Origin of the sequence: Streptomyces omiyaensis (assembly GCF_014650895.1) — a bacterium.
Taxonomy (GTDB): domain Bacteria; phylum Actinomycetota; class Actinomycetes; order Streptomycetales; family Streptomycetaceae; genus Streptomyces; species Streptomyces omiyaensis.
The window spans coordinates 57,672-113,299 of the sequence record NZ_BMVV01000025.1 but is presented as its reverse complement, the minus strand read 5'-3'; the positions used below and the strand labels follow the sequence as shown (position 1 = coordinate 113,299).

Below are 55,628 nucleotides of genomic sequence, written 5' to 3'. Positions count from 1 at the left end.
CGTCACCACTCGCAGCACTTCAGCCCGCCGCGGCACCCGCGCCGATCTGCTCCGTGCCGACGGCACCGCCGTCCGCGTCCTCGTCGTGGACGACGAGGCCTCCCTCTCCGAACTGCTCTCCATGGCCCTGCGCTACGAGGGCTGGCAGGTCCGCAGTGCCGGGGACGGAGCGGGCGCCCTGCGGGCCGTGCGCGAGTTCCGGCCCGACGTCGTCATCCTGGACATCATGCTCCCGGACGCCGACGGGCTCAGCCTGCTCGGCTCGATCCGGCGCGAGCTGCCCGAGGTGCCGGTCCTCTTCCTCACGGCGAAGGACGCCGTCGAGGACCGGATCGCGGGACTCACGGCCGGGGGCGACGACTACGTCACCAAGCCCTTCAGCCTGGAGGAGGTCGTGGCCCGGCTGCGCGGCCTGATCCGGCGTTCCGGGGCGGCGCAGGCCCGCAGCGAGTCGGTGCTCGCGGTCGGCGACCTCACCCTCGACGAGGACAGTCACGAGGTCACCCGGGGCGGCGACTCGATCCACCTGACCGCGACCGAGTTCGAGCTGCTGCGGTACCTGATGCGCAACCCGCGCCGGGTGCTCAGCAAGGCGCAGATCCTCGACCGGGTGTGGTCGTACGACTTCGGCGGCCAGGCCAACGTGGTCGAGCTCTACATCTCCTACCTGCGGCGGAAGATCGACGCCGGGCGCCCGCCGATGATCCACACCCGGCGGGGGGCCGGTTACCTCATCAAGCCGGGGGAGTAGGCCCCATGGCCCTCCGTCCCCGCCTCCGCGGCCGCGCCGGGCGGCCGTGGTCGCTGCGGACGCGGCTGGTGGTCTCCGCCGTCGCGCTGATCGCGGTCGTCGCGGCCGTCATCGGCACGGTCACCACCATCGCCTACCGCTCCTACCTCTACGACCGGGCCGACGAACAGCTGACCGGTCTCGCCCAGCGTGCCGCCGGGCCGCCGGCGGGACCGCTCGGACCCGCCCCGGGGGGCCGGGACCGCCAGCCGCTCGCCTTCCTCGGGACGCCGGGCTCCCCGATAGGGACGCTCGGCGCCGTCGTGGACGGAGGAGAGGTCACCGAGGCGGGGTACTCGACGGAGGTCCCCGGCACCGGCACGGCCGACGGCCCCCGCTTCCCGGTCGAGGCGCTGGACCCGGCGCAGAAGGCCGCGCTCGCCGCCGTGCCCCGCGACTCCCGGCCGCACACCGTCGACCTGCCCGGCGGACTCGGCTCCTACCGGGTCGTCCATACCGAGGGCGCCCACGGCACCTTCCTCACCGGCATCCCGCTCGCCGAGGTCGAGAACGCCCTCTCCACCCTCGTCCTCGTCGAACTGAGCCTCACCGGCGCCTCCCTCGCCGCCGCCTCCCTCGCCGGGACGGTCCTGGTGCGGATCGCGCTGCGTCCGCTGCGCCGGGTCGCCGCCACCGCCGCCCAGGTCGCCCGGCTGCCGCTGCACAGCGGCGAGGTGGCCCTCCACCAGCGGGTCCCGGAGGCCGAGGCCGACCCCCGGACCGAGGTCGGGCAGGTCGGTGCCGCGCTCAACCGGATGCTCGACCACGTCCACGCGGCCCTCGACGCCCGCCAGCAGAGCGAGACCCGCGTCCGGCAGTTCGTCGCCGACGCCAGTCACGAACTGCGCACCCCGCTCGCCTCCATCCGCGGCTACGCCGAACTCACCCGGCGCGGAGGGGAGGAGTGCGGGCCCGACACCCGGCACGCGCTCGGCCGGATCGAGTCCGAGGCCACCCGGATGACGGGCCTGGTGGAGGACCTGCTGCTGCTCGCCCGGCTCGACGCCGGCCGCCCCCTCTCGCACGAGACCACCGACCTCGTCCCGCTGGTCGTGGACGCCCTCGGGGACGCCCGGGCCGCAGGCCCGGACCACCACTGGCGCCTCGAACTGCCCGACGAGGCCGGGCCCGCGCCCGTCCTGGGCGACTCCGCCCGGCTCCAGCAGGTGCTGGTCAACCTGCTCGCCAACGCCCGGACCCACACCCCGCCCGGGACCACCGTCACCGCCCGCGTCCACGGCGAGGGCCCCGCCGCCCTCGTCGTCGAAGTGGAGGACGACGGCCCCGGCATCCCGCCCGGGCTGCTGCCCGCCGTCTTCGAGCGCTTCGCCCGCGGCGACGCCTCCCGCTCCCGGCAGGCCGGCTCGACCGGACTCGGCCTCGCCATCGTGCGGGCCGTCGTCACCGCCCACGGCGGCGAGGTGAGCGTCGACTCGGTGCCCGGCCGGACCGTCTTCCGGGTGTGCTTCCCGGCCGCCGCCCCGGCGCCGCCGACCGCCCCGGCGGCGGACTCACAGGATGACCACAGGCTCGTCACACAGGCATGACAGCGGGCCCGGCAAGGGTCGGGTGCATGCGAACCCACACCCTCGCGGGGCCCGCGACGCAGGCCCCCGGCACCCTCCCCGCCCGGGAGCACCTGCCGGTGAGCGAAACGGGGCGGCCCGTTCTGGACGTGGTGATCCCCGTCTACAACGAGGAGAAGGACCTGGAGCCGTGCGTCCGCCGGCTCCACGCGCACCTGAGGCGCACCTTCCCGTACGGCTTCCGCGTCACCGTCGCCGACAACGCCTCCACCGACGCCACCCCCGCCCTCGCCGCCGCCCTCGCCGCCGAACTGTCCGAGGTGCGGTCGGTGCGACTGGAGCAGAAGGGGCGCGGCCGGGCGCTGCGGACCGTGTGGTCGGCCTCCGACGCCCCCGTCCTCGCCTACATGGACGTGGACCTGTCCACCGACCTCAACGCGCTGCTCCCGCTCGTCGCGCCGCTGATCTCCGGCCACTCCGACCTGGCCATCGGCTCCCGGCTCGCCCGCTCCTCGCGGGTGGTGCGCGGGCCCAAGCGGGAGTTCATCTCCCGGGCCTACAACCTGATCCTGCGCGGTTCGCTCGCCGCCCGCTTCTCCGACGCCCAGTGCGGCTTCAAGGCGATCCGGCGCGATGTCGCCGAGCGGCTGCTGCCGATGGTCGAGGACACCGGCTGGTTCTTCGACACCGAGATGCTGGTGCTCGCCGAGCGGGCCGGGCTGCGGATCCACGAGGTGCCGGTCGACTGGGTCGACGACCCCGACTCGACCGTGCACCTCGTGCGGACCGCCACCGACGACCTGAAGGGCGTCTGGCGGGTCGGACGGGCGCTGGCGACCGGTTCGCTGCCGCTGGACCGGCTCGCCCGGCCCTTCGGCGACGACCCGCGCGACCGCGACCTGACCGGGGTGCCCGGGGGGCTCGCCCGCCAGCTCGTCGGCTTCTGCGTGGTCGGCGTGCTCTCCACCCTCTTCTACCTCGCGCTCTACTCGCTCTTCCGGCTCGGCGCCGGCGCCCAGATCGCCAACGCCGCCGCGCTCCTGGTCTCCGCCGTCGCCAACACGGCCGCCAACCGACGGCTCACCTTCGGTGTCCGGGGCCGGGACCGGGCCGTCCGCCACCAGGCCCAGGGGCTCGTGGTCTTCGCCATCGGCCTCGCCCTGACCAGCGGCTCGCTCGCCGCGCTCGGCGCCGCGACCGGCGATCCGGCGCACTCCACCGAACTCGCCGTGCTGGTCGTCGCCAACCTCGCCGCGACCGTGCTGCGCTTCCTGCTCTTCCGGCTCTGGGTCTTCCCGGAGCGCCGACACCCCACGGGGGCCGACCGATGACCGCAACGAACCCCCGCGCGACCCCGGCCGCCCCGGCCGCGGCCCCCGCCCGGCTCGCCCGGCTGTGGCGCGGCCGCCCCGAGGACGCCCCCTGGGTGCGCCCCGCCCTCCTCGGCCTCCTCGCCGTCACCACCGCGCTCTACCTGTGGAACCTGAGCGCCTCCGGCTACGCCAACTCCTTCTACTCGGCGGCCGTCCAGGCCGGCGGCGAGAGCTGGAAGGCCTTCTTCTTCGGCTCGCTCGACGCGGCCGGCGCCATCACCGTCGACAAGCCGCCGGCCGCGCTCTGGCCGATGGCGCTCTCCGTCCGCCTCTTCGGCCTCGGCTCCTGGCAGATCCTGCTGCCCGAGGTGCTGATGGGGGTGGGCACGGTCGCCGTGCTGTACGCGGCCGTCCGCCGCCGCTTCGGGGCGGGCGCCGGGCTGATCGCGGGCGTGGTGCTCGCGCTGACCCCGGTCGCCGCGCTGATGTTCCGCTTCAACAACCCGGACGCGCTGCTCGCGCTCCTCATGACCGTGGCCGTGTACGCGGTGCTGAGGGCCCTGGAGCAGGCCGACGGGGCCGCGAAGTGGCTGGTCGGTGCGGGCGTGGCCTTCGGCTTCGCGTTCCTGACCAAGACCCTCCAGGCCTTCCTGATCCTGCCGCCGCTCGCGCTCGTGTACGCGGTGTGCGCCCCGGCGCGGCCGCTGCGGCGGTTCGGGCAGCTGGGCCTCGCCGGGCTCGCGCTGCTCGTCTCCGGCGGCTGGTGGGTGGCGGTCGTCGAGCTCTGGCCGGCGGCCTCGCGCCCGTACATCGGCGGCTCGCAGAACAACAGCTTCCTGGAGCTGACCTTCGGCTACAACGGCCTCGGCCGGATCAACGGCGACGAGGTCGGCAGCGTCGGCGGCGGGGGCGGACCCGGCGGCGGGGGCGGCCGGTGGGGCGAGGCCGGGCTGCTGCGCATGTTCGGCGACTCCGTCGGCGGCCAGATCTCCTGGCTGCTGCCGGCCGCGCTGGTGCTGCTCCTCGCCGGGCTCGTCGTCACCTGGAGGGCGCCGCGCACGGACACCGCCCGGGCCGCGTTCCTGGTGTGGGGCGGGGCGCTGCTGATGACGCTGGCCGTCTTCAGCTTCATGGCCGGCATCTTCCACGAGTACTACACGGTGGCGCTGGCCCCGTACCTCGCCGCCCTGATCGGCATGGGCGCGGCGGTGCTGTGGGAGGAGCGGACCAGGCTTCCCGCCGCGGCGGCGCTCGCGGGCGCGGTGGGCGTGACGGCCTGGTGGGGCTGGGTGCTGCTCGGCCGTACGCCGGAGTACCTGCCGTGGCTGCGCTGGACCGTGCTGGTCGCGGGCGCGGCGGCGGCGCTCGGGCTGCTCGCGGCGGGCCGGGTCGACCGGCGCCTCGGCCTCGCGGCGGCGGGCCTGGGTCTGGCGGCGGGACTCGCGGGCCCGTTCGCGTACACCCTGGAGACGCTCTCCACCGGTCATCAGGGCTCGATCGTCACGGCGGGGCCGTCGGGCGCCGGCTTCGGCGGCCGGGGGCCGGGCGGCGGCTTCCCGGGCGGCGGCGAGTTCCCCGGCGGGGGCCGCGGCATGGACGGCGGTGGCGGCCGGAACGGCGGCGCGCAGCCCCCGAACGGCTTCCCGGACGGCGGTCGGAACGGGCAGGCCCCGGACGGCTTCCCGGACGGCGGCGCTCAGGGCGGCCAGCAGCCCCCCACCGGCGGGATGCCGAACGCCGGCGGGATGCCCAACGCCGCCGGGATGCCGAACGCCGCCGGGATGCCGAACGCCGCCGGGATGCCGAACGCCGCCGGGATGCCGAACGCCGGCGGGATGCCGAACGCCGGCGAGCGGGACGGCGTGGGCGGCGGCATGGGCGGTCTCCTCAACGGCGCGAGCGTCGGTGAGGAGGCGAAGGCGAAGCTGCTCCAGGACGCCGACGCGTACACCTGGGCCGCCGCGGCGATCGGCGCGCAGAACGCGGCCGGTTACCAGCTCGCCACCGAGAAGCCGGTCATGGCGATCGGCGGCTTCAACGGCAGCGACCCGTCCCCGACCCTCGCCCGGTTCCAGCGGTACGTCGCCGAGGGGAGGATCCACTACTTCATCGGCGGCGGGGGCACGGGCGGCCCCGGCGGCGGGGTCGGCGGAAGCTCGGAGATCAGCGCCTGGGTCCAGGAGAACTACACCGCCACGACCGTCGGCGGAGCCACCTTCTACGACCTGACCGCGCCGGAGCGGTAAATCGCTATACGGCGTAAGAGAGCCCTTGTACGGTGTACGGGCACCGCGCCTCGTACACCGTATAAGGAGTCTCCATGACGGCCTCGGCCACGCCAACGGCCACCGGCGGCCACCCCCAGCGCTGGCTGATCCTCGGCGTCATCTGTCTCGCCCAGCTCACCGTCCTCCTCGACAACACCGTCCTCAGCGTCGCCATCCCCTCGCTGACCACGGAGCTGCACGCCTCCACCAGCGACATCCAGTGGATGATCAACGCCTACTCGCTCGTCCAGTCCGGACTGCTCCTCACGGCCGGCAACGCGGCCGACCGCTACGGCCGCAAGAAGCTGCTCGCCGTCGGCCTCGCGCTCTTCGGCCTCGGCTCGCTCGCCGCCGGCCTGGCCGGCTCCACCGCGCAGCTGATCGCCGCCCGCGCCGGGATGGGCGTCGGCGGGGCGCTCCTGATGACCACCACGCTCGCGGTCGTCATGCAGATCTTCGACGACTCCGAGCGGGTGAAGGCGATCGCGCTCTGGGCCACCGTCAGCTCGCTCGGCTTCGCCGCCGGACCGCTGATCGGCGGCGTGATCCTCGAGCACTTCTGGTGGGGGATGATCTTCCTGATCAACATCCCGGTGGCCGTGATCGGCCTGGTCGCCGTCCTCAAGCTGGTCCCCGAGTCGAAGAACCCGCAGGGCGACCGCCCCGACCTCATGGGCGCCCTGCTCTCCACGGTCGGCATGACCGCCGCCGTGTACGCGATCATCACCGGCCCGGAGCACGGCTGGACCTCCGGCGAGGTGCTGCTCCCGGCCGCGATCGGCGTCGTGGTGCTCGCCGCGTTCGCGCTGTGGGAGCTGCGGACCCCGTACCCGATGCTCGACATGCACTTCTTCCGCAACCAGAAGTTCGTGGGCGCGGTCGCCGGAGCCATCCTGGTGATGTTCGGGATGGGCGGCTCGATGTTCCTGCTCACCCAGCACCTCCAGTTCGTGCTCGGGTACGAGCCCCTGGAGGCCGGGCTGCGGATGGCTCCGCTGGCGCTGACCGTGGTCCTGCTCAACCTGACCGGGGTGGGCCCGCGGATCGTGATGAAGCTCGGCACCCCGCTCACCGTGACGGTCGGCATGACGCTGGTCGCGGCCGGTCTCGCCTCGATCGCGCTGGTCGGCGGCGGCACGGACGGCACCTACGGGGGCATGCTGCTCGGCCTGGTCCTGATGGGCACCGGGCTCGCGGTCTCCAACCCGGCGATGGCCAACGCGATCATGAGCGCGATCCCGCCGGAGAAGGCGGGGGTGGGCGCGGGCGTCAACGGCACCCTCGCCGAGTTCGGCAACGGCCTGGGCGTCGCGGTCCTCGGCGCCGTCCTCAACGCCCGCTTCGCCGCCCTCGTCACCGTCACCGCGGCCTCGCTGCCGGCGGCCCTGGCGGCGGCCGGCGACGACGCCGAGCGGGCGCGGATCTCCGACGCCTTCGCCTCCGGGCTCCAGACCAGCCAGCTGGTCGGCGCGGTCTCCGTCCTCGCCGGCGGTCTGCTCGCCGCCCTCCTGCTGAAGCGGGCGGAGCGGGCGGAGCAGTCCGCGGCCCCCGAGGCCGTCATCGCTGCCTAGCATGGTGCCGACGCATGGTCACGACCGCTGACGCACGGAGGAACCGGATGGTCAAGGCTGCGGACCGGGCCAAGAACCCGGCGGGCTCCAGCGTCTGGCTGGAGCAGCGGGCCCCCCGCAGCGGCGGTGGCCCCGCCGGACTCGACCGGGACCGGATCGTGGCCGCCTCGGTCCGGATGCTCGACCGGGACGGGCTGGGCGGGTTCTCGATGCGCCGGCTCGCGGCCGAGCTCGGGGTCACCGCGATGTCCCTGTACTGGTACGTGGACACCAAGGACGACATCATCGAGTACGCGATCGACACCGTGTACCGGGAGATCGACCTGGACGCGGTCGACGCCGGCGCCGACTGGCGGGAGCGGATCCGGACGCTCGCCCTGGACTACCGCAGGATGCTGGTCCGCCACCCGTGGATGTCGCCGTGCGCGGGCCAGTACCTGAACATCGGGCCGTGCGCGATCGCCGTCGGCTCCCGGATCCAGGAGGCGATCCGGGGGACCGGGCTGCCGCTGTCCGGGCAGCCGGGCGCGATGTCGGCCGTCTTCCAGTTCGTGTACGGCTACGGGACGATCGAGTCGCAGTTCGAGCGGCGGGCGGCCGAGGCGGGGATGTCGCAGGACGACTTCTACACCGGCTCCGTCGCCGCCTTCCGCGACGACCCGCAGTTCCGCGAGGCGCTGGAGCCGATGACGGACATCCTCGACGAGCGGGCCTCGCACGGCAGCGTCACCGACATCTGGGAGCGGGACTTCGCCTACGCCCTGGACATCCTGGTCGCCGGCATCGAGGCGATGGTGGCCCGGGAGTCCGCCGGAACGTGACGGAGCGGCGGGCCGTCCCCTGCCCGCCGCTCCACCGTTGCCCGGCCGCGCCTCCGCTCGAAGCGCGGCCGGGAGCTTTCTCCGCGCGTCCCTACTTCTCGTCCGCCGTGGTCGTGCTGCTCTTCAGCGCGACCTCCTTGATGAAGAGCGTCACCAGGAAGGCGAGCAGGGCGAAGGGCGCCGAGTAGAGGAAGACGTCGCCGACGCCGTGCCCGTACGCGCTCTCCATGACGGTGCGGATCGGGGCGGGCAGCTTGTCCATGTCGGGGATGCCGCCGCCGGTGGCCTGGCCCATCGCCTGCGCGGCCTTCGGGCCGAGCTCGGTCATGCCCTCCTTGACGTAGTCGGTGACCCGGTGGGCCATGACCGCGCCGAGCGCCGAGACGCCGATCGCGCCGCCGAGGGAGCGGAAGAAGGTGACGACCGAGGAGGCGGCGCCGAGGTCGGCGGGGTCGACCTGGTTCTGGGTGCAGAGCACCAGGTTCTGCATCATCATGCCGAGGCCGAGGCCGAGGACCGCCATGAAGACCGCGATGTGCCAGTACGTCGTGTCGTAGCGGATCGTGCCGAGCATCCCGAGGCCGCCCGTGGCCAGGGCGCCGCCGCTGACCAGCCACGCCTTCCACCGGCCGGTCTTGGTGATGATCATGCCGGAGGCCGTCGAGGAGACGAAGAGGCCGGCGATCATCGGGATGGTGAGGACGCCGGACATCGTCGGCGACTCGTTGCGGGCCAGCTGGAAGTACTGGCTGAAGAAGACCGTGCCGGCGAACATCGCGACGCCGACGAAGAGCGAGGCGAGCGAGGCGAGGGTGATGGTCCGGTTGCGGAAGAGGCGCAGCGGGATGATCGGCTCGGAGGCGCGGGACTCGACGAGCACGAAGAGCGCGCCGAGCAGGACCGAGCCGGCCAGCATGACGCCGGTCTGCCAGGACATCCAGTCGTACTTGTCACCGGCGAAGGTGACCCAGATGAGCAGCAGGGAGACGGCGGCGCTGATGAAGAAGGCGCCGGCCCAGTCGACCTTGACCTCGCGCTTCACGACCGGGAGCTTGAGGGTCTTCTGGAGGACGACCAGGGCGATGATCGCGAACGGCACGCCGACGTAGAAGCACCAGCGCCAGCCGAGCCACTCGGTGTCGGTGATGACGCCGCCGAGCAGCGGACCGCCGACGGTGGCGACGGCGAAGACCGCGCCGAGGTAGCCGCTGTAGCGGCCGCGCTCGCGGGGGGCGATCATCGCGGCGAGGATGATCTGGGAGAGGGCGGTGAGACCGCCGACGCCGATGCCCTGGACCACGCGGCAGGCGATGAGCATGCCGGTGGACTGGGAGAGGCCGGCGACGATCGAGCCCGCGACGTAGATGGTCAGGGCTATCTGGATGAGCAGCTTCTTGGAGAAGAGGTCGGCCAGCTTGCCCCAGAGCGGGGTGGTGGCGGTCATCGCGAGCAGGGTCGCGGTGACGACCCAGGTGTAGGCGGACTGGCCGCCCTCCAGGTCGGTGATGATCTGGGGGAGGGCGTTGGAGACGATCGTCGAGGACAGGATGGCGACGAACATGCCGAGCAGCAGCCCGGAGAGCGCCTCCATGATCTGACGGTGCGTCATCGGAGCTGCGGTGTCTCCGGGTCCGGCCGGGGCGCCCCGCACACCGGTGTCGGGTGTGGTCGTAGCCATGAAGTTCCTCTGTTTTCCAGCGTGTTCAAGCGTGTGCACGCGCTGCCGGCGTGGTCAGGCGTGGGTGGCCCGGCAGTCTCCGAAGGAGTCGCGGAGGCGGGCGAGCAGGGTGGTGAGCAGTGCGACGTCGTCGTCGGACCACTCGGTCAGGTGGCGTGCGAAGGCCTCGGTCACCCGGCGGTCGAGCTCCGCGAGCATCGCGAGGCCCCCGGGGGTCAGCCGCAGGATGCGGGAGCGGCCGTCGTCGGGGTCGGGCAGTCGCTCGACCCAGCCGTGGGAGACGGTGTGCGTCACGTGGCGGCTGCACACCGACATGTCCACGGCCATGAGCTCGGCGAGCCGGCTGATCCGCATGTCGCCGTGGTGCTTCAGCAGGGCGAGCACGGCGGCGGAGCCGCCCTGGCACTCCCCGGGCAGGACGCGGGCGATGCCGCGCTTCACGGCCCCGAAGGCGCTGATGGCGCGGGCGAGGTCCTCGTAGCGGTTCCGCGTCTCCATGGCGCGCCCCCTGCCCGTGTCGATCGTGTGGGTCATCCCGGTCCAACTTGTTGCTTAGGGCAACCATAGAGATGGATGGTTGCTCCAGGCAAACTAAATCGGTCAAACGGCGCTAAAGAATCGGCAAAGCGGAGGTGCGGCGGCCCCCCGGAGGAGGCGGGGTGCCGGGGCTTGGGCCCTTCACCCCGCTTTCGCTAGGGTCCTGGCCCATGGCACACAACCCGCAAGCACCGTACGGCCAGGGCGCCCAGGGCCCCGAGGGATACGACCCCGCCGGCAGCACCCAGATGTTCCGCGCCTTCGTCGACGAGGGCACCCCCCAGCACCAGCACCAGAACCAGCCGCAGCAGGTCGCGGCCGTCCAGGGCGGCCCGCGCGTCGGCGTGATCGCCGGTGTCGTCGCCGCGATCGTCATCGTGGCGGGCGTCGTCTGGCTCGCCCTCGCCTGACCCGCTCCACCCCCGCCCCGCGCGGACCCGTGCGACCCGTTCTCCCCCGCTCGATCCCGTTCGACCCCGCTCGACCCCGTTCGACGAAGGAGGGGCCGGTTCCGTACCCGTACGGAACCGGCCCCTCCTTCGCCGTCCCCGTTCCTCCCCTACTCCTCCCCGGCGCCGTCCAGGGCCGGGGCCAGCAGCGCGAAGGCCCGCGAGACGAGCGCGAGCGGATCGGGCTCCCCGGCGCCGTCGCTCCACCGGTGCAGCACCGTGTCGAAGGCGGCCAGCGCCATGCCCGCCGCCAGCGGCGGGTAGATCCCGGCCGGGTCGCGCCCGAGCCGGGAGGCCAGCTCCCCGGCCAGCTCCTCGCGCCACCCGGCCTGGTGCTCCAGGAAGCGGGCGAGCAGCGCGGGGGACCGCAGGACCAGCCGGACCACGGGCAGGGTGCGCTCGGCGTGGTCGCCGCAGGCGGCGAGGGGGACGGAGACGGCGTGCAGCAGGGCGGCCGAGGGCGGTTCGGCGGCGGGCCGGGCGGCGAGCTCCGCCCGCGTGTCGGCGCCCATCCCGGCCAGGAACTGGACGACCACGTCCTCCTTGGAGGCGAAGTAGCGGAAGAAGGTCCGCTTGGAGACGCCGGCGGCGGTCGCGATCTCGTCGACCGTGACGGCCTCGAAGCCCTTGTGCGCGAAGAGCTGGAGCGCCGTCTCGGTCAGCTCGGTCGCGACGAGCTGCCGCTTGCGCTGGGCGAGGGTCGAGGGGCGGGGGCCGGATGCGGTGCTCACCCGTCGATGCCAGCGCGGGAACGCGACCCCCGTGCCGTGGACAGCATCATGCGTCATGCTTGGCATCGAGTGACACGAGGGGCAGCCTGTGCCGCACGAGTCGTACGCGCACCCGGCACTGGACCGCCGACGCCATCCCCGACCTCGGCGGCCGCGTCCACGTCGTCCCCGGGGCCACCGGTGGCCCCGGCCTCGCCACCACCCGCGCCCTCGCCCTGCGGGGCGGCCGGGTGGTCCTCGCCGTGCGGGACGAGGAGAGGGGCCGCCGGGCCGTCGCCGGCCTCACCGGCCCGCCGCTCGACCGGCTCCCGGACGACGGCCGGGTGGTGACGGTCAGCTCGCCGGTGCACCGGCAGGGCAGGCTCCGCCTCGGCGATCCCGCGGGCGAGCGGGGGTACGCCCCGACGGCCTTCTCCAACGGCTCGAAGCCGGCCAACGCGGTCTTCGGGCACGAACTGCACCGCCGCCTCACCGCCGCCGGCCGCCCGGTCCGCAGCGTCCTCGCCCACCCCGGCTATACACCGCGACCGCCCTGCGGACCGAGGACGTCACCGGCCTCGCCCGCTTCTTCTACGGCCGGATCGGCAATCCGCTCCTCGCCCAGCGTCCGGAGCGCGGCGCCCTGCCGCAGCTGTACGCGGCGACGGCGCCGGAGGCGGGCGGCGGCGACTTCATCGGCCCGGACGGACCCGGTGGGCTCCGGGGCTTCCCGACCCGCGTGAAGCCCTCGGCGGCGGCGGCCGACCCGGAGGCGGGCCGCCGCCTCTGGGACCTCTCCGAGGAGCTGACCGGGGTCCGGTACGGGCTCACCGCCAGCTAGCGGTCACCTCGCGGGTGTCGACGCGCATGCCGAGCGGCACCCGCCAGGAGTCGACGCAGACCGTGTACGTCCGCGTCCGGGAGGCCCCGGCGGCGATCGGGGCCGGCAGCGGCTGGGTGGTGGCGACCGTGCCCCAGTCGACGCCGAGCGCGCCGATGACGTGGGTGGCGAAGGTGGCCGTGCCGGCGGCGACGGGGGAGCCGCCGGTGTTCCGGAAGGTCACCGTGACCTGCTCGCACCAGCGCCGGTCGGCGTCGGCGGTGACCGGCGCGGAGACGGTGAGCGCGGCGGGGCGGGGCGGGGGCGCGTCGGTCGTCGGCCGGGGCGAGGGGGTGGTGGGTGCCGGAGCGGGGGCGGAGGTGCGGGGCGGGGCCGTGGTCGCGCCGGAGGGCGAGCCGCCGGGCGACGAACCGCCGGAGCCGCCGGGCGGCGCCCCCGGCCCCGTACCGCCGCCGGAACCGCCGGCCTGCCCCGTACCGCCTCCGGAACCGGAGCCGGCGGGGCCCGGGCCGGACTCCGCGCCGGTGCCCGGCTCCGTACCGGCACCCGGTGCCGAACCCGTGCCCCCGTCCGGCGACGGCGTGGGGCCGGGCGGGGACGGCGGGGAGGGCGGGGGAGGGGAGGAGGTGCTGGAGGTGGTGCCGCTCGCCGTGGGGCTGTCCAGCGGAACCAGGGTGACGGCGCCCGAGGGGCCGACCGCGCGGCCGGGCGAGGGCCCGGCGCCGACCGCCGCGAACCCCTCGCCGTCTCCTCCGCCTCCGCACGCGGTGAGCGCTCCGCCGAGGCAGAGCGCCACCGCCACGAGTACCGGCTGCTTCCTGCGCCTCATGCCCCCCAGTGTGACTGACGGATCGTCAGCAAGGGGGGGAATCGGCGAACTCAGTCCGCGATCAGGCCCTCGCGGAGCTGGGAGAGCGTGCGGGTGAGCAGGCGCGAGACGTGCATCTGGGAGATGCCGACCTCCTCGCCGATCTGCGACTGGGTCATGTTGGCGAAGAAGCGCAGCATGATGATCTGCCGCTCGCGGGGCGGGAGTTTGGCGAGCAGCGGCTTCAGCGACTCGCGGTACTCGACGCCCTCCAGGGCCGCGTCCTCGTAGCCGAGGCGGTCCGCGAGGGAGCCCTCGCCGCCGTCGTCCTCCGGGGAGGGCGAGTCGAGGGAGGAGGCCGTGTACGCGTTGCCCACCGCGAGGCCGTCGACGACGTCCTCCTCCGACACCCCGAGCACGGCGGCGAGTTCGGGGACGGTCGGCGAGCGGTCGAGCTTCTGCGCGAGCTCGTCGCTGGCCTTGGTGAGGGCGAGGCGCAGCTCCTGGAGCCGGCGCGGCACCCGCACCGACCACGAGGTGTCGCGGAAGAAGCGCTTGATCTCGCCGACGACCGTCGGCATCGCGAACGTCGGGAACTCCACGCCCCGTTCGCAGTCGAAGCGGTCGATCGCCTTGATCAGGCCGATGGTGCCGACCTGGACGATGTCCTCCATCGGCTCGTTGCGCGAGCGGAAGCGGGCCGCCGCGTACCGCACGAGCGGGAGGTTCAGCTCGATGAGGGTGTCGCGGACGTAGGTCCGCTCCGGGCTGTCCGCCGCGGCGCCCTCGGTGTCGAGGGCGCGCAGCCGCAGGAACAGGGAGCGCGAGAGGGTGCGGGTGTCGAGGGCTTCCGGGGCGACGGTCGGCGCCGGGGCCGGGAGCACGCCGCTCTCGGCCGCGGTCGTCGCCGTCGTCTGCGTGGGTACGGGCTCGGGCGCGAGGACCGGAACGGGCGTGAGCGTGAGCACCTTCGAGCTGCCCTGATCTGCGGACATGCCACCCCCTAGAGGTCGCGGACGGTCGCGGTGGGCCGCGACCATCGGAGGAACGCAGCTTCCACCTGAATACCGGCCGTGGGGCTGCGGCAAACGCGTCCCCAGCAGAATGTCACATGTCGGCAACACGCTGTAGTGACTTGTCGACAAGGGGTGGGCGCATATCCGCAGGAAACAAGGGGTGTACGGCAATTGGGGCGTCGTGGAACTGCTCCGAACCGGTCTACCCGTTCCGGTCATGCCTCGATTCTGTTTGCGGATCTCAAGCGGGCGAAGCTCCGGGCGAGGAGCCTTGACACGTGCATCTGCGAGACCCCGAGCTCCTGGCTGATCTGGGACTGCGTCAGATTGCTGTAGTAGCGCAGCATCAGGATCCGCTGCTCCCGCTCGGGCAGCTGGACGAGCAGGTGCCGGACCAGGTCGCGGTGCTCGACCCCGGCGAGCGCCGGGTCCTCGTAGCCGAGCCGGTCGAGGAGCCCGGGCAGCCCGTCGCCCTCCTGCGCCGCCTCCAGGGAGGTGGCGTGGTACGAGCGTCCGGCCTCGATGCAGGCGAGCACCTCGTCCTCGCCGATCCGCAGCCGCTCCGCGATCTCGGCGGTGGTGGGGGAGCGCCCGTGGGCCGTCGTCAGGTCCTCGGTGGCGCCGTTCACCTGCACCCACAGCTCGTGCAGCCGGCGCGGCACGTGCACGGTGCGGACGTTGTCGCGGAAGTACCGCTTGATCTCGCCGACCACGGTCGGCATGGCGAAGGTCGGGAACTGCACGCCCCGCTCCGGGTCGAAGCGGTCGATCGCGTTGATCAGGCCGATCGTCCCGACCTGGACGACGTCCTCCATCGGCTCGTTGCGCGAGCGGAAGCGGGCCGCCGCGTACCGCACGAGCGGCAGGTTGGCCTCGATGAGCGCCCCGCGCACCCGGTCGTGCTCGGGGGTGCCCGGATCCAGGTTCTTGAGCTGTCCGAAGAGCACCTGGGTGAGCGCCCGGGTGTCGGCGCCGCGGCTGCTCCGGTCCCGGGGGCGCGGGGTGTCCGCTGCTCCACCCGCCTCGTGCTGGGGCGGGACCTGAGGCGCTGTACTGGCCGGCACGTTCACGCCACCCCTTTGGCTGGTGTAGCTGGTCGACTGGGTCAACTGCGGTCAAACGGTCAACTCATCCATCAAAAGCGGTCATAGCATCACAAGACATGTCCACTGTGTGCAAGCACCGCATACGTACGTGTTGAGGGCATGGTGGACGAAAAAGGGGAGGCCAGAAGCGCTGGGGGCGGCAACGCGCGAGACCCCCCGCCCGGACGGCGGGGGGTCTCGCGGAGAACGGGGGGCGAGCGGCCTAGGGCCTGTCTGACCATGGGCGTCGGATCAGGCCGGGTCGTTCGGTGCGTGCGATCGGCGTGCGGCCGGGGCGCCCTCGGTCGGGGTCTCCCCCGCTCGAGCGAAGCCGAGAGCTCGGGGAAGGAGCTACTCGGGCGTTTCGGCCGTGCGGCATGGGGGCACCTCCCGTGCCCGAAGGGCTACGGGGGAGCGCGTGCCGGGCGGGCCGGACCCGACGGGAATGGTCAGACAGGCCCTAGAAGGGGTAGTCCGCGATCACCCAGGTGGAGAACTCGCGCCACTGCGCCACACCGGCCTGGTGCGCCGGGTGGTCGAGGTAGCGCTGGAGCGCCTCCGGGTCCTCGACGGCCGAGTTGATGGCGAAGTCGTACGCGATCGGCCGGTCCGACACGTTCCAGTCGCACTCCCAGAACCGCAGCTCGGGGATCTGCCCGCCGAGCGCGCGGAACGCCTCGACGCCGGCGGCCACGCGCGGCTCGTCGCGCTCGACGCCCTCGTTGAGCTTGAAGAGGACCAGATGGCGGATCACGGAGGGCTCCTAGTTGATGAGTTCGGTCATGAACTCTCCGACACCCTTGGCGGCGCTGGAAAGGCCCTCGAAGCCTATCTGGACCAGCTCGGCGGAGCGGTCCGGGGACGTGATGATCGCGTACAGCACGAAGACCCCGAACGTGTAGACCGCGATTTTCCTCGCCTGGGACATCCGTCCTCCCCCTCCCGGCGCCGGGCCCCGCCTCGGCGGTGGCCCACTCTAACCGAGCCTTTATGGACCAAGGGCCCGGGCTTCGGGGTCTTTCGCCGCCCCCCGGACGGGTGACGGGGGAGCAGGATGGAGGGCGAGCCCGGCGGATCTGGCAGGAATCCGCGGGGCGCATGGAACCGGCCCGCACTGCGGGGTCCGCGCCGCGAGCTTCCCCCTGACTGCGGCGCAGGACTTGCCGGACCGGTTCTCATCGGGGGGAGCGGCTTGTCCCCCCGATGCCGCTCCCCCCGTCCTCCTCGTTCTCCCGCCCCGTCTCCCCCTCCCCTCCCCGTTCCGCCGGTACGGCTGCGCCCGTACCGGCTGCGCCCGTACCCCGTGCCGGGTCTTCCCGGCGGCCGGCCGGACACGGCCCCGGAGGCGTCCTGGGAGGGCGGGAACCCCGCTGGAAGGCGGCCCTCCCGGGGGCTCGGAACGCCCCTGGAACGCAGAACGCCCCTCCGACCAGTTGCCTGGTCGGAGGGGCGTCTTCAGCGGTAGCGGAGGGATTTGAACCCTCGGTGAGTTTCCCCACACTCGCTTTCGAGGCGAGCTCCTTCGGCCGCTCGGACACGCTACCGAGAGAGAGCTTAGCCCAAAGTCGCCCAGCCATGAAATCCGTATCCGCCGGGGGCGGCTCCGCAGGTCAGCGGGTGCGGAAGAAGGCGGTGAGCTGTTCGGCGCACTCCTCGCCGAGGACGCCGCGGACGACCTCGGGACGGTGGTTGAGCCTGCGGTCGCGGACCAGGTCCCAGAGGGAGCCCGCGGCGCCCGCCTTCTCGTCGTCGGCGCCGTAGACGACCCGCTCGACCCGGGACTGGACCAGCGCGCCCGCGCACATCACGCAGGGCTCCAGGGTCACCACGAGCGTGCAGCCGGTCAGCCGCCACTCGCCGGTGGCCGCGGCGGCCCGGCGCAGCGCCAGGACCTCCGCGTGGGCGGTCGGATCGCCGGTCGCCTCCCGCTCGTTGCGACCGAGGGAGAGGACCTCGCCGGAGGGGGAGAGGACGACCGCGCCGACCGGTACGTCACCGGCCGGCACGGCCGCCGAGGCCTCGGCGAGGGCGAGGCGCATGGCGTCCCGCCAGGAGTCCGGCACGGGGCCGGGCACTGCGGACGGCACTAGCGGACGGCCTCCAGGATGTCGGAGGCGCCGATGGCGTCGGCGATCTCCCCGAGGGCGTCCTCGGTCACGGCGAGCAGCTCCCGCTCGGACAGGCCGAGGTCGGCGAGGATCCGGCCGTCGCCGAGCGGACCGGCCGGCGCGATGCCGGCGCTGCCCGCGGAGGCGTCCTCGTCCTCGTCGGGCGCGTGCTCCGGCTCACCGTCCTCGGTGCCGTCCAGGGCGGTGAGCCTGTCGAGTTCGTCGAGCTCGCTGTCCGGGTCGTCGTCGCCGAGCAGTTCCGAGGTGAGGATCTCCCCGTACGAGGAGCGGGCCGCGGCCGCCGCGTGGGAGACGTAGACCCGGGGGTCGTCCTCTCCGTCGACGCGGACGACGCCGAACCACGCGTCCTCCTGCTCGATGAAGACGAGGACGGTCTCCCCTTCGTCGGCCGCCGCCTCACGGGCCAGATCGGCCAGGTCCGCCAGCGTCTCCACGTCGTCGAGCTCCGTATCGCTCGCTTCCCACCCGTCTTCGGTGCGCGCGAGCAGTGCGGCGAAGTACACCTGACTCTCCCACTGATCAGAGGTGTGATGATCCGGCGGCGCGCTCCTGAGCCCCGCCCAATCGGCATCGTGACAGAAACGACGGCCTCAGGAGAGGTCTTCGGCTCTTGCGTCGTGCATCAGTCTGAACCACACCGCGTTCGGGTGGGCGTGCGACCCCGGCGCGCGGCGGGGTCGCGTCTCCCCGCCCCACGGGCCCTCACCACCGGAAGGTGCGCATGCGCATGGCCTGTCTCATGCGGGCCGCCCGGGCGCGCCGCGGCTGCACGCGGTCGCGCAGCGCCTTGGCCTCGCCGAGCTCGCGGAGGAACTGCGCGCGGCGTCTGCGGCGCTCCGCGTCGGTCTCCGGCTGTGTCTCCGGCGTCCGGGGCTCCGTGCCGCCCCGGACCAGGCCGGATGTGTTCTTCGGGTCGGGCATCGGCCACACCACCCCATCACTGGGTCCCTGTGCTCCCACCTTGCCGCAGCGGCGTGGGTCGGTGCCAGTGCGCGGCGGGCTACTGTTGAGTCATGCGTCTCCACGTCGTCGATCACCCGCTGGTCGCCCACAAGCTCACCACCCTGCGCGACAAGCGCACGGACTCCCCGACCTTCCGCCGGCTCGCCGACGAGCTGGTCACGCTGCTCGCCTACGAGGCGACCCGGGACGTGCGGACCGAGCAGGTCGACATCGAGACCCCCGTCACGCCGACGACCGGCGTGAAGCTGTCGTACCCGCGTCCGCTGGTCGTCCCGATCCTGCGCGCCGGGCTCGGGATGCTGGACGGCATGGTGCGGCTGCTCCCGACGGCCGAGGTCGGCTTCCTGGGCATGATCCGGAACGAGGAGACGCTGGAGGCGTCGACCTACGCCACCCGGATGCCGGAGGACCTCTCGGGCCGCCAGGTGTACGTGCTCGACCCGATGCTGGCGACCGGCGGCACGCTGGTCGCGGCGATCCAGGAGCTGATCCGGCGCGGCGCGGACGACGTGACGGCCGTGGTGCTGCTGGCCGCCCCGGAGGGCGTCGCGGTCATGGAGCGCGAGCTCGCGGACACGCCGGTGACGGTCGTGACCGCCTCGGTCGACGAGCGGCTCAACGAGGCCGGCTACATCGTCCCGGGCCTCGGCGACGCCGGCGACCGCATGTACGGCGCCGCCGAGTAGTCCCCGCTCAGCAGCGGGTCGGCGCGGGCCTGGGCTTGTTGAGGGCCACCAGCGCCGCGTCCGCCGTCGCCTTGGGCGACAGGTTCTTGAAGGCAGTACCGATGATCAGGTCGACGTCCGCCGTGGTGCGGGCGTCGACCTTCGTCGTGGTGCCCGCGAGCTGGGTGCCGAGGACGGCGAAGGTGCCCTTGGCGGCGCCCGGGGCGCCGAGCAGCAGGCCGGAGCCCGTGACCTTCTTGTCGTAGGCGGCGGGCGCGTTGCCGATCTTGCCGATGGCGAAGCCGCGCTTCTTCAGCTCGTCGGCGGTGGCCTTGGCGAGTCCGCTGCGCGGGGTCGCGTTGTAGACGTTCACCGTGACCTGGGCGGGCTTGGGCAGGCCCGCGGCCGCCGAGGCGCTGGGCGTGGGCGCGGGCTTGCAGTCGGCCTGCCTGCCGGCGACGGTCTTCCGCGTCTCGTCGTCGCCGGAGAACACGTCGACGAGCTGGAGCGTGCCCCAGCCGGCCGCGCCGAGCACGGCCACTGCGGCGGCGGAGGCGAGGACGATCCTGCGCCGACGGTGGGGGCGGCGCATGCGCGGGTAGACATCCCCCGTGATGCGGTACTTTCCGCCCATGCCGGGGGGAGTGAGCATGCTCATGGGCGCAGCGTAATGCCGCCCGTGCGGGATGCCTACTTGATGATCATGTGATCAGGGGCCGGATGGGCGTGAACTGCCCCCGAAAGGATCAGCCCGACCCGTCGTCCCGACGGGATCAGCCGAGGTCCAGCACGCGCGCGTGGAGCACCTGGCGCTGCTGGAGCGCGGCGCGGACGGCGCGGTGCAGCCCGTCCTCGAGGTACAGGTCGCCCTGCCACTTCACGACGTGCGCGAAGAGGTCGCCGTAGAAGGTGGAGTCCTCGGCGAGCAGGGTCTCCAGGTCCAGCTGGCCCTTGGTGGTGACCAGCTGGTCGAGGCGGACCGGGCGCGGGGCGACGTCCGCCCACTGCCGGGTGCTTTCCCGGCCGTGGTCGGGATACGGCCTGCCGTTTCCGATGCGCTTGAAGATCACACGGAAAGCCTACCGGGCGAGCGGCTCCCGGCGCAGCCACGCGGCACCGACGGGATGCTGGTGCAGACCGTGACACAGCCGACATGTGGGGTGCCGTCATGGGCGAGGCGGGGCAGCCGCCGCCGGCCCCGGAGCCCGCGGACGCCCCCGCGTCCCCCGCCGGAGCCCGCCACCGCCCCGGCCGGCGGCCTCCCCGCGCCGGTCGCCGCCGGGTACGCCTTCCGGCGCCCCGCGCTCGACCTGGGCGCCGCGGCACGGCGTCTGCCGCCCGGACGCGCCGGTGCGGATCCCGCTCGCGGTCCCCGGCCGCCGCGGCCTCGTCGCCGGCACCACCGGCACCGGCACCACCGGCACCGGCACCGGCGCCGGCGCCGGCAAGACCAGGGCCCTCCAGGGGAAGCCGCCGGGAAGGGAGCGAGGGCCCCTCGGGAGGAGCCCTCGCTCGTCGAGCAGGTCGTCGGCAGCGGGACGTCCGGGTCCCCCGACCGGTCGGTCGGCACCCGGCCGGGCCGGGAGATCAGCCGTCCGGTCTCCGGGAGGGCCCGCCGCGGGCGCCGGCCGCCCGCTGCTTACTCGGTGACCTCGTGGTGGTCGTCGTGCAGGCCGCCGCCGCTGCCCGCGTCGCCCGTGGTCGGCACGGAGACGACCGGCTTGCGCAGCGAGGAGATGTCGTGGGCGTAGGTGCCGACGGCGTTGGCGATGACGTCGATGTTGGCGTCGAAGGCCTCGCGGTTGACGTTGGTGATGTCGTCGCCCGCGGCGTGGTAGTTCACGTCGTAGGCGACGCCGGCCTCACCGCCGAACTTGGCCGCCTGCTCGGGGGTCTTGATGCCCTCGGCGCCGGTGAAGGTGCCGCCGGAGGGGATGCCGACCTCGATGAACGGGCCGTAGTCGGAGCGGCCGGTGAAGTCGGTGCCCTCGTGCGGGAGGCCCTGCTTGTCCATGAAGTCGGTGATGTCGCGCTCCAGCTGGGCGGAGCCCTCGGGGCCCGCGCCGGCGCCGGTGGCGTCCGAGTCGTCGCCGTCGTACACGAACAGGCCGTAGTTCGGCGAGGCGATCATGTCGAAGTTCAGGTAGAGCTTGATCTCCTTCTTGTCGAGCTCCGTCAGGTTGGCGACGTAGTGCTCGGAGCCGAGGAGGCCGTTCTCCTCCGCGGACCACCAGGCGAAGCGGACCTTGTTGCGGACCTTGTCCTTCGACTTGGCGAGCTCCAGGGCGGTCTGGAGGAGACCCGCGGAGCCGGAGCCGTTGTCGTTGATGCCGGGGCCGGCGGTGACGGAGTCGAGGTGCGAGCCCAGCATCACGGTGTTGGCGGCGTTGCCGCCCTTCGTCTCCGCGATGACGTTGTTGGTGGAGCGGTTCTCGTTGAGCTGGCGGACCTCGAAGGAGAGGTTCACCGCGCCCTTGGCGAGGTCGGCGGCGAGCTGCTCGCCCTCGGCCTGGGAGAGGCCGGCGGTCGGGATCCTGCCGGCGTCGGCGGCGCCGAGGGTGCCGGAGAGCAGGCCCGCGGTGTTGTTGTAGACGATCGCGCCGACGGCACCGGCCGCGGCGGCGTTCTCCTGCTTGGCCGCGAAGGTGCAGCCGCCGCGCTTGATCAGGGCGATCTTGCCGGTGAAGGTGCCGGAGGCGAAGTCGCCCGGCTCGCAGCCGGTGGTGCCGTCGGCGTCGACCGGGACGGCGGCCAGCGCGGCGGTGATGCCGCCGACCGGGGTGGACTTGGTGTAGGTCATCGCCCGGACGTCGAGCGCGCGGGGCGCGGAGCCGAGGACGGAGGCCTTCTCGGCGAGGGTCTCGGTGTAGACGAAGGTGAACTTCTCGTACGAGACGTTGTAGCCGGCCTTCTTCAGCTGCGTGTACACGTACGCGGCCGAGGCGTCGTGGCCGAGCGAGCCGGCGGCGCGGTGACCGCCGGCCGACTCGGCTATCGCCTGGAACTTCTGCAGGTGCTTGAAGGCGTCCTGCCCGGTGGTCTCCCGGACCAGCTTCTTCGCCAGCTTCGCGGCGTCCCTGGCGGGCGCGGCGGCGGGGTCCTTGACGGCGGTGGCCGGAGAAGCGAGGACCAGGGGGGTGGCGAGGGCCGCCGCGGCGAGGATGGCCGCGGCGCGACGCTGCGATGCGTTCACAGAAGTCCTTCCCGATGGGGACGAGGTTGAGGGGAAGTTAGCCACCGCGAGGGCTTCCTGTGAACACGTACGGCGCAATTCATGTCAGCTTGAACAGGATTGACATCTGGAATTCTCAATTCGCGGATGATTTGCTGCCCTTGGCGGCTTTCGCCGCTTTGCCGGCCGCCTCCGCCCCCTGCGCGGGGGCGCGGACCCCGGCGGCCGGTTCCGGCCGGGTGGTGCCGGCGGCCGGGCGGGCGCCCGCCGGGGGGCGCGCCGGAGCCGGGCCGCCGGGCGGGGCGGATCCCGGGGCTCATGCTTCCGATGATCCCGCCGCGGGGCCCTGCGCGCCCGGTGGGCCGGGCCGTCCGCGCGACCCCTCAGGCGTCCGCGAAGCGCTCCAGGGCGGCGACGACCAGGCGCCGGGTCTCCTCGCCGCCGAGGTGCCCGGCCCCCTCCACCACGTGCAGCTCGGCCTCCGGCCAGGCCCGGGCGAGCTCCCAGGCGGTGGTGAGCGGCCCGCCCAGGTCGAGCCGCCCGTGGACCAGCACCCCGGGGATGCCGGCGAGCCGGTGGGCGTCCCTGATCAGGGCGCCCTCCTCCAGGAAGGCGCCGTGCGCGAAGTAGTGCGAGCAGATCCGGACGAAGCCGAGCCGGGCGTCGTCGACCCGGTCGGTGTACGGGGTCCCCATGCCCTCCATCGACAGGACGGCGTCCTCCCAGGCGCACCAGTCGGCCGCCGCCCGCTCCCGCACGGCCCGGTCGGGGTGGTTCATCAGGGCCGCGTAGGTCGCCACCGGGTCCTCCGCGTGGTCGGCGCCTGCCCGGAACCGCTCGTGCGCCTCGGGGAAGAAGCGGCCGACGCCCCCGTACAGCCAGGCCGTCTCGGAGCGGCGGGTGGTGGTGACGGCCGCGAGCACGATCGCCGAGACCCGCTCGGGGTGCGCCTCGGCGTAGGCGAGGGCCAGCGTCGACCCCCAGGAGCCGCCGTACAGCAGCCAGCGGTCGATCCCCAGGTGGACGCGGAGCCGCTCCATGTCGGCGACCAGGTGGGCGGTGGTGTTCACGGAGAGGTCGGCGGCGGGGTCGCTCGCGTGCGGCAGGGAGCGCCCGCAGCCGCGCTGGTCGAACTGGACGACCCGGTACTTCTCCGGGTCGAAGAGCCGGGGCGCGGTCGGCGAGGACCCGGAGCCCGGCCCGCCGTGCACGACGAGCGCGGGTCTGCCCTCCGGGTTGCCGTGGAGGGCGTAGTGGACGCGGTTGCCGTCCCCGACGTCGAGCAGGCCGGTGGCGTACGGAGGAGGGGTCTCGGAGCGCATCCGCCCGACGCTACGCGGTGCCGGTGATCCTGGTCTCCGGGTTTTCGCACCAGCGCAGCACGGCGGGCCAGGGCCCGAACCCGTCGGCGGGGCTGAGGTGGGCGCCGCCCGGGACGAGGTCGGTGTCGAGGCCGAGCGGGGTGCCGTAGACCTCCCCGGCGCCCTCGGGGCAGTACGGGTCCCCGTCCCCGTGCACGAGCCGGGCCCTCACGCCCTCCTCGGCGAGGTCGAGACCGTCGGCGAAGGCGGCGATCCCGGGGATGCCGGCGGTGACGCCGGGGGAGGGCGGGGCGACGAGCAGCACCCGGTCGGCCTCGGGACGGCGGTCGCCCGCCCGCAGCCAGAGCAGCACGGAGAGGCTGTGCGCGAGGACCACGAACTCGCCCTCGGCCGGGCGCTCGCCGTGCTTCTCCAGGGCCGCCAGCCAGTCGTCGAGGACGGGCGCGTCCGGCTCGGGCAGCTGCGGGTAGCGGACCTCGTGGCCGCGGGCGCGCAGCTCGCCGGCGAGCCAGTGCTGCCAGTGCCCGGCGGGCCGGTGGTTCTGGAAGCCGTGCAGGACGAGGAAGGTCTTCGGTGCGGTCATGGCCCGATCGTCCGGCGCGGGCGGAGCCGCGGTCCAGGGCGTTCCGAGGAGCGGACGGCCCCCGGCTCCCGGCGGCCCGGTCACCGGGCGCGGTGCCGCGGTCCCCGTCGTGCCCGCCGGGCCGGGGCCGGTCGTGCCCGCCGGGCCCGGCAGGTCAGGCGGGCCGGGGCCGGTCGCGGAGCGCGAGCAGCTCCCGCACCCCCGCCTTGACCCGCTCGGCGGGGAGCGCCTGCTCCACCGAGAGGTGGTGCATCAGGTCCGGGGAGAACGGCGCGAGCAGGAGGTGGGCGAGGAGGGCGGGGTCGGCGTCGGGCCGGAGCCGGGAGACCAGCATCGCCACGTGCGTGTGCATGACCTGGTAGGCGCCGCTGTGGTAGCGGGCGCGGGGCGCGGCGGAGTGCGCGGCGAGCAGGAGGGCGCGCTGCTCGGCGACCCGGTCGACGAGCGCGTCGAGGAAGGCGTCGAGCCGCTCGTCGGCGGGGGCGCCCGGGCCGAGCGGCGGCGGGCCGCTCATGTACGCCTCCTGGAACTGGCGCTCGCGGTCGTCGAGGAGCGCCCAGAGCAGCTGCGACACGTCGCCGAAGCGGCGGTAGACGGTGCCGACGCCGATGCCGCTGGCGTGGGCGACCTGGTTCATGGTGACCGCGTCGGGGCCCTTCTCGGCGACGATCCGGGCGGCGGCGTCGAGGATCCGGCGCCGGTTGCGGGCGGCGTCGGCGCGCTCGGGGGCGGGGGCCGCGGCGCCGCCGGGCGTGCTCGGGAGCAGGGTGAGCAGCGGCGCGGACCCGTCGTCGGTCCCCGGTGTCCTCGTGCTCATCGGCCCGTCCCTGCCCTTCGTCGCGCCCCCGTCGTCGTGGTCCCGTCCTCCGAGCATACCTGCCCTCCTTGCAATCCGGATTGCTATCCGATTACGCTCGGAGGAGCCAACCGGAAAACGATCCGCTTGAGGGCGGTCCGCAGCGAGGAGCCCGTCATGTCCGTGAAGGTCGCCGTCGTCTACTACTCGTCCACCGGTGCCGTGCACCAGCTCGCGCAGGCCGTCGCCGAGGGCGCCGGGAAGGCCGGCGCCGAGGTGCGCCTGCGCCGCGTGCCCGAGCTGGCCCCGGACGCCGCGATCGACGCCAACCCGGCCTGGCGCGCCCACGTCGACGCCACCTCCGGCATCGACCTCGCCACCCTCGACGACCTGGAGTGGGCGGACGCCTACGCCCTGGGCTCGCCGACCCGCTTCGGGAACGTCGCGGCCCAGCTCAAGCAGTTCGTCGACACCACCGGCGGCCTGTGGCAGCGCGGGGTGATGGCGGACAAGCCCGCCACCGCCTTCACCAGCGCCCACAACCTCCACGGCGGCAACGAGTCCACCCTGCTCGCCCTCTACAACACCTTCCACCACTGGGGCTCGGTCATCGTCTCGCCCGGCTTCACCGACCCCGCCGTCTACGCGGCCGGCGGCAACCCCTACGGCACCGCGCACCCCGCCGCCAACGGCGCCCCCGGCGAGGACGTCCTGGCCGCCGCCCGCTACCAGGGCACCCGCCTCACCACGATCGCCAAGCGCCTGAAGGGCCTCGCGGTCGACTGACCCCCCCCGAACGCACAGAGCCCCCGGTGGAAGGACCCTCCACCGGGGGCACGCGCCTTCCCGCACCGCCACGCCCGGGCCGTCACCGGGACCCGTTCGGGCCCTCGCGTGCCGGCCCTCCGCGGGTCCGCTCAGGCCAGCGACAGGAACAGCTTCTCCAGCCGGGCCCGCATCCTGTCCGGGTCCTCGCCGTCCCGCTTCCCGTTCTCCATCTCCGTCAGGCACTGCTGGAGCCCGGTCGCGATGATCGCGAACCCGGCCCGGTCCAGCGCCCGCGAGGCCGCGGCCAGCTGGGTCACGACCTCCTCGCAGTCGCGCCCCTCCTCGATCATCCGGATCACGCCGGAGATCTGGCCCTGCGCCCGGCGCAGCCGGTTCAGCACGGCCTTGAGCTCCGCGCCCGCGAGATCGAGTTCCACGACCACTCCTCCAGCAGATACCCCACGGGGCACTCCGACCCCCACGGCGGGGATCCCTCGGGTTCAAGGATGACACCCGCCCGAATGATTCCCGCCCCTGCCGGACCACGGCCCCGCCCCGGCCGGAGAACGCCGTTCGCCCTCCCGTCCCGGCCCCGGGAGCGCCGTCCCCGCGCCGTCCGTTCAGTCCCGGGACGGGCCCGTCCCGTCGATCCGGCGGATCACCACCGGGCGGGCCGGCGCGCCCGCCGGCCGGGGGCGGCGGGCCACGCGGGCGGCGACCTCGGTCACGCGCTCCGGGGTCGCGCACCCCAGGACCCCGTAGCCGGCCGGGACCTCCTTGGTCTCCGCGTACGGACCGTCCTCACGACCGGGCGCCCCTCCGCGTCCACCGGCACCAGCCGGGTCTCGCCCGGGTCGGCCGCGCCCTGGCCGTCCGGCATCTCGCCGCTCTCCAGCGGCTCCTTGCCGAGTCCGTTCGTGAAGTCGGACATCGCCGTCGGGGACTCCTCGTCCCAGGCCGGGCTCTGCGCCGAGCCGCGCCCGGACACCGCCTCGCAGCCGGCGTGCGAGCCCTCCGCCCTCACCAGGCACTTCATGGGGGTCCTCCGATCGTCCCGGGGGTCTCTTCACGGCCCTTCCGGAGGAGCGTCGGAACCGGATCCCGGAGCTCGACACCGCGCGGACGGAATCACGAAATCCACCCCTGATCACCCGAACGCCCCATGATGTCCGCTGTGAACCCCTTCACCTTCTCCGCCGCTTTCATCACGTTCTTCTCGGTGGTCGGCCCGCCGAAGGTGCTCCTCGCCTTCGGCGGGCTCGCACAGGCGCACCCGATCCGCCAGCTGCGGACCATCGCCCTCATCTCCTCCGGAGCGGCGGTCCTCGTCGGCCTCGTCGCGGGCATCACCGCCCCCTGGCTGCTCGACGTCTTCCACATCAGCACCCCCGCGCTCCAGCTCGCGGGCGGCGTCATCTTCTTCATCTACGCCGTCGGGCTCGTCCTCGGCCTGCACCTCGGCACCGACGGCACGCCCACGGACGCCCCCGACACCGTCAGCGGCCTGCGCGAACTCCTCATGCCGTACGTGGTCAGCCCGCTCGCCATGACCGCGGTGCTCATCGAGGCGGCCGCCCGCGAAGGGGTGGGCTGGCGGTCGACCGTGGTCGGCGCGTACGTGGCGGTCATCGCCCTCGACCTCGTCTGCGTCCTCGTACTCGCCCCGCTCCTCCGCCGCACCCACCACGCCACCGTCGAACTCTTCGGCCGGCTCCTCGGCCTGCTGCTCGCCGCGGTCGGCGTCGACCTCTTCCTCGACGGCCTCTCGGAGCTGGGCGTCCCGGGCCTGGACCGCCACTAGGCGGTGCCGCCGGCCCCGCCCCGCCCTCCGCCGGGCGTCGGGAGCCGGACGCGGCCCGCCCTCCGCCGGGCGTCAGGAGCCGGACGCTGCCCGCTCGCCCGGTGGCCGCCGCCGCAGACCCGGTTCGGCGAGGGACGGGGGCCGCCAGGCGCCGTCGGCCCGGTAGAGGTCGGTCCCGGGCGGCACGATCGCGTCGATCCGGTCGAGCACCTCGTCGGAGAGCACGAGCGGGGCGCCCTTCAGCAGACCGTCCAGCTGCTCCATGGTCCGCGGCCCCAGGATCACCGAGGTCACCGCCGGGTGCGCGGCCGCGAAGGCGACCGCCAGCTCCGGCAGCGAGCAGCCGGTCTCCTCGGCGAGCAGGGCCAGCTCCTCGACGGCGTCGAGCTTCGCCGCGTTCTCCGGCAGGGCCGGGTCGAAGCGGTGCGGGGTGATCGCCGCCCGCCCGCGCGAGAGGTCGACCGCCCGCCCCTTCCGGTACGCCCCCGACAGGTACCCGGAGGCGAGCGGCGCCCAGGTCAGCACGCCCATCCCGTACCGCTGCGCCACCGGCAGCACCGCCGTCTCCACCCCGCGCGCGAGCAGCGAGTACGGCGGCTGCTCGGTCCTGAACCGCCGCAGCCCGCGCCGCTCGGCGACGGCGTGCGCCTCGACGATCCGCTCGGCGGGGAAGGCCGAGCAGCCGAAGGCCCGGATCTTCCCCTGCGAGACGAGGTCGCCGAGGACGTCCAGGGTCTCCTCGACGTCGGTCCGGTGATCGGGCCGGTGCACCTGGTAGAGGTCGATCCGGTCCGTGCCGAGCCGCGCCAGACTGGCCTCCACCGCCCGCACGATCCACCGCCGCGACAGCCCGCCCCGCGCGGGCCCCTCCCCGCCGACGGGGAAGTACACCTTGGTGGCGAGTACGGTCTCGTCCCGGCGGCGCGGATCGCGCAGCGCCTTCCCGACGATCTCCTCGGACTCGCCCGCCGAGTACATGTCGGCGGTGTCGACGAAGTTGATCCCCCGGTCGAGCGCGGAGTGGATGATCCGCACGGAGTCCCGGTGGTCGGCGTTGCCGATCGACCCGAACATCATCGTGCCGAGGCAGTAGGTGCTGACTTCGATCCCGGTCCCGCCGAGTATCCGATAGCGCATGTGCCGCACCCTAGGCCTTCGACCGCCCTCGAAGGCAAGGTCCGCGCCCCGGCGCGTACCCCTGCCGGGGCGTTCCCGCCGGGCGCCCCGGCCTCTACCGCGCGCCCGCGTCGCCTGCGCCGCCCGCGTCGCCCGCGTCGCCTGCGTCGCCCGTGTCGCCTGCGTCGCCCGCGCCCGGGGAGCTCCCGCCGCCCGCGCCGACGACGTCCCGCAGGAATGCCGCCACCGCCCCGTACACCTCCTCCGGCCGTTCCAGGTGCACGTCGTGCCCGGCGCCCGGCAGGCAGATCCCGCGCAGCCCCGGCTGCCGCCGGGCCATCCCGTCCCACTGCTCGGCGCCGATGATGCCCTTCTCCCCGAGGAGGCAGAGGAGGGGCACGTCGATCGCGTCCCACTCCTCCCACCAGTCGCGGAGGGCGTTCTCGCGGAGGGAGTCGGCCAGCACCGAGGCGTCGAACCGTGGCCACCACCCGCCGTCCCGCTCCTCCAGCCCCGAGGCCCATCCCTCGCCGACGGGTCCGCCGCCGAGGAAGGAGACGGCCGCCTCCCGGCCGGGGAACGGCACCGGCCACCGCGCCAGCCATCCGGCGACCTCCGCCATCTCCTCGGGCGTGGACCCGGCGGGCCCGGCCTCGACGAGGACGGCCCCGGCGACCGCCGGATGCCGGCGGGCGGCGGCGAGCAGCGCGGCGAGCCCGCCGTACGACTGCCCGACGAGCGCCGCGGGCCCGCCGGCGCCGTACGCCTCCACGATCCCCAGCACGTCCTCCACGTGGGCCGCGCGGGAGACGTCCGCCGGCCGCCGCTCACTGGCCCCGTGTCCGCGCTGGTCGAGCGCGAGCACCCGGTACCCGTCGGCGGCCAGCCGCGCGGCGAGCCCGTCCCACTCCCCGCAGTGCCCGGCGAGCCCGTGCAGCAGCAGGACGAGGGGCCCGTCGCCGCCCCGGTCGCGCAGCGACAGGCCGACGCCGCCCCGCACGAACTCCCGAGTGACGTAGCTCACTTCCACTGTGGTCCCACCCCTGTCACATTCCGGCGCCGTGCTCCGTCAACCCCATGAAAGCAACGAACACCGCCCCGAAGAACACCCCAGCGATCCCCACCCGGAGGACCCCATGGACGCCCGTCTCGACCTCTTCGCCAGCCCGACCGCCGCCAAGGTCGTCAAGCACCTCGCCTCGGCCGGCTTCGGCATCCCGGACTCGGTCATCCCGCACAGCACCCAGGAACTGGTGAAGATCCGCGCGAGCCAGCTGAACGGCTGCGGCTTCTGCCTCGACATGCACACCAAGGACGCCGCCGCGGCCGGCGAGACCTCCCTCCGCCTGCACCTGGTCGCCGCCTGGCGCGAGAGCACCGTCTTCACGGAGGCGGAGCGCGCGGCCCTGGAGCTCACCGAGCAGGGCACCCGCCTCGCCGACCACCACACCGGCGTCACCGACGAGGCCTGGGAGAACGCCGCCCGGCACTACGACGCCGAGCAGCTCGCCGCCCTCGTCTCCCTGGTGGCCCTCATCAACGCCTTCAACCGCATCAACGTCATGAACCGCACGCCGGCCGGCGACTACGTCCCCGGCCAGTTCGCCTGAGGCCTACCGCGCGTCCTCGGCCCGGACGGCGGCCACGAGCGCGTTGGCGTGCCCGTGCCCGAGCCCGTACTCGCCCTTCAGCCAGCCGACCAGTTCCATGTGCTTGGTCAGCGGCGAGGAACGGATGATCCCGAACCACTCGGACACGGGCCGCCCGTACTTCTCCTCGATGGAGGGGAAGTAGCTGGCGGGACCCTTGGGGGTGGGGGACATGAGAACGACCTCCGAGGCGAGAGCGGACCGGCCCGAAGCGGACCGGAACGGAACGCAGGGAAGACCCCCGCCCCCGCCGAAACTCATCGCTCACCCCTCCACCCTCTCGATCCCGCCTCTCAATCCCGCCGGATGTGCTCGGGATCGACGTGCCGCCGCACCATCGGCAGCGACGCGACCGCGGCGACCCCCGTCACCGCCACCGCACTCCCCACCAGCAGCGGCAGCCCCTCCCAGTCCCAGTGCACGGCCCCGCCCCCGGTGATCAGATAGCTCGACTTGGCCAGCCACCCCGCCACGACGGCCCCACCGAGCCCCACCCCCAACGGCACCACCACCTGCACGACCTGCACCCCCCGCAACGTCCCCGCCCGGGCCCCCAACAACCCCAGCGCAGCCACCTGCCCCCGCCGCTCCAGCGCCCGATCAGCCGCAGAAACCACAAACGCCGCAACCCCCACCACCAACCCCAACACCATCCCGACCACCAGCAGGCTCCGTACGACGGTGAGCTGCGCCAGTGCCTCGACGGCGATCCCCACCGCTTCCACCTCGGCAGTGGGAGCCAACGCCCCGACTCCGTCAAGCACCCGCCGCACGGTCTCCGTATCGGCATCGGACACCAACGTCATGCTTCCCGCCTCGACGGAAAGGCCCCTGGGTGCCAGCGAAGGGGGCACGAGCAGACTGCCGGAGGAGAAGACCGAGATGTCGTAGGGGTGGGTGTCGACCCGGTCGGGCGGCACGGTGAGCGAGGTCTTCCGGCCGTCTTCCAACGTGAAGGGAAAACGCGTCCCGGGTGCAGGGTCGTTCCAGTAAGCCGCCCGGTCGTCGTGCAACTGCTGGATCCTGCCGTCCTGGCAGCCGGCGGTTCGTTCGGTCAGTGCTTTCAGCTGCGCACAGGTGGCGACGATCGCTGTCACGGTAGGCCTGATCTCATCGGAGAAGTCGTCCCAGGACTCGTACGCCACCACGTGGTCCCTGAGGCCCGGCACACGGGCCACCGCCGCGCGCTGCGCGGGGCTCAGGTTCTTCAGGCCGATCCGGTACTCCTGAAGCGGAGCAGTCCTCCGGCTCACCTGTTCCAGCTCGATGAGTACGCCCTGGGTGAGCGAGGCCCCGAACACCAGGAGCACGAGTCCGGTGGCCACCCGGAGGGAGGACCCCGGATCCACCTCGGTACGCCGCATCGCCAACGTCAGCGGAAGCGACTTGCTGACTGCGGCGAGGCGCCGCGCGAGCCAGGCGGTGACGGAGGGCAGTCCGAAGACGAGCCCCGCGCCGGTCAGCAGTACGGCGCAGGGGACGAGTGTGGAACTGGCGGACCCACCGGACGGGTCGTACCCCATCACGCTCATCGCGCAGTAGCCACTGATCACGCCCAACCCCGGAACCAGCAGCAGCGCACCGACCTTCCGCGGCGGCCTGCCTTCCGCCGTCCGACGCACCGCGATGGGCGAGAGCGCTGCCCGGCGGGCGCTGAACAGTCCGACGCCCCAGGCGAGCGCGGGACATCCGACCAGGCACATCGCCAGAGTCGACCACTCAGGCCGCCCGTCTGCCGGGTACCACCGCAACCCCGGGAGGCCGACCCGTGCCATGACCTCGTTGGCCCCGAGGTACCCGGCGAGTCCGAGCACCGCCCCGAGACCCGCCGCCGCGACGGTCTCCGCTGCGTTGACCCGCACCGTGCCTTTGATGCTGAGACCTATCAACCGCAGCGCTGCCAGCCGTCGTGCACGCGATTCGCCGGACAGACGCGCGCAGACGGACAGGAAGATGACAAGCGGAAGCAGGACGACGCAGGCCAGGGTGAACCGCAGGATGTCGAGCGTCGAGGGCTCGACGACGGGATGCCAGGGGTGATCGATGCCGAAACTTCCCAACGGCATGGCATCGGGAATCCGGTCCGGGGTGGTGCCGATGTAGGCGTAGAGATCGTCAGGGCCACCGAGCCCCTCGGGGGCGATCACATCGATGACGCGCCCCGGGACGAGGCCTCGTGCCCCGGCGCTGGTCGCCATGATCCGGCGGAGCTTCGGTGAGACGATCGCTTCACCGGCGGCCGGCAGTCGTTCGATGCCCGGAGGAAGCGGAACGGGCCCTGGTGCCTTTCGGGCCAGAAACGTGCGCTGCAACGGCTGCGAGCCGTATGGATCCAGCAACTCGTAGAACACGACGTTGCTGTGTTTGCCCGGCTCGATCTCCCGGGCCTGTGTTCTCGCGTCGTGGGCCGCGATGATCGTGGGAATGGTCATGACGGCGGCCAGGCAGGCCACACCGAGTGCGGATCCGGCTGTCATGAGCAGGAACCGGATACGCCCTCGGCGGCCACTGCCCCACAGAAGACGAAAACCCAGCAAAAGCGGGCTCACACCGCCACCCGCTGAGCGAGGACACCATCCGACATCGTGTACTGGGAGTCGGCCCTGGCCGCTACGTCGGCGTCATGAGTGACGATGACGACCGCAGTGCGCTGGCCCCTGGCCAACTGCAGAAACTCGTCGAGCACCTGAGCCGCGTTGGTGCTGTCGAGGGCTCCCGTCGGCTCGTCGGCGAATACGACGTCAGGCCGATGCACGAGAGCGCGTGCCACCGCGACGCGTTGGGCCTGGCCGCCTGAGAGCTTCGAAGTCCTGCGGCGCAGGAGCTCCCCCAGACCCAGCCGTCGCAGCACCTGAGCGGCGATCACGTGAGCGCGGTCCTTGTCGATACCGGCGAGACGGAGCGGTAGTGCCGCGTTCTCTTCGACGGTCAGTTCGGAGAGCAGTTCGCCGTACTGGAAGACGAATCCGATCCGTTCCCGACGTAAGGCGCTCAGCTCCTCATCGGGCAGCGTGGAGAACGGGACTCCCTCGAAGGAGACAGTGCCGTTGGTGGGCGGAAGAACGCCGGCGAGGCAGTACAGCAGGGACGACTTGCCCGATCCGCTGCTCCCCATGATGGCGGCGACTTCACCTCGTGCAAGGCTGAAGTCGGCTTTACGCACGGCGTGTTGTTCGCCGTAGAAGAGGTCCACGCCCTCGGCGCGGAGGACGGTGTCCATCGCTTGAGCTCCCATGAGAAGGGGGAGCCGCCCGAAGGCGGCTCCCGCGGCTGCCGACTACTTCCGCTTGAACAGCCGGAGCGGCGTGCAGTTGTCCGGCCTCAGCGAGCCCCGGTCGCGGCAGAGGTGCATACGGACTTCCTTCGTGACGAGGACCGCACCGTCGGAGAGCACCTTGTCGACCGTGACGGCCCTCCGCTGGACGCCACGAATCTCTCCCCACGGATACGAGTAGACCCTCAGTCGCAGGTACACGTTGTGACCGTCGTTGGGCTTCTCGTCCTTCAGGACCCCCTTCACGTGCAGACCGCTCGGGACGACCTCCTTGGACTGCCACGCCCACCGCCCCTTGAAGCTCGCCCCGGCGGTGGCGAGGTTCATCTCGTGCCACGAAGTCGCGGCCGCACTTCCCGCCCCTCCGAAGAACAGCCCCGCGACGACCGCTGCCGTTACCGACTTCCTCAACTTCCCCATGAGTTGCCCCTGATTGCTTAAAGAGCCGACTGGTCGTCACAGAAAGTATCGGCTCCGCTACTCGGTGGACGGAGCAGGAACGTACCTCCGTCCGATGACCGCCCGATCCGGTGAACGGAACGTCGAAAAAGAATCTCTTCGGTGACGTTCGGGGGGTGAGGGCTTGAGGGTGGAGCGGGGTGAAAGGGCAGGTCAGAGGGGTGGTGGGAGGGGGTGAGGGGTGTGGGGGCGGGATCGTAGAAGTGATCATCGGTGCGCCTGTGCGAAGTGGTTCGTGCCGAGTCGCAGGACGCGCGCACGCGCACGCGTCGGGGCGGCCCTTCGGCGACTGTTCCCGCGCGGGTGCCGGCGAGGGGGAGGTGCGGCGCTGCGGCAATCCGCTGGGTTCGGCCTGCGGCCATCCCGGGGCCGGTCGCGGGGTCCGGCCCGGGATGGCGGCTCTGCCCGGTGGGGGCGGGAACGCCGAAGGGCCGGACCGCTTTCGCGGTCCGGCCCTTCGGGCTGGCGGAGGATACGAGATTCGAACTCGTGAGGGGTTGCCCCCAACACGCTTTCCAAGCGTGCGCCCTAGGCCTCTAGGCGAATCCTCCGTGGAGAACATTACATGACCGCGGAGGGTGCTCGCGAACGTGATCCACGGAGGTCGGTGGAGGTGGGGAGGAGGCGGGGGGAAGCGGGGGAGGGGTGCGGGGAGAAGTGAGGGGAGGGGGACGGGGCACGGGTTCGGATCGGGTAGGCTGGGCGGAGCCCCTCACGCGGCGCTATCTGACTGAACTCCCCCAGGGCCGGAAGGCAGCAAGGGTAGGTCGGCTCTGGCGGGTGCGTGGGGGGCGCTTGCGTTCCCGGGATCTACGGGGACCTACGGGATTTGCGCGGATCTGCGCGGATCCACGGGGTCCGCGGGGATCTGTGCGGTGCACGGGACCAGGACCGGGACCAGGACCGGGACCGGGGCCAGGACCGGGGCCGGCCCCCAGGGGCGGGCCGTGTCGGCCGGGGCGTCCCGCGGCTCGTCGGTCCGGTTGTCGGCGAGCGCCTATAACCTCGTATGCGTGTCGTCTCTCGCGCTGTACCGCCGCTACCGTCCCGAGTCCTTCGCCGAGGTCATCGGGCAGGAGCATGTCACCGACCCGTTGCAGCAGGCCCTGCGGAACAACCGGGTCAATCACGCGTACCTGTTCAGCGGGCCCCGCGGGTGCGGCAAGACGACCAGCGCGCGGATCCTGGCCCGCTGCCTGAACTGCGAGCAGGGGCCGACGCCCACGCCCTGCGGCACGTGCCAGTCCTGTCGGGACCTCGCGCGCAACGGGCCGGGTTCCATCGACGTCATCGAGATCGACGCCGCCTCGCACGGTGGTGTGGACGACGCCCGTGACCTGCGGGAGAAGGCCTTCTTCGGGCCCGCCTCCAGCCGGTACAAGATCTACATCATCGACGAGGCCCACATGGTCACCTCGGCGGGCTTCAACGCCCTGCTGAAGGTGGTCGAGGAGCCGCCGGAGCACCTCAAGTTCATCTTCGCCACGACCGAGCCCGAGAAGGTCATCGGCACGATCCGCTCGCGGACCCACCACTACCCGTTCCGGCTGGTGCCGCCGGGGACCCTCCGGGAGTACCTGGGCGAGGTGTGCGGGCGGGAGGGGATCCCCGTCGAGGACGGGGTGCTGCCGCTCGTCGTGCGCGCCGGAGCCGGGTCCGTGCGTGACTCGATGTCCGTGATGGACCAGCTCCTCGCCGGCGCCGGCGAGGAGGGCGTGACGTATGCCATGGCGACCTCGCTCCTCGGTTATACGGACGGCTCGCTGCTCGACTCCGTCGTGGACGCCTTCGCGTCGGGTGACGGCGCCGCCGCCTTCGAGGTCGTCGACCGGGTCATCGAGGGCGGGAACGACCCCCGGAGGTTCGTCGCCGACCTGCTGGAGCGGCTGCGGGACCTGGTGATCCTGGCCGCCGTGCCCGACGCCGCGGAGAAGGGGCTCATCGACGCGCCCGCCGACGTCGTGGAGCGGATGCAGGCCCAGGCGTCGGTGTTCGGCGCCGCCGAGCTGAGCCGCGCCGCCGACCTCGTCAACGAGGGGCTGACCGAGATGCGCGGCGCGACCTCGCCGCGCCTCCAGCTGGAGCTGATCTGCGCGCGCGTGCTGCTGCCCGCCGCCTTCGACGACGAGCGGTCGCTGCTCGCCCGCCTCGACCGGCTGGAGCGCGGGGCCGCCGCCGCGCCGCCGGCCGCCGCCGTCTTCACGCCGGCCCCGCCCGCCGGGCCGCCCCTGGGGTACGTCCCCGGGCCCGAGGCCCACACCCCGGTCGCCCCGCCGCCGCCCCCGCAGCAGGCCGCGCCCGCGCCCGCCCCCGTACAGCCGCAGCCGCACGCCCCGCAGCCGCAGGACCGGCCGGAGGCCGCCCGTCCCGGTGCCTGGCCCGGGGCCGCCCGTCCCGGCGGCTGGCCCACCGCCGCGCCGCAGCAGGCCGCGTCCGCGCCCGCCCCCGTACAGCCGCAGCCGCAGGCGCAGCCCGCCGGGCAGGCTCCGGCCGGGGACATGGCGGCCGGCGCCGCCCAGGTGCGGAACATGTGGCCGTCCATCCTGGAGGCGGTCAAGAACCGGCGCCGCTTCACCTGGATCCTGCTGAGCCAGAACGCGCAGGTGGCCGGCTTCGACGGCACCACCCTCCAGCTCGGCTTCCTCAACGCCGGAGCGCGGGACAACTTCGCGAGCAGCGGCAGCGAGGACGTCCTCAGGACCGCGCTCGCCGAGCAGTTCAACGTGAACTGGAAGGTCGAGGCGATCGTCGATCCGTCGGGCGGTGCCGCGCCCCCGCCCGGAGCCGGCGGCTTCTCCGGCGGCGGTGGCTTCTCGGGCGGTGGTGGCTTCTCGGGCGGTGGCGGCGGTGGCGGCTTCGGCGGCGGACGCCCCGCGGCCCCGTCCGCCCCGGCGCCCGCGCCCGCCTCCGCGCCTTCGCAGTCCTTCGCGCCCGCGCCCGCGCCGGCACCCGCCCCGGCCCCCGTGTCGCAGCCGTCCCCGCCCTCGCAGCCCTCCCGGCCCCAGCCCGTCGCGCCCGAGGACGACGTGCCGGAGGAGGACGATCCGGACCTCGTGGAGTCCGCGCTCTCCGGGCACGAGCTGATCGTGCGCGAGCTCGGGGCCACCGTTGTGGAGGAATACACGAACGACTAGGGCCGTCTCGCTCGGTGGCCCGCACAAGGTCCTTCCCGGCCGGCGGGCTACCCTGGCTGGCGTGAAGGTCCTCGTCATCGGCGGCGGCGCCCGCGAACACGCCCTGTGCCGCTCTCTCTCCCTCGATCCCGACGTCACCGCTCTGCACTGCGCGCCCGGCAACGCCGGAATCGCGGAGGTCGCCGAGCTGCACCCCGTCGACCAGCTGGACGGCGGCGCGGTCGCCGCGCTCGCCACCGGGCTGGGCGCCGACCTGGTCGTCGTCGGACCGGAGGCCCCGCTCGTCGCCGGTGTCGCCGACGCCGTCCGCGCGGTCGGCATCCCGGTCTTCGGCCCCTCCCGGGAGGCGGCGCTGCTGGAGGGCTCCAAGGCGTTCGCCAAGGACGTCATGGCCGGCGCCGGCGTGCCCACCGCCCGCAGCTACGTCTGCACCACCCCCGCCGAGATCGACGAGGCGCTCGACGCCTTCGGCGCCCCGTACGTCGTCAAGGACGACGGCCTCGCCGCCGGAAAGGGCGTCGTCGTCACCGAGGACGTCGAGGCGGCCCGCGCCCACGCCCTCGCCTGCGACCGCGTGGTCATCGAGGAGTACCTGGACGGCCCCGAGGTCTCCCTCTTCGCGATCACCGACGGCACCACCGTCCTCCCGCTCCAGCCCGCGCAGGACTTCAAGCGCGCGCTCGACGGCGACGAGGGCCCCAACACCGGCGGCATGGGCGCCTACTCGCCGCTGCCGTGGGCCGACCCCAAGCTGGTCGACGAGGTCCTGGAGACGGTGCTCCAGCCGACCGTCGACGAGCTGCGCCGCCGCGGCACCCCCTTCTCCGGCCTGCTCTACGCGGGTCTGGCGATCACGAGCCGCGGCGTCCGGGTCATCGAGTTCAACGCGCGCTTCGGCGACCCCGAGACGCAGGTCGTCCTCGCCCGCCTCAAGACCCCGCTCGCGGGCGTCCTGCTGCACTCGGCCGACGGCACCCTCGCCGACCAGGCCCCGCTGGCCTGGCGCGACGACGCCGCCGTGACCGTGGTCGTCGCCTCGCACAACTACCCCGACACCCCGCGCACCGGCGACCCGATCGAGGGCCTCGCCGAGATCGCGGAGCAGGACGCCCCGCACGCGTACGTGCTCCACGCGGGCACCAAGCGGGACGGCGACGCGGTCGTCAGCGCCGGCGGCCGGGTGCTCTCCGTCACCGCCACCGGTGCGGACCTGGCCCAGGCCCGCGAGCGCGCCTACGCGGCAGTCGGGCGCATCCGCCTTGACGGCTCCCAGCACCGCACGGACATCGCGCTCAAGGCCGCCGGGGCCTGACCCGGAGCGGGAGCACGGGCGCGGCCGCGCAGTCAAGCGCACGGCCGCGCCACCGGCACCACCTTTACCCAAAGCCATTCGATCGAGTGACGACTCGGCCATCTGGATGACTGCCGCCGAAGCCCCAACTAGGGTGCGGCGCAGGCGTTCCGGCACTTGGCCCATCGGCATTGCGATGTCGGCGACGGGTGCCACAGTGGGGGAGTGAGCAACACCACCACGGGTAGTCCCGTCCAGGACGGGGAGAGGGGGTGAGGTACGGCGTGTCCGGCAGCGGCTTCGGAAACGGCGGCAGCGACAGCGGCCTCGGCGAGGAGTGGGGCGTGCGGGCCGCACGCTCCCGCGCCCTCGCCGTCCTCCGCGTCCGGGGACGGGCGCTCGGCGCCGCCGTCCTCCCCGCCGCCGTCGCCGTCGTGCTGTACGCGGGCGAGGTCACCGGCCACTTCACCGGTACGGGCTGGACCACCGCCCGCTGGATCGTGACCGTCCTCGCGGTCGTCGTCCTCCTCGCCGCCACGGCCGTCGCCCTCGTCGTCGCCCGTGCCCGACCGGCCGTGACGCCGACGGTGGAGCTCACCGAGTCCGCCGCCCCCGACCTCCACCGCCTCGTGCGGGACCTGGCCGACCGGCTCGACGTGCCCGCGCCCTCCGCGATAGCCCTGACCCCGGACTGCGACAGCTGGCTGGAGGACCGCTCCCACCGGGCGCACGGGCCGGCCGCCGTCCCCGCCGGCAGCGGCCCCGTCCTCGTCATAGGCTCCCCGTTCCTGTGGTGGATGCGGGTCGGCGAGCTGCGGGCGGTCCTCGCCCCGGTCGTCGCCGGCACGGGCCCCGCCGCCGATCCCGACATAGCCGCGGCCCGCCGCTTCGTGCGCGGGCTCGACGCGGCCGTCGCCGTCCCCGGCGAGCCCGGCCTCGACCCGCTGCGCAGGCTCGGCGCCCGCGGCGTCGGCGGGGTCGCCCGGCTGCTGCTGCGGGCCTGCGGCACCCACGCCGCCGAGATGGAGCGCGGGGTCGCCACCGCGGGGTCCGAGCGGGCCCAGGCCGTGGACCACGGCACCCGGATCGTCGCCCAGGAGCAGGTCGGACTCGCCTACGCGGGCTGGGACCGGCTGCTGACCCGGGTCGCCCTGCCCGCCTGGCGGATGGGCCGCTGGCCCTCCCGGCTCGACGCGGGCGTGGTGTCGGCGCTGACCGAGCTCTCGCACCGCGACCGGCTCGCGGAGGGCTACTCCTCCCGCCTGGGCGAGCGTCCGGCCTGCGACCTCCTGGAGGAGCCCGGCGCGGTCGACGAGGCGGCCTCGCTGCTCGCCGCCCGGCTCTTCCACGGCGGCCCGGCGGAGCCCGGCCCGGACTGGGCGCCGGTCGAGTGGAGCCGCTACCCGGAGGAGGTCGTCGACCGGAAGTGGCGCGCCGACGCGGCCCGCCTCCACGACGTCCTCGACCGCATGGCGGCCACCGCCGAGCCCGGCACCCCCGAGGCCCCCACCCTCACCCGCGTCCTCACCCATCTGACGGCCGCGCAGGAGCCCGGTGGACCCGTGGCCGTGCCGCCGGAGGGCGACGACCTCCCCGTCGTACCGGCCGGCGCGGAGGAGGCCGAGCGCGAAGCCGCCGCGGCGACCGCGGCCGACGGGGCCGGCACCGAGGACCCTGCCGCCGGCGACAGTGACGAGGGCACGGACGACACGGCCGAGGTGGAGGACACAGAGGACGTGGATGACACAGACGACGCGGACGACGTGGTCCGCAATCCCGCCGCCGACGTGCTCGCCGCCGCGCTCAGCGCCCGGGTGGCGCGCGAGGAGGCCGAGCGGGAGGCCCGGATCGTGCCGCCGTCCGCCGGCGGCGTCGCCGGGTTCAGCGGTCCCGACGGCCCCTGGCCGCTCTGCCCGCTGCTTCCGCCCCGTACCGGCCGGGACCTGCTCGCCGACCACGTGACCGCGCTGGTCTGCTGCGCCGCCGTCGACACCACCGGTGCCGCGCCGGGTCTGGACTGGCTGGACGGTCCCGCGCTGCTCGTCGGCGGCGAGCGGGCGGCCGACCTCGGGCCGCGGGTGCTCGCCCTGGTCGAGGAGGGCGACCCGGCGCCCCTGCGGGCCTGGCTGAGCAGCACCGGCGTCCGCGCCGAGAAGCCCGTCCGCCTCGTCTGAAGGCCCGCCGGGACCGTCCGCCCCGGGCGGTCCGGGCGACGGCCCTACCGGAGGGTCGTGTTCCACCTTCATCGATTTCACGACGAACGGTGACGGACCGCGTGCGTTATGTGATGTGCTGGAGACCGGCACTGACAGGGGCATCATCCGCGGGCAGGCGCCGGCGGCACTGACCGGGGGAGTCGAGGAGGGGCGCGGCATGGGGGCGGAGCAGATCAGGCGCTGGGAATCGGGCGCGCTCGCGCACGCGGTCTCCGATCCCTTCGGCCAGGGCCCGCTGCCCTGGCTGCGGGGTTCGGAGAACTACTTCGACGACACGGGGCAGATGGTTCCCTGGTACGCGGACGAGACCCTGGCCCGGGGCGGGGCGGGCGGCCCCCGCACCGCCGACGACGTGCGGCGCCAGATCAAGGGCTTCGCCTCCGGCGGGGCCGTGGCGCCCGGCGAGTCGATCGACTTCCACGTCACGGTGGACCCGCCGCAGCCGTTCTCGGTCGACGTCTACCGGATCGGGCACTACGGCGGCGACGGCGCCGCGAAGATCACCACGAGCCCGCGGCTCTCCGGGATCGTCCAGCCGCCGCCGCTCACCGCCGACCGCACGGTCTCCTGCCACCACTGGTGGCAGTCCTGGCGGCTCCAGGTCCCGAGCTACTGGTCGATCGGCGCGTACGTCGCCGTCCTCACGACCGCCGACGGCTACCGCTCCCACATCCCCTTCACCGTCCGCGACTCGCACCCGGCGGACCTCCTCCTCGTCCTCCCGGACGTGACCTGGCAGGCGTACAACCTCTATCCGGAGGACGGGCACACCGGCGCCAGCCTCTACCACGCCTGGGACGAGGAGGGACGGCTGCTCGGCGAGGAAGAGGCGGCGACCACCGTCTCCTTCGACCGGCCCTACGCGGGCGCGGGCCTGCCCCTGCACGTCGGCCACGCCTACGACTTCATCCGCTGGGCGGAGCGGTACGGCTACGACCTGGCCTACGCCGAGACCCGCGACCTGCACGCCGGCCGGGTCGACCCGGCCCGCTACCGGGGCCTGGTCTTCCCCGGCCACGACGAGTACTGGTCGGGGCCGATGCGCAAGGCCGCCGAGCGCGCCCGCGACCAGGGCACCTCGCTGGTCTTCCTCTCCGCCAACACCATGTACTGGCACGTGGAGCTGGGCCCCTCGCCGTCCGGCGTGCCGGACCGGCTGCTGACCTGCCGCAAGCGCCGGGGCCCCGGCCGCCCCGCCCTCTGGCGCGAGGTCGACCGCCCCGAGCAGCAGCTCCTCGGCATCCAGTACGCGGGCCGGGTGCCCGAACCGCACCCGCTCGTGGTGCGGAACGCGGAGCACTGGCTCTGGGAGGCGACCGGTGCGGGGGACGGCGACGAGCTGCCCGGCCTGGTCGCCGGCGAGGCGGACCGCTACTTCCCGCGCACCGCGCTCCCCGAGCACGAGAGCCGCATCCTGCTGGCCCACTCGCCCTACCGGGACGGCGACGGCGCGCTGCGCCACCAGGAGACCAGCCTCTACCGGGCCCCCTCGGGCGCCTGGGTCTTCGCCTCCGGCACCTTCGCCTGGTCGCCGGCGCTGGACCGGCCGGGCCACGTCGACGCGCGCGTGCAGCGCGCCACCGCCAATCTGCTCGACCGCATCTGTAAGAGGGACTGACCGGGACGAGCCGCCCCGGTCGGCGGGCCCGGTCGCGTGTGCGAGAGAATCGGACCGTTCCTGGATCAACCTACGCGGAGGAACCGTGTCCGGATTCGTAGAAAAGCCCGAGCCCGTCGAGGTCTCGGGCCTCACCCACCTGCACACGGGCAAGGTGCGCGACCTGTACCGGAACGGGGCCGGCGAGCTCGTGATGGTGGCGAGCGACCGCATGTCCGCGTACGACTGGGTCCTGCCCACCGAGATCCCGGACAAGGGCCGCGTCCTCACCCAGCTCTCCCTGTGGTGGTTCGACCAGCTCTCCGACCTGGTCCCGAACCACGTGCTCTCCACCGAGCTGCCGGCCGGCGCCCCCGCCGACTGGGCGGGCCGCACCCTGATCTGCAAGGCCCTCGACATGGTCCCGGTCGAGTGCGTCGCCCGCGGCTACCTCACCGGCTCCGGCCTGGCCGAGTACGAGGCGTCCCGCACGGTCTGCGGCCTCGCGCTCCCCGAGGGGCTGACCGACGGCTCCGAGCTGCCCGCGCCGATCTTCACCCCGGCGACCAAGGCCGCCGTCGGCGACCACGACGAGAACGTCTCCTACGAGGAGGTGGCCCGCCAGGTCGGCGCGGAGACCGCCGCCCTGCTGCGCCAGACCACCCTCGCCGTGTACTCCCGGGCGCGGGACATCGCCCGCGAGCGGGGCATCATCCTCGCCGACACCAAGTTCGAGTTCGGCTTCGAGGGCTCGGCGCTGATCCTCGCCGACGAGGTGCTCACCCCGGACTCCTCGCGCTTCTGGCCGGCCGACCAGTGGCAGCCGGGCCGCGCCCAGCCCTCGTACGACAAGCAGTTCGTCCGGGACTGGCTGACCTCTCCGGCCTCCGGCTGGGACCGCAGGAGCGAGCAGCCGCCGCCGGCGCTCCCGCGGGAGATCGTGGACGCCACCCGCGCCAAGTACCTGGAGGCGTACGAGCTGCTGACCGGGAAGTCCTGGTCCGACAGCTTCTGACGGACCGGCCCGTACGGGGCGGGGGCGCGCTCCCCCGCCCCGTACGGAGCCTCCCTCCGCGCACACGACGAAGGCCCCGGTTCGATGAACCGGGGCCTTCATGCCGAGCGGACGACGAGATTCGAACTCGCGACCCTCACCTTGGCAAGGTGATGCTCTACCAACTGAGCCACGTCCGCATGCGCCGTAGCGCGCTGCTAACTATACCCAACCTTTGGAGCGTGCGAGACGCACCGCCGCGTGACGGTTCTCCGCACCGAGCTTCGCGGCGGCCGAGGAGAGGTAGTTCCGCACCGTGCCGGGGGAGAGCGCGGCCCGGCGGGCGATCTCCGCGACGGGGGCTCCGTCGGCGGCGAGTTCGAGCACCTCGGCCTCGCGGGCGGTCAGCGGGGAGTCCCCGGCGGCGATGGCGTCGGCCGCCAACTCCGGGTCCACGTACCGGTTTCCCGCGTGGACGCTGCGGATCAGCTCGGCCAGCCGCTGGGCACTGACGGTCTTCGGGGCGAAGCCGCGCACGCCCGCCGCGAGGGCCCGCTTGAGGTGACCGGGACGGCCGTGGCTGGTCACGATCATCGTGCGGCAGTCGGGGAGTTCATCCCGGATCGATGTGGCCACCGTCACACCGTCCGCCCCCGGCATCTGGAGGTCGAGGACGGCGACGTCGGGCCGGTGGGCGCGGGCCATGGCGAGCGCCTCGGGTCCGGTGGCGGCCTCGGCGACGACGACCAGGTCGTCCTCCAGGGCGAGCAGGGCGGCGAGCGCGCCCCGGATCAGGTGCTCGTCGTCGGCGAGCAGCACGCGCACGGGCTCGGTCACGCGACCGTCTCCTTCTCGTGGGGGGTGCCGGTGCCCTCGGGCCCGGTCAGCGGCACCCGGGCGGTGGCGCGGAACGACTGGGGGTCGGTGAACCCGGCCTCCAGGGTGCCGCCGACGGCGGTGATCCGTTCGCGCAGTCCGGCGAGGCCGGAGCCGGTGCGGCCGGGGACGGCGGCCCCGGCCGGCACCACCGCCCCGTCGTTCTCGACGGTCAGCACCACCGCGTCGGGCGTCCGCCGCAGGGCGATCGCGCAGCGTCGGGCGTCGCCGTGGCGGAGCACGTTGGTGGTGGTCTCGCGGACGACCCAGCCGAGCGCGGACTGCACCGCGGCGGGCAGGTCGAGGGCGGGGGCGTCGACGGAGCAGTCGATGCCGGCGGCGTCGAGGACGCCCCGGGCGCCCTCCAGCTCGACCCGGAGGTCGGCCTCCCGGTAGCCGCGGACGACCTCGCGGACCTCCCGCTGGGACTCCTGGGCGATCCGCTGGACCTCGACCATCTGGTCGATGCCCTCGGGGCGGCCGCGGCGGGCGAGCTGGACGGCCAGTTCGCTCTTGAGCGCGATCACCGAGAGGTTGCGGCCCATGACGTCGTGCAGGTCGCGGCCGAAGCGGAGCCGCTCCTCGGCGACGGCGAGCCGGGCCTTGAGGTCGCGGGAGCGCTCCAGCTCCTGGACGACGCCGAGCAGCCAGGAGGAGAAGCCGCAGGCGGCCGCGTAGCCCCCGCCCGCGACGAGGACGGCGGCCAGGGTGATCAGGCTCTCCGGCACGCCGTGGCCGAAGGCGGCGAGGGGAAGCGCGGCGGCGAGGGCGGTGCCGGCGACGGCGTACGCCATGTGCCGCACCCGGTCCAGACAGAGGGCGAGGGTGCCGGCGGTGAAGATCGAGGTGGCGACGAGGATGCTCGCGTTGACCGACCCGTCGGGCAGGATCCCGGCCGCCCACAGCCCCGCGACGGTGAGGTCGGCGAGGGCGGTGGCGGCGGCCAGGACGGCGGCGAGCCGGACGGGCCGCGGCCGGATGCCGGAGGTGTGGTCGAGGGCGCGGGAGGCGACCACCCAGCAGAGGGCGGAGTGGACCAGGACCCACAGGGCCGTGCCGATCGCCGCGCCGGTGCCCATCCCGCCCCGCCCTGCGGAGCTGAGGGGGACGCCGCCGAGGGCGACGAGCTCGACCGGGGGCATGCAGTGGAAGGTCCAGCGGGTGTACAGCTCGACCTTCCCGGCGACGCTGCGCCGTGACCACCATCCCGTCATCGCGGACATCCCGTCCCGTCTCCCTCCGGTCCCGCCCTAGCGCCGGGGCTCCCAGCGGAACCAGCGGCGGACCGCCCACCCCGTCAGGACGCCCCACGCCACTGTATTGAGGGCGGCGGCGAGCAGGCTGCCCGAGTGGGCGGTGCCGAGCCAGCCGGCCCGGACGAACTCCATGACCCCGCTGAGCGGGAGCAGCTGGGCGAGGTCGGCGGCGAGGCCGGGGAGGGCGTCGCGGGGGACGAAGAGGCCGGAGCCGAAGGAGGAGACGAGGAAGAGGGGCAGGGTGGTGAGGCCGGCGCTCTCGACGGTGCGGGTGAAGGTGGTGGTGACGGCGGCGAGTCCGGCGAGCAGCACGATGGCGCCGGCGAGGCCGAGGACGAGCAGGTCGGGGCGGGCGGGGGCGTCGGAGCCGAGGATCGTGAAGCCGCCGACGGTGAGGATCGCGGCCTGGGCGAGCGCGATGGCGGTGGCGGGCAGGGCGGCGCCGGCGAGGATCTCGGCGTCGGTGGCCTCGCCGGTGCGCAGCCGCTTGAGGACGAGCTCCTCGCGGCGGGCGACGAGGCTGGAGGTGAGGCTCATGTAGACGACGAGCAGCAGGACCATGCCGGTGCCGCCGATGAGGGTGGCGGCGCCGAGCGAGATGCCGAGGGTGGCCTCGTCGATGCCCTTGAGGGACGACCGCAGCAGGAAGATCATCAGCAGCGGCATGGCGGCCGCGATGAAGAGGTTGTTGCGGTTGCGGCCGAGGAGGGTCAGCTCGGCCCGGCCGAGGGCGGCGAGCCGGCTGAGGGTGGTGGTCGGGCGGCCGGTGGTGGCGGTGGTCGCACTCATCGGTTCACGGACTCCTTCGGGCCGGCGGGGACGTCCTCCGTGCGGGAGGCGATGTCGAGGAAGGCCTCTTCGAGGGAGGCGGAGCGGGCGTCGAGGCCTTCGAGGCGGACGCCGTGGTCGCGGGCCCAGTCGAGGAGCCCGGTGAGGTCGTCCTGGAGGGCGTGGGTGCGGATCTCGATCCGGTCGCCGTCGGCGGCGGCCTTGAGCGCGAGCGGGAGCCGGGCGGCGGGCACGCCGTCGGGGAGGGCGAAGCGGATCCGGGCGGGCTGGGCGGCGGTGACCTCGGCGGGGGTGCCGGAGAGGACGATGCGGCCCTGGTGCATGATCGCGAGCCGGTCGGCGAGCGCCTCGGCCTCCTCCAGGTAGTGCGTGGTGAGGAGGACGGTGGTGCCCTGGGCGCGCAGGGCGCGGACGAGCTCCCAGGTGTCGCGGCGGCCCTCGGCGTCGAGGCCGGTGGTGGGCTCGTCGAGGAAGAGGACCTCGGGGCGGCCGAGGAGGGCGCAGGCGAGGTCGAGGCGGCGGCGCTCGCCGCCGGACAGCTGCTTGATCCGCACCTTCTCGCGGCCGGTGAGGCCGACGGCGCCGAGGGCTTCGGCGGCGGGCCGGGCGCCGCTGGTGACGCCGGCCCACATCCGCACGGTCTCGGCCACGGTGAGGTCGGAGGGGAAGCCGCCTTCCTGGAGCATCACGCCGATGCGCGGGCGGACGGCGGTGCGTTCGCGGTACGGGTCGTGGCCGAGGACGCGGGCGGTGCCGCCGGTCGGGGCGGCGAGGCCCTCCAGGAGCTCGACGGTGGAGGTCTTGCCGGCGCCGTTGGTGCCGAGGAGGGCGAAGATCTCGCCCCGGGGCACGGAGAGGGAGATGCCGCGCACCGCCTCGAAGCCGCCGGCGTAGGTGCGGCTCAGGTCGGTCGCCTCGATGGCCGGGGTCTGGGCTTCAGCTGTCATGGCTCCAGCCTCCCGTGCGGTGGGGGCGGAGGGCAGTGCGCGCTGTCATCACCCCGACTGACAAATGTCATGGGCGGGAAGCGGGAAGCGGGAAGCGGGAAGCGCAGCGGAAAGCGAGCAGCCGGAAGCCGGGCGGCAAGGTGCCGACAACGAGGAAGACCCCGGTTCCGATGAACCGGGGTCTTTTCCCTGAGCGGACGACGAGATTCGAACTCGCGACCCTCACCTTGGCAAGGTGATGCTCTACCAACTGAGCCACGTCCGCATGCCTCCGACCAGCTTTCACCGGGCGGTGCGAGCACCACTGTACCTGATCCACCGGAGTGGTCGGTAACCGTGATGCAGAGCGGGTGACAGGGATCGCACACTGCGCCTTCCCCCTGGAAGGGGGATGTTCTACTACTGAACTACACCCGCACGCTGCGTGAGGTTCGGCTTTGCGGCCTCGCCCCTCGGCGTGATGCAGACTCTAGCGGATCATGGGGGGTGGAATGCAAATCGGTTCCGCCCGGCGCCGCCGGCGCCCCCGCCGCTCCCCCGCGGGCCGCCGTCAGCTCGCGGCGCGGAAGGCCTCGTAGACCCGCTTGGGGATGCGGCCCCGGGCCGGTACGTCCATCTTGTTGGACTGGGCCCAGGCGCGGACCGCCGCCGGGTCGGGGGCGAGGGCCGTGTGCTTGTACGCGACGGTGTTCACGGCCGCGCCGGCCGCCGCCTTGCCCGTCAGCTTCCGTCCGGCCGCGAGGTAGGGCGCGAGGGCCTTGCGGAGTTTCTTTGCATTGGCATCATTCAGGTCGATCTCGTACATCTTCCCGTCGAGACCGAACGCGACCGTTTCCGCCGCTTCTCCGCCGTCGATGTCATCGGAGAGGGTGACCACCACTCGCTGCGCCACGGATATCGGTCCTTTCCTGTGGCCCGCCACCTGTCAGGAGCTGTGGGTGCGCCTCTGACGTGCGGTGACACCAGGCCTCTGGCTGCCCAGGGACAATGCTGTTTTCCTCTGGATTCCTTTGTACAGTGACGGGCCTCGCATTGTGAAGCCCTGTCAATTGTCTCAGCGTGTCCCGGGGCAATGGAGGGCGCAATATTTCACTCGCATTTCATGTGCGGCGGGGTGCGGGGCGTTTGGAGCGGATCGCTGCCGGGGGCGGCTTCCAGCCTGCGCATTTGTAGGATCCTTCAGATCTCTACCCGCGTAGAATTTGGAGGCAGGTACGCTGAGGGAACCGCCCACGCAACACACCACCGGGAGTGCCAGTGGCACGCGTCGTAGTCGACGTCATGCTCAAGCCGGAGATCCTCGACCCGCAGGGACAGGCGGTGCAGCGTGCACTGCCCCGCCTCGGGTTCGCCGGAATCGCCGACGTCCGTCAGGGGAAGCGCTTCGAGCTGGAGGTGGAGGGACCGGTCGACGACGCCGCCCTCGCCCGCATCCATGAGATGGCCGAAACCTTCCTCGCCAACACCGTGATCGAAGACTTCGTCGTGAAGGTCGAGTCGTGACCGCTCGCATCGGCGTCGTCACCTTCCCCGGCACGCTCGACGACCAGGACGCGCTGCGCGCCGCCCGCCTCGCGGGCGCCGAGCCGGTCTCCCTGTGGCACCGCGACAAGGACCTCAAGCAGGTCGACGCCGTGGTCCTCGCCGGCGGCTTCTCCTACGGCGACTACCTGCGGGCCGGCGCCATCTCCCGCTTCTCGCCGGTGATGGAGACGATCATCGAGCAGGCGAAGGCCGGCATGCCGGTCCTCGGCATCTGCAACGGCTTCCAGATCCTCACCGAGGCCCACCTGCTGCCGGGCGCGATGCTCCGCAACAACCACCTCCACTTCATCTGCCGCGACCAGAAGCTGCGGGTGGAGAACGCGGAGACCGCCTGGACCTCGGACTACTCCGCGGGCCAGGAGATCGAGGTCCCGCTCAAGAACATGGACGGCCGGTACGTCGCCGACGAGCGCACGCTCGACGAGCTGGAGGCCGAGGGGCGGGTGGCCTTCCGCTACCTGGACGTGAACCCCAACGGCTCGCTCCGCGACATCGCGGGCATCACCAACGCCGCGGGCAACGTGGTCGGCCTCATGCCGCACCCCGAGCACGCCGTCGAGCCGCTGATCGGCACCGGTAAGACGGACGGTCTCGGCTTCTTCACCTCGATCCTCAAGAAGCTGGTCAACGCCTGATGAGCCTCGACACCGTCAAGCACGCGAGCGAGACGCCGGACAGCGAGCAGCCCTGGAAGGAGCTCGGCCTCAAGGAGGACGAGTACGCGCGCATCCGCGAGATCCTCGGCCGCCGTCCCACCGGCGCCGAGCTCGCCATGTACTCCGTCATGTGGTCCGAGCACTGCTCCTACAAGAGCAGCAAGGTCCACCTGAAGCAGTTCGGCGAGAAGACCCCCGAGAACGACGCCATGCTCGTCGGCATCGGCGAGAACGCCGGCGTCGTCGACGTGGGCCAGGGGTACGCGGTCACCTTCAAGGTCGAGTCGCACAACCACCCCTCGTACATCGAGCCCTACCAGGGCGCGGCCACCGGCGTGGGCGGCATCGTCCGCGACATCCTCGCCATGGGCGCCCGCCCGGTCGCGGTCGTCGACCCGCTGCGCTTCGGCGCGGCCGACCACCCCGACACCAAGCGCGTGCTGCCCGGTGTCGTCGCCGGCATCGGTGGCTACGGCAACTGCCTGGGCCTGCCCAACATCGGCGGCGAGGTCGTCTTCGACTCCTGCTACCAGGGCAACCCGCTGGTCAACGCCGGCTGCATCGGCGTGATGAAGCACGAGGACATCCACCTCGCCAAGGCCTCCGGCCCCGGCAACAAGGTCATCCTCTACGGCGCCCGCACGGGCGGCGACGGCATCGGCGGCGTCTCGGTCCTCGCGTCCGAGACCTTCGACGACACCAAGCCGACCAAGCGCCCCGCCGTCCAGGTCGGCGACCCGTTCCAGGAGAAGCTCCTCATCGAGTGCACCCTGGAGATCTTCCAGGAGAAGCTGGTCGCGGGCATCCAGGACCTCGGCGGCGCCGGGCTCTCCTGCGCCACCTCCGAGCTGGCCTCGGCCGGTTCCGGCGGCATGCGCGTGGACCTCGACAAGGTGCACCTGCGCGACGCGACGCTCTCGCCCGAGGAGATCCTCATGAGCGAGTCGCAGGAGCGGATGTGCGCGATCGTCGAGCCGCAGCACGTCGACCGCTTCCTGGAGATCTGCGAGAAGTGGGACGTCATCGCGGTCGTCATCGGTGAGGTCACCGAGGGCGAGCGCCTGGAGATCTTCTGGCACGGCGAGCAGATCGTCGACGTGCCGCCGCGCTCCGTCGCCCACGAGGGCCCGACCTACCACCGGCCGTACGCCCGTCCGGAGTGGCAGGACGCGCTCCAGGCCGACGACGCCGGCAAGCTGCCCCGGCCGCAGGACGGCGCCGAGCTGAAGGACCAGGTCCTCAGGCTCGTCTCCTCCCCGAACCAGGCGTCGAAGTCCTGGATCACGGACCAGTACGACCGGTTCGTGCAGGGCAACACGGTCCTGGCGCAGCCCGAGGACGCGGGCATGGTCCGCATCGACGAGGAGACCAACCTCGGCGTGGCCATGGCGACCGACGGCAACGGCCGGTACGCCAAGCTCGACCCGTACACGGGCGCGCAGCTCGCGCTGGCGGAGGCGTACCGCAACGTCGCCGCCTCCGGCGCCAAGCCGCTGGCCATCTCGGACTGCCTGAACTTCGGCTCGCCCGAGGACCCGGCCGTGATGTGGCAGTTCGCCGAGGCCACCCGCGGCCTCGCCGACGGCTGCTTCCAGCTGGGCACCCCGGTCACCGGCGGCAACGTCTCGCTGTACAACCAGACCGGTGAGGTCGCCATCCATCCGACGCCCGTCGTGGCCGTCCTCGGTGTGATCGACGACGTCGACCGCCGCACCCCGATCGCCTTCGCGGAAGAGGGCCAGCTCCTCTACCTGCTGGGCGACACCAAGGAGGAGTTCGGCGGGTCGGCCTGGTCCGAGGTGATCCACCAGCACCTCGGCGGCATGCCGCCGGCCGTGGACCTCGACCGGGAGAAGCTGCTCGGCGAGATCCTGATCTCGGGCTCCCGCGACGGCATGATCGACGCGGCGCACGACCTGTCCGACGGCGGTCTCGTGCAGGCGGTCGTCGAGTCCTGCCTGCGCGGCGGGAACGGCGCGCGCCTGGTCGTCCCCGAGGGCCTGGACGCCTTCACGTTCCTCTTCTCGGAGTCGGCGGGCCGCGCGGTCGTCGCCGTCCCGCGCAGCGAGGAGCTCCGCTTCACCGACATGTGCGGCGCCCGCGGCCTGCCGGCGACCCGCATCGGCGTCGTCGACGGCGACGCGGTCGACGTGCAGGGCGAGTTCGCGCTCTCCCTGGAGGAGCTGCGCACCGCGCACGAGGCGACCATCCCGGGCCTGCTGGCCTGAGGAAGCTCCACCGAGAACCCCCGCTCCGCTCGGGCGGGGGTTCTCGCGTACCCCGTACGCCGCCGGCCGGCTGCCCCGCGCCGCCGCCGTGCTGCTCGACGCGGGCCTCGCCGTCGCCGCCCGCCGCGCCGCGGCCCGCGTCCCGCTCGCCCGCCGCCCCGGCGCGCACCCCGCCTTCGGCGCCCCGGTCCTCGCGGCCGCCGACGCCACCGTCGTGCACGCCGAGGACCGGCAGCGCGACCACCTCGGCCGGGCCTCGCTGCCGGTCCTCCTCTCGCCCGGCGGGGCGTCGGCGTCCCCCGGGGCGGCGAGACCTCCACCGTGCCGGCCCGGGGCACCTCGCGGCCCGGGAGGGCCTCCCGGCCGGGACCGCGTCCGCCGGCGGCTAGCCCGCTCCCCAGAAGGCGTCCGACTCGGGGATGTCCGCCACGCACTCGTCGATGTCGGAGATCCGGCCGCCGATGAGGGTGAAGAAGAGGCCGCCGTCCATCTCGATGCCCCGGTCTCCCTTGTCGCCGTGCCAGGTGTGGACGGCCATCACGTGGCCCCTGCCGTCCGGGTAGACGCCCTTCAGCTCCACCCGGAAGGTGCCGCCGGTCAGTTCGGCGAGCTTGCCGTAGTGGCCCAGGACGTTGTCCCGGCCCTTGAAGTGCCCGGACATCTGGCTCTCGCCGGGCGAGTGGTGCGTGCAGTCGCTGGTCATGAGGGAGGCGAGCGTCTCCATGTCACCGGCGGTGAACGCTGCGTACCCCCGGCGCACGACAGCCGCGTCGGGGTGCTCGTGATGGGTCATGGTCCCGCCACTGCCTTTCCTGAGGGGTTTCCCCCCTCCCTCAAGTCTCGGCGTTAGCCTCGGGCCATGCCACCCGCCAGGAAACGCGCCCGCAGCTACGACCCCGACAAGATCCGGACCGCCGTCTCCGCCCAGTTCGGGCACGTACGGGACGCGGTCCTCGCCCTGCCGCCGGAGGCGCTCGACCGGCCCACCCGGCTGGGCACGTGGACCGTGCGGGAGCTGGCCGCGCACCTCACCATGGCGCTCGGCACGGTCGTCCGCGGCATCGAGGGCCCCGAGCCCGCCCGCCGCGAACTCGCCCTGCTCGACTGGCCCCTCGCCACCGCGACCGGGGCCGCCGGCATCGACGAGGACGTGCGGGCGCTCGACGCCGCCGACCTGCCCGGGCTGTACGCGCGCGTGGCCGACGACTTCGCGAGGGCGCTGGCCGGCACGGACGGCGAGCGGCTCCTGCCGACCCGCTTCGGCGCCATGACGCTCGCCGACCACCTCGTCACCCGCACCGTCGAACTCGTCGTCCACACCGACGACCTGGCCGCCGCGACCGGCGCCGGGATCCCCTACGACCGGCAGGCGCTCGCCGCCTGCACCCGGCTGCTCGCCGACGCCCTCGCGGCGAAGGCCCCCGGCGGCGCGGTGGAGGTCAGGATCCCGCCGTACGCGGTGGTGCAGTGCGTGGAGGGCCCCCGGCACACCCGGGGCACCCCGCCGAACGTCGTGGAGACGGACCCGCTGACCTGGATCCGGCTGGCCACCGGACGCACCGACTGGGCGACCGAACTCGACGCGGCCCGGATCGCCGCCAGCGGCGAACGCGCCGATCTGGCGGGGCTGCTCCCCGTGATGGGCTGAGACGCACCCCGCGGGGGACGGCGGCCGCCCCGTGAGGGAGGGAAACGGTCGCGTGAGGGACCGCGACGGCCCCGCGGGGCACGGCGGCGGCCCTCCCCCGAGGGGCGCACCGGGGAACCCGCCGCCCGTCCGCCGCGTCCCATCGGCATGCCGAAGCCGCGCAGCACCCTCGCCGCCGCCGTCCTGCTGGCCGCCGCCCTGCCCGTCCTCACCGCCTGCGGCGGGCCGGGGGCGGGGAGCGGGGGTGCGGCGGACCCCGACCTCCCGCTCACCGGCACGCACTGGACGGTGGCCGCGGTCACCGTGGACGGCGGCCGCTCGACGGCCCCGGACGGTGCCGCCGTCGACTTCGCCGAGAGCGGGCGCGCCCGCGGCAGCACCGGCTGCAACCACTTCGGCGCGACCGTCGCCGTGGCCGGCAGCACCGTCACCGTCACCCCGGAGGAGGTCACGGAGAAGGGCTGCCCCGGCGACCTGCAGCGCTTCGAGAAGGCCTTCCTCGCCGCCTTCACCGGCCCCCTGGAGGGCACGATGCGGGAGGGCGCCCTCACCCTCGCCTCGGCGGACGGCGCGCGGAAGGTCGAGCTGGCCGCCGAACCGTCCGCCCCGCTGCGCGGCACCACGTGGAAGGTCGACGGCCTGGTCTCCGGCGACACCGCGGCCTCGCTCCCGGCCGGCGCCGAGACCAAGGCCCGCCTGGTGATCGGTGCGGACGGCCGGATCACCGGCAACCTCGGCTGCAACGACTTCTCGGCCGCCGTCCGCATCGACGAGAAGGCCCGCGCGCTCACCGTCGACGGCCCCGCCGCCACCACCCGGATGATGTGCGCGAGCCCGCAGATGAGCCTGGAGACGCAGCTGTACGAGCTCCTCGACGGCCCCCTCTCCTACCGGCTCGACCACCGGACCCTGACCCTCACCGACGGCGCGGGCCAGGGCCTGACCGCCCGGGCGGCCCCGCCGGCTCAGTAGCGCAGCAGCCCCGCGTCGATCCGCTCCCACGCGGCCCGGAACTCGGCGAGCCTGGCCTGCTCGTAGGGCGCCCGGTCCGCCTGCTCGCGGGCGTCCTCGGCGAGGTGGAAGAGCTGGTCGCGTCCGGACTTGCCCCGGTAGTACTTCCAGTCGCCGCGGCGCAGCGCCCGCTCGCCCCGGACCCGCCAGAAGAGGTCCCGCTCGGGCACCTCCTCGCCGCGCAGCAGGTGTCCGGCGAGGCTGGTGCCGTCGAGCGGATAGGCGGGGTGGGGGCGGGCGCCGGCCAGGTCGAGCAGGGTCGCCGTCCAGTCGGGGGTGAAGACGGGCAGGTCGCTGACCTGGCCGCCGTCGATCCGGGCGGGCCAGCGCAGGATCGAGGGGACGCGGATGCCGCCCTCCTGGAGGGAGCCCTTGCTGCCGGCGAGCGGCCAGTTGTAGGAGAAGCGCTCGCCGCCGTTGTCGCTGGCGAAGAAGACGAGGGTGTCCTGCTCCCGGCCGGAGCGCCGGAGCGCCTCGAGGACCCGGCCGATCGAGCGGTCGAGGTCCTCGACCATCTCCTTGTACTTCCCGATCGAGCCGCCGTCCTGGTGCCAGAGGGCCGAGCGGTCGCCGGCCCTGATGCGGCGGACGATCTCGGCGCTCGCCTCCTCGTCGCCGTCGGCGATCCACGGCCAGTGCGGGGTGGTGAAGTTGAGGTTGAGCAGCCACGGCTTCTCGTGGTCGCGGCTCACGTACTCGCTCGCCCGCTCGGTGAGGATCCGCGTGTAGTAGCGGAGGTCCTTGTACTCGGCGTCGCCCTCGTAGAGGTCGTACTCGCCGCCGGGGCCGAGCTTGGAGTAGTACTCCAGGGCGCCGCCGAAGTTGCCGAAGAACTCGTCCCAGCCGGACTTGGTGGGGGAGTAGTCGGGGAGGTGGCCGCAGTGCCACTTGCCGATGAGGGCGGTGGCGTAGCCGGAGTCGCGGAGCTGCGAGGCGAGCGTGGGGTGGGTGGGCTCCAGGCCGGCGGACCTGTCGGCGATCGGCTCGGCGAGGCCGCCCCTGGTGCGGCCCGGGTAGCGGCCGGTGTAGAGGCTGAAGCGGGTGGGGGAGCAGGTCGCGGAGCCGGAGTAGGCGTCGGTGAAGCGGACGCCGTCGCGGGCGAGCCGGTCGAGGTGCGGGGTGCGGATGTGCGGGGAGCCGTACGAGGAGAGGTCGGCCCAGCCGAGGTCGTCGCCCAGGATGAAGAGGATGTTCGGCCGCCGGGAGTGGCGGCGCGGGCGGGCGGCCCGGAAGGGGCGCTCCGCGGGGGCGGCGGCCGGGGCGGGCGCCGCGTGGGCGGGGGCGGCGCCGACGGCGGCCACCGCGGCGGCGCCGGCGGCGGCTCCGCCGAA

At 73.5% G+C, this 55,628-nt stretch carries 52 protein-coding genes, 5 tRNA genes, 1 other RNA gene and 2 pseudogenes (2 of these 60 cut by a window edge); 23 read left to right on the top strand and 37 right to left on the bottom strand.

The features are described 5' to 3' along the window. The 6 genes from IE287_RS30885 to IE287_RS30860 form a co-directional block, all read left to right on the top strand. A protein-coding gene (locus IE287_RS30885; protein WP_308436897.1) for a response regulator transcription factor crosses the window boundary here: on the top strand, positions 1-751 show its 3' portion. 5 nt of this gene lie to the left of the window's left edge; the window shows 751 of its 756 coding nt (coding positions 6-756); its start codon lies off the left edge, out of view; it ends in the stop codon at positions 749-751. Positions 752-756: 5 nt separating this feature from the next. Continuing rightward, complete coding sequence (locus IE287_RS30880) at positions 757-2,337, top strand: sensor histidine kinase (RefSeq protein ID WP_189852524.1); 1,581 nt, start codon at positions 757-759, stop codon at positions 2,335-2,337. Then, positions 2,334-3,647 (top strand): bifunctional glycosyltransferase family 2/GtrA family protein, encoded by a 1,314-nt coding sequence (locus tag IE287_RS30875; protein WP_189852523.1) that lies wholly within the window; start codon positions 2,334-2,336, stop codon positions 3,645-3,647. Before IE287_RS30880 ends, IE287_RS30875 begins: the two co-directional genes overlap by 4 nt. After that, positions 3,644-5,875 carry an ArnT family glycosyltransferase gene (locus IE287_RS30870; protein ID WP_189852522.1) on the top strand — a complete coding sequence of 744 codons (2,232 nt, stop codon included), beginning with the start codon at positions 3,644-3,646 and terminating at the stop codon, positions 5,873-5,875. The genes IE287_RS30875 and IE287_RS30870 overlap by 4 nt, the downstream gene beginning before the upstream one ends. Positions 5,876-5,949: 74 nt before the next feature. After that, positions 5,950-7,467 (top strand): DHA2 family efflux MFS transporter permease subunit, encoded by a 1,518-nt coding sequence (locus IE287_RS30865; RefSeq protein WP_189852521.1) that lies wholly within the window; start codon positions 5,950-5,952, stop codon positions 7,465-7,467. A gap of 47 nt (positions 7,468-7,514) precedes the next feature. Then, a complete protein-coding gene (locus IE287_RS30860; protein ID WP_189852539.1) occupies positions 7,515-8,288 on the top strand; it encodes a TetR/AcrR family transcriptional regulator in 774 nt (257 codons plus the stop codon). 112 nt (positions 8,289-8,400) lie between these two features. Here the strand turns inward: IE287_RS30860 and IE287_RS30855 are convergent. Together IE287_RS30855 and IE287_RS30850 are read right to left on the bottom strand one after the other, a co-directional pair. Continuing rightward, positions 8,401-9,897: pseudogene (locus IE287_RS30855) on the bottom strand (MDR family MFS transporter); the annotation flags it as partial. Positions 9,898-10,020: 123 nt separating this feature from the next. Next, positions 10,021-10,464, bottom strand: coding sequence for a MarR family winged helix-turn-helix transcriptional regulator (locus IE287_RS30850; RefSeq protein WP_189852538.1), 444 nt, complete (start codon positions 10,462-10,464; stop codon positions 10,021-10,023). A 209-nt stretch (positions 10,465-10,673) separates the two neighbouring features. Here IE287_RS30850 and IE287_RS30845 point away from each other — a divergent pair, with 209 nt between their 5' ends. Further along, the gene (locus IE287_RS30845) at positions 10,674-10,913 is read left to right on the top strand and encodes a hypothetical protein (protein ID WP_189852519.1); all 240 of its coding nucleotides are present in this window, start codon (positions 10,674-10,676) and stop codon (positions 10,911-10,913) included. A gap of 149 nt (positions 10,914-11,062) precedes the next feature. On the opposite strand, the gene IE287_RS30840 is transcribed toward IE287_RS30845, so the two are convergent. Further along, positions 11,063-11,683 carry a TetR family transcriptional regulator gene (locus IE287_RS30840; RefSeq protein ID WP_229883831.1) on the bottom strand — a complete coding sequence of 207 codons (621 nt, stop codon included), beginning with the start codon at positions 11,681-11,683 and terminating at the stop codon, positions 11,063-11,065. Positions 11,684-11,742: 59 nt separating this feature from the next. On the opposite strand from IE287_RS30840, the pseudogene IE287_RS30835 reads away from it, so the two are divergent. Beyond that, positions 11,743-12,503, top strand: a pseudogene (locus IE287_RS30835) (SDR family NAD(P)-dependent oxidoreductase). On the opposite strand, the gene IE287_RS30830 reads toward IE287_RS30835, so the two are convergent. The 9 genes from IE287_RS30830 to IE287_RS30790 form a co-directional block, all read right to left on the bottom strand. Next, positions 12,490-13,332, bottom strand: a complete 843-nt coding sequence (locus IE287_RS30830) for a hypothetical protein (protein WP_229883830.1) — start codon at positions 13,330-13,332, stop codon at positions 12,490-12,492. The pseudogene IE287_RS30835 and the gene IE287_RS30830 overlap by 14 nt on opposite strands. 50 nt (positions 13,333-13,382) lie before the next feature. Further along, a complete protein-coding gene (locus tag IE287_RS30825) occupies positions 13,383-14,306 on the bottom strand; it encodes an RNA polymerase sigma factor SigF (RefSeq protein ID WP_189852517.1) in 924 nt (307 codons plus the stop codon). Positions 14,307-14,542: 236 nt separating this feature from the next. Beyond that, positions 14,543-15,391 (bottom strand): RNA polymerase sigma factor SigF, encoded by an 849-nt coding sequence (locus IE287_RS30820; protein WP_189852516.1) that lies wholly within the window; start codon positions 15,389-15,391, stop codon positions 14,543-14,545. Between the two features lie 481 nt (positions 15,392-15,872). Continuing rightward, the gene (locus IE287_RS30815) at positions 15,873-16,166 is read right to left on the bottom strand and encodes a Dabb family protein (protein WP_189852515.1); all 294 of its coding nucleotides are present in this window, start codon (positions 16,164-16,166) and stop codon (positions 15,873-15,875) included. Positions 16,167-16,175: 9 nt separating this feature from the next. After that, on the bottom strand, positions 16,176-16,340 hold the full coding sequence (locus IE287_RS30810; protein ID WP_189852514.1) for a hypothetical protein: 165 nt from the start codon (positions 16,338-16,340) through the stop codon (positions 16,176-16,178). 531 nt (positions 16,341-16,871) lie between these two features. After that, positions 16,872-16,956 (bottom strand) — tRNA-Ser (locus IE287_RS30805). Positions 16,957-17,022: 66 nt separating this feature from the next. Next, on the bottom strand, positions 17,023-17,499 hold the full coding sequence (gene tadA / locus IE287_RS30800) for a tRNA adenosine(34) deaminase TadA (protein WP_373307928.1): 477 nt from the start codon (positions 17,497-17,499) through the stop codon (positions 17,023-17,025). After that, complete coding sequence (locus IE287_RS30795; protein WP_189852513.1) at positions 17,499-18,044, bottom strand: tRNA adenosine deaminase-associated protein; 546 nt, start codon at positions 18,042-18,044, stop codon at positions 17,499-17,501. The genes tadA and IE287_RS30795 overlap by 1 nt, the downstream gene beginning before the upstream one ends. A 199-nt stretch (positions 18,045-18,243) precedes the next feature. Further along, entirely contained in the window at positions 18,244-18,462 is a 219-nt protein-coding gene (locus tag IE287_RS30790; RefSeq protein ID WP_189852512.1) for a hypothetical protein, read from the bottom strand. A 92-nt stretch (positions 18,463-18,554) separates the two neighbouring features. Between IE287_RS30790 and upp the strand changes: the two genes are divergently transcribed. Continuing rightward, positions 18,555-19,190, top strand: coding sequence for a uracil phosphoribosyltransferase (gene upp / locus IE287_RS30785; protein ID WP_189852511.1), 636 nt, complete (start codon positions 18,555-18,557; stop codon positions 19,188-19,190). 7 nt (positions 19,191-19,197) lie between these two features. Here upp and IE287_RS30780 read toward each other — a convergent pair whose 3' ends face one another. The 6 genes from IE287_RS30780 to IE287_RS30755 form a co-directional block, all read right to left on the bottom strand. Next, positions 19,198-19,827, bottom strand: coding sequence for a LytR C-terminal domain-containing protein (locus IE287_RS30780; protein WP_189852510.1), 630 nt, complete (start codon positions 19,825-19,827; stop codon positions 19,198-19,200). A gap of 115 nt (positions 19,828-19,942) precedes the next feature. Next, the gene (locus IE287_RS30775) at positions 19,943-20,239 is read right to left on the bottom strand and encodes a type II toxin-antitoxin system VapB family antitoxin (RefSeq protein ID WP_096626547.1); all 297 of its coding nucleotides are present in this window, start codon (positions 20,237-20,239) and stop codon (positions 19,943-19,945) included. 569 nt (positions 20,240-20,808) lie between these two features. Continuing rightward, on the bottom strand, positions 20,809-22,362 hold the full coding sequence (locus IE287_RS30770; protein WP_189852509.1) for a M28 family metallopeptidase: 1,554 nt from the start codon (positions 22,360-22,362) through the stop codon (positions 20,809-20,811). Positions 22,363-22,724: 362 nt separating this feature from the next. After that, complete coding sequence (pip, locus tag IE287_RS30765) at positions 22,725-23,663, bottom strand: prolyl aminopeptidase (protein WP_189852508.1); 939 nt, start codon at positions 23,661-23,663, stop codon at positions 22,725-22,727. Positions 23,664-23,673: 10 nt separating this feature from the next. Continuing rightward, the gene (locus IE287_RS30760; RefSeq protein ID WP_189852507.1) at positions 23,674-24,246 is read right to left on the bottom strand and encodes an RBBP9/YdeN family alpha/beta hydrolase; all 573 of its coding nucleotides are present in this window, start codon (positions 24,244-24,246) and stop codon (positions 23,674-23,676) included. Between the two features lie 154 nt (positions 24,247-24,400). After that, complete coding sequence (locus IE287_RS30755; protein ID WP_189852535.1) at positions 24,401-25,063, bottom strand: TetR/AcrR family transcriptional regulator; 663 nt, start codon at positions 25,061-25,063, stop codon at positions 24,401-24,403. 156 nt (positions 25,064-25,219) lie between these two features. On the opposite strand from IE287_RS30755, the gene wrbA reads away from it, so the two are divergent. Continuing rightward, positions 25,220-25,828: an NAD(P)H:quinone oxidoreductase gene (wrbA, locus tag IE287_RS30750; protein WP_189852506.1), complete on the top strand. Its 609-nt coding sequence runs from the start codon at positions 25,220-25,222 to the stop codon at positions 25,826-25,828. Positions 25,829-25,959: 131 nt separating this feature from the next. Here wrbA and IE287_RS30745 read toward each other — a convergent pair whose 3' ends face one another. Together IE287_RS30745 and IE287_RS30740 are read right to left on the bottom strand one after the other, a co-directional pair. Next, positions 25,960-26,247, bottom strand: coding sequence for a metal-sensitive transcriptional regulator (locus IE287_RS30745; protein WP_189852505.1), 288 nt, complete (start codon positions 26,245-26,247; stop codon positions 25,960-25,962). 287 nt (positions 26,248-26,534) lie between these two features. Further along, a complete protein-coding gene (locus IE287_RS30740; RefSeq protein WP_308436896.1) occupies positions 26,535-26,846 on the bottom strand; it encodes a hypothetical protein in 312 nt (103 codons plus the stop codon). 138 nt (positions 26,847-26,984) lie between these two features. Between IE287_RS30740 and IE287_RS30735 the strand changes: the two genes are divergently transcribed. Beyond that, positions 26,985-27,611, top strand: coding sequence for a MarC family protein (locus IE287_RS30735; protein WP_189852504.1), 627 nt, complete (start codon positions 26,985-26,987; stop codon positions 27,609-27,611). A gap of 72 nt (positions 27,612-27,683) precedes the next feature. Here IE287_RS30735 and IE287_RS30730 read toward each other — a convergent pair whose 3' ends face one another. Beyond that, a complete protein-coding gene (locus IE287_RS30730) occupies positions 27,684-28,748 on the bottom strand; it encodes an aldo/keto reductase (RefSeq protein WP_189852503.1) in 1,065 nt (354 codons plus the stop codon). A gap of 94 nt (positions 28,749-28,842) precedes the next feature. Next, positions 28,843-29,751 (bottom strand): alpha/beta fold hydrolase, encoded by a 909-nt coding sequence (locus IE287_RS30725; protein WP_229883828.1) that lies wholly within the window; start codon positions 29,749-29,751, stop codon positions 28,843-28,845. Positions 29,752-29,863: 112 nt separating this feature from the next. Here IE287_RS30725 and IE287_RS30720 point away from each other — a divergent pair, with 112 nt between their 5' ends. Beyond that, complete coding sequence (locus IE287_RS30720) at positions 29,864-30,337, top strand: carboxymuconolactone decarboxylase family protein (RefSeq protein ID WP_189852502.1); 474 nt, start codon at positions 29,864-29,866, stop codon at positions 30,335-30,337. 3 nt (positions 30,338-30,340) lie between these two features. Here the strand turns inward: IE287_RS30720 and IE287_RS30715 are convergent, their stop codons facing one another. The 5 genes from IE287_RS30715 to IE287_RS30695 form a co-directional block, all read right to left on the bottom strand. Then, positions 30,341-30,550, bottom strand: a complete 210-nt coding sequence (locus IE287_RS30715; RefSeq protein WP_189852501.1) for a DUF4287 domain-containing protein — start codon at positions 30,548-30,550, stop codon at positions 30,341-30,343. 119 nt (positions 30,551-30,669) lie between these two features. Further along, a complete protein-coding gene (locus IE287_RS30710; protein ID WP_229883827.1) occupies positions 30,670-32,853 on the bottom strand; it encodes an ABC transporter permease in 2,184 nt (727 codons plus the stop codon). 68 nt (positions 32,854-32,921) lie between these two features. Next, a complete protein-coding gene (locus tag IE287_RS30705) occupies positions 32,922-33,596 on the bottom strand; it encodes an ABC transporter ATP-binding protein (protein ID WP_189852499.1) in 675 nt (224 codons plus the stop codon). Positions 33,597-33,653: 57 nt separating this feature from the next. Next, complete coding sequence (locus IE287_RS30700) at positions 33,654-34,070, bottom strand: hypothetical protein (protein WP_189852498.1); 417 nt, start codon at positions 34,068-34,070, stop codon at positions 33,654-33,656. 502 nt (positions 34,071-34,572) lie between these two features. Next, a tRNA-Ser gene (locus tag IE287_RS30695) sits at positions 34,573-34,660 on the bottom strand. A gap of 152 nt (positions 34,661-34,812) precedes the next feature. Between IE287_RS30695 and ffs the strand changes: the two genes are divergently transcribed. The 6 genes from ffs (at position 34,813) to IE287_RS30665 (ending at position 43,362) form a co-directional block, all read left to right on the top strand. Further along, positions 34,813-34,911, top strand: an RNA gene (ffs, locus tag IE287_RS30690) — signal recognition particle sRNA small type. A 211-nt stretch (positions 34,912-35,122) separates the two neighbouring features. Further along, the gene (locus IE287_RS30685) at positions 35,123-37,243 is read left to right on the top strand and encodes a DNA polymerase III subunit gamma and tau (protein WP_189852497.1); all 2,121 of its coding nucleotides are present in this window, start codon (positions 35,123-35,125) and stop codon (positions 37,241-37,243) included. 61 nt (positions 37,244-37,304) lie between these two features. Next, complete coding sequence (gene purD / locus IE287_RS30680) at positions 37,305-38,555, top strand: phosphoribosylamine--glycine ligase (RefSeq protein ID WP_189852496.1); 1,251 nt, start codon at positions 37,305-37,307, stop codon at positions 38,553-38,555. A gap of 251 nt (positions 38,556-38,806) precedes the next feature. Continuing rightward, a complete protein-coding gene (locus tag IE287_RS30675) occupies positions 38,807-40,708 on the top strand; it encodes a M48 family metalloprotease (protein WP_189852495.1) in 1,902 nt (633 codons plus the stop codon). A 199-nt stretch (positions 40,709-40,907) separates the two neighbouring features. After that, positions 40,908-42,368, top strand: a complete 1,461-nt coding sequence (locus tag IE287_RS30670) for a N,N-dimethylformamidase beta subunit family domain-containing protein (RefSeq protein WP_189852494.1) — start codon at positions 40,908-40,910, stop codon at positions 42,366-42,368. 85 nt (positions 42,369-42,453) lie between these two features. Then, positions 42,454-43,362: a phosphoribosylaminoimidazolesuccinocarboxamide synthase gene (locus tag IE287_RS30665; RefSeq protein WP_189852493.1), complete on the top strand. Its 909-nt coding sequence runs from the start codon at positions 42,454-42,456 to the stop codon at positions 43,360-43,362. 106 nt (positions 43,363-43,468) lie between these two features. Here the strand turns inward: IE287_RS30665 and IE287_RS30660 are convergent. The 8 genes from IE287_RS30660 to IE287_RS30625 form a co-directional block, all read right to left on the bottom strand. Continuing rightward, positions 43,469-43,541: transfer RNA gene (locus IE287_RS30660), tRNA-Gly, on the bottom strand. Positions 43,542-43,563: 22 nt separating this feature from the next. After that, on the bottom strand, positions 43,564-44,178 hold the full coding sequence (locus tag IE287_RS30655; protein ID WP_189852492.1) for a response regulator transcription factor: 615 nt from the start codon (positions 44,176-44,178) through the stop codon (positions 43,564-43,566). Further along, positions 44,175-45,440: a sensor histidine kinase gene (locus tag IE287_RS39215; RefSeq protein WP_189852491.1), complete on the bottom strand. Its 1,266-nt coding sequence runs from the start codon at positions 45,438-45,440 to the stop codon at positions 44,175-44,177. Before IE287_RS39215 ends, IE287_RS30655 begins: the two co-directional genes overlap by 4 nt. A gap of 27 nt (positions 45,441-45,467) precedes the next feature. Continuing rightward, positions 45,468-46,262: an ABC transporter permease gene (locus IE287_RS30645; RefSeq protein ID WP_189852490.1), complete on the bottom strand. Its 795-nt coding sequence runs from the start codon at positions 46,260-46,262 to the stop codon at positions 45,468-45,470. After that, the gene (locus tag IE287_RS30640; protein WP_189852489.1) at positions 46,259-47,209 is read right to left on the bottom strand and encodes an ABC transporter ATP-binding protein; all 951 of its coding nucleotides are present in this window, start codon (positions 47,207-47,209) and stop codon (positions 46,259-46,261) included. The genes IE287_RS30645 and IE287_RS30640 overlap by 4 nt, the downstream gene beginning before the upstream one ends. Positions 47,210-47,401: 192 nt before the next feature. Then, positions 47,402-47,474, bottom strand: a tRNA-Gly gene (locus tag IE287_RS30635). A gap of 80 nt (positions 47,475-47,554) precedes the next feature. Beyond that, a tRNA-Gly gene (locus IE287_RS30630) sits at positions 47,555-47,626 on the bottom strand. Between the two features lie 133 nt (positions 47,627-47,759). Beyond that, entirely contained in the window at positions 47,760-48,101 is a 342-nt protein-coding gene (locus tag IE287_RS30625) for a histone-like nucleoid-structuring protein Lsr2 (protein ID WP_189852488.1), read from the bottom strand. A gap of 365 nt (positions 48,102-48,466) precedes the next feature. On the opposite strand from IE287_RS30625, the gene purS reads away from it, so the two are divergent. Genes purS through purL form a run of 3 tightly spaced genes read left to right on the top strand, consistent with a single transcriptional unit; the run spans position 48,467 to position 51,638 of the window. Next, on the top strand, positions 48,467-48,712 hold the full coding sequence (gene purS, locus IE287_RS30620) for a phosphoribosylformylglycinamidine synthase subunit PurS (protein ID WP_015035032.1): 246 nt from the start codon (positions 48,467-48,469) through the stop codon (positions 48,710-48,712). Beyond that, on the top strand, positions 48,709-49,389 hold the full coding sequence (gene purQ, locus IE287_RS30615; RefSeq protein ID WP_043224763.1) for a phosphoribosylformylglycinamidine synthase subunit PurQ: 681 nt from the start codon (positions 48,709-48,711) through the stop codon (positions 49,387-49,389). The genes purS and purQ overlap by 4 nt, the downstream gene beginning before the upstream one ends. Beyond that, on the top strand, positions 49,389-51,638 hold the full coding sequence (purL, locus tag IE287_RS30610; protein ID WP_189852487.1) for a phosphoribosylformylglycinamidine synthase subunit PurL: 2,250 nt from the start codon (positions 49,389-49,391) through the stop codon (positions 51,636-51,638). The genes purQ and purL overlap by 1 nt, the downstream gene beginning before the upstream one ends. 385 nt (positions 51,639-52,023) lie before the next feature. On the opposite strand, the gene IE287_RS30605 is transcribed toward purL, so the two are convergent. Beyond that, positions 52,024-52,431 (bottom strand): nuclear transport factor 2 family protein, encoded by a 408-nt coding sequence (locus tag IE287_RS30605; protein WP_189852486.1) that lies wholly within the window; start codon positions 52,429-52,431, stop codon positions 52,024-52,026. A 66-nt stretch (positions 52,432-52,497) separates the two neighbouring features. Here IE287_RS30605 and IE287_RS30600 point away from each other — a divergent pair, with 66 nt between their 5' ends. Further along, positions 52,498-53,286, top strand: a complete 789-nt coding sequence (locus tag IE287_RS30600; RefSeq protein ID WP_189852485.1) for a maleylpyruvate isomerase family mycothiol-dependent enzyme — start codon at positions 52,498-52,500, stop codon at positions 53,284-53,286. A gap of 147 nt (positions 53,287-53,433) precedes the next feature. Further along, positions 53,434-54,258, top strand: coding sequence for an META domain-containing protein (locus tag IE287_RS30595; protein WP_189852484.1), 825 nt, complete (start codon positions 53,434-53,436; stop codon positions 54,256-54,258). Here the strand turns inward: IE287_RS30595 and IE287_RS30590 are convergent. Beyond that, on the bottom strand, positions 54,252-55,628 hold the 3' portion of the coding sequence (locus tag IE287_RS30590; protein WP_189852483.1) for a sulfatase-like hydrolase/transferase. Its footprint extends 27 nt past the window's final position; 1,377 of the gene's 1,404 nt are visible here — the last part of the coding sequence; the start codon falls outside the window, past its right edge; its stop codon occupies positions 54,252-54,254. The two genes, IE287_RS30595 and IE287_RS30590, sit on opposite strands and share 7 nt — an antisense overlap.

Excerpts from the sequence above, each read along its gene's own strand:
- IE287_RS30860 (WP_189852539.1), top strand. The coding sequence starts at position 7,515 with ATGGTCAAGGCTGCGGACCGGGCCAAGAACCCGGCGGGCTCCAGCGTC.
- IE287_RS30755 (WP_189852535.1), bottom strand. The coding sequence starts at position 25,063 with ATGAGCACGAGGACACCGGGGACCGACGACGGGTCCGCGCCGCTGCTC.
- IE287_RS30875 (WP_189852523.1), top strand. The coding sequence starts at position 2,334 with ATGACAGCGGGCCCGGCAAGGGTCGGGTGCATGCGAACCCACACCCTC.
- IE287_RS30720 (WP_189852502.1), top strand. The coding sequence starts at position 29,864 with ATGGACGCCCGTCTCGACCTCTTCGCCAGCCCGACCGCCGCCAAGGTC.
- IE287_RS30730 (WP_189852503.1), bottom strand. The coding sequence starts at position 28,748 with ATGCGCTATCGGATACTCGGCGGGACCGGGATCGAAGTCAGCACCTAC.
- IE287_RS39215 (WP_189852491.1), bottom strand. The coding sequence starts at position 45,440 with ATGTCCGCGATGACGGGATGGTGGTCACGGCGCAGCGTCGCCGGGAAG.
- IE287_RS30605 (WP_189852486.1), bottom strand. The coding sequence starts at position 52,431 with ATGACCCATCACGAGCACCCCGACGCGGCTGTCGTGCGCCGGGGGTAC.
- IE287_RS30710 (WP_229883827.1), bottom strand. The coding sequence starts at position 32,853 with ATGACAGCCGGATCCGCACTCGGTGTGGCCTGCCTGGCCGCCGTCATG.
- pip (WP_189852508.1), bottom strand. The coding sequence starts at position 23,663 with ATGCGCTCCGAGACCCCTCCTCCGTACGCCACCGGCCTGCTCGACGTC.
- IE287_RS30645 (WP_189852490.1), bottom strand. The coding sequence starts at position 46,262 with ATGAGTGCGACCACCGCCACCACCGGCCGCCCGACCACCACCCTCAGC.
- IE287_RS30600 (WP_189852485.1), top strand. The coding sequence starts at position 52,498 with ATGCCACCCGCCAGGAAACGCGCCCGCAGCTACGACCCCGACAAGATC.
- IE287_RS30790 (WP_189852512.1), bottom strand. The coding sequence starts at position 18,462 with ATGCCCGACCCGAAGAACACATCCGGCCTGGTCCGGGGCGGCACGGAG.
- IE287_RS30830 (WP_229883830.1), bottom strand. The coding sequence starts at position 13,332 with ATGAGGCGCAGGAAGCAGCCGGTACTCGTGGCGGTGGCGCTCTGCCTC.
- purL (WP_189852487.1), top strand. The coding sequence starts at position 49,389 with ATGAGCCTCGACACCGTCAAGCACGCGAGCGAGACGCCGGACAGCGAG.
- IE287_RS30700 (WP_189852498.1), bottom strand. The coding sequence starts at position 34,070 with ATGGGGAAGTTGAGGAAGTCGGTAACGGCAGCGGTCGTCGCGGGGCTG.
- IE287_RS30595 (WP_189852484.1), top strand. The coding sequence starts at position 53,434 with ATGCCGAAGCCGCGCAGCACCCTCGCCGCCGCCGTCCTGCTGGCCGCC.
- IE287_RS30845 (WP_189852519.1), top strand. The coding sequence starts at position 10,674 with ATGGCACACAACCCGCAAGCACCGTACGGCCAGGGCGCCCAGGGCCCC.
- IE287_RS30850 (WP_189852538.1), bottom strand. The coding sequence starts at position 10,464 with ATGGAGACGCGGAACCGCTACGAGGACCTCGCCCGCGCCATCAGCGCC.
- IE287_RS30825 (WP_189852517.1), bottom strand. The coding sequence starts at position 14,306 with ATGTCCGCAGATCAGGGCAGCTCGAAGGTGCTCACGCTCACGCCCGTT.
- IE287_RS30670 (WP_189852494.1), top strand. The coding sequence starts at position 40,908 with ATGGGGGCGGAGCAGATCAGGCGCTGGGAATCGGGCGCGCTCGCGCAC.
- IE287_RS30810 (WP_189852514.1), bottom strand. The coding sequence starts at position 16,340 with ATGTCCCAGGCGAGGAAAATCGCGGTCTACACGTTCGGGGTCTTCGTG.
- IE287_RS30865 (WP_189852521.1), top strand. The coding sequence starts at position 5,950 with ATGACGGCCTCGGCCACGCCAACGGCCACCGGCGGCCACCCCCAGCGC.
- IE287_RS30880 (WP_189852524.1), top strand. The coding sequence starts at position 757 with ATGGCCCTCCGTCCCCGCCTCCGCGGCCGCGCCGGGCGGCCGTGGTCG.
- IE287_RS30640 (WP_189852489.1), bottom strand. The coding sequence starts at position 47,209 with ATGACAGCTGAAGCCCAGACCCCGGCCATCGAGGCGACCGACCTGAGC.
- IE287_RS30760 (WP_189852507.1), bottom strand. The coding sequence starts at position 24,246 with ATGACCGCACCGAAGACCTTCCTCGTCCTGCACGGCTTCCAGAACCAC.
- upp (WP_189852511.1), top strand. The coding sequence starts at position 18,555 with ATGCGTCTCCACGTCGTCGATCACCCGCTGGTCGCCCACAAGCTCACC.
- IE287_RS30740 (WP_308436896.1), bottom strand. The coding sequence starts at position 26,846 with ATGAAGTGCCTGGTGAGGGCGGAGGGCTCGCACGCCGGCTGCGAGGCG.
- IE287_RS30705 (WP_189852499.1), bottom strand. The coding sequence starts at position 33,596 with ATGGACACCGTCCTCCGCGCCGAGGGCGTGGACCTCTTCTACGGCGAA.
- IE287_RS30715 (WP_189852501.1), bottom strand. The coding sequence starts at position 30,550 with ATGTCCCCCACCCCCAAGGGTCCCGCCAGCTACTTCCCCTCCATCGAG.
- IE287_RS30870 (WP_189852522.1), top strand. The coding sequence starts at position 3,644 with ATGACCGCAACGAACCCCCGCGCGACCCCGGCCGCCCCGGCCGCGGCC.
- IE287_RS30780 (WP_189852510.1), bottom strand. The coding sequence starts at position 19,827 with ATGAGCATGCTCACTCCCCCCGGCATGGGCGGAAAGTACCGCATCACG.
- wrbA (WP_189852506.1), top strand. The coding sequence starts at position 25,220 with ATGTCCGTGAAGGTCGCCGTCGTCTACTACTCGTCCACCGGTGCCGTG.